This window comes from Collinsella aerofaciens (genome assembly GCF_018785265.1).
GTDB classification, from domain to species: Bacteria; Actinomycetota; Coriobacteriia; order Coriobacteriales; family Coriobacteriaceae; genus Collinsella; species Collinsella aerofaciens_AI.
Genome location: NZ_WQPK01000047.1, coordinates 57672 through 115120, shown reverse-complemented (window position 1 = coordinate 115120; position 57449 = coordinate 57672). Strand labels below are relative to the sequence as shown.

56 protein-coding genes and 6 tRNA genes (3 of these 62 running past the window's edge) are annotated in these 57449 nt (G+C 59.8%); 4 read left to right on the top strand and 58 right to left on the bottom strand.

Translation table 11 applies throughout. From position 1 onward, the window contains the following. The 6 genes from GPK42_RS09435 to GPK42_RS09410 form a co-directional block, all read right to left on the bottom strand. Positions 1 to 513: the 5' portion of a YveK family protein gene (locus GPK42_RS09435; protein ID WP_055250503.1), read on the bottom strand. It extends 144 nt beyond the left edge of the window; 513 of the gene's 657 nt are visible here — the first part of the coding sequence; its start codon is at positions 511 to 513; its stop codon lies off the left edge, out of view. Between the two features lie 195 nt (positions 514 to 708). Continuing rightward, the gene (locus GPK42_RS09430; RefSeq protein WP_271734519.1) at positions 709 to 2133 is read right to left on the bottom strand and encodes a sensor histidine kinase; all 1425 of its coding nucleotides are present in this window, start codon (positions 2131 to 2133) and stop codon (positions 709 to 711) included. Positions 2134 to 2136: 3 nt separating this feature from the next. Next, entirely contained in the window at positions 2137 to 2865 is a 729-nt protein-coding gene (locus tag GPK42_RS09425) for a response regulator transcription factor (RefSeq protein WP_215694908.1), read from the bottom strand. 64 nt (positions 2866 to 2929) lie between these two features. Beyond that, positions 2930 to 3805, bottom strand: coding sequence for a phosphate ABC transporter ATP-binding protein PstB (pstB, locus tag GPK42_RS09420; RefSeq protein WP_215694906.1), 876 nt, complete (start codon positions 3803 to 3805; stop codon positions 2930 to 2932). 103 nt (positions 3806 to 3908) lie between these two features. Further along, positions 3909 to 5147, bottom strand: coding sequence for a sensor histidine kinase (locus tag GPK42_RS09415; protein ID WP_196031719.1), 1239 nt, complete (start codon positions 5145 to 5147; stop codon positions 3909 to 3911). Positions 5148 to 5173: 26 nt separating this feature from the next. Continuing rightward, a complete protein-coding gene (locus GPK42_RS09410; protein WP_195503860.1) occupies positions 5174 to 5869 on the bottom strand; it encodes a response regulator transcription factor in 696 nt (231 codons plus the stop codon). 197 nt (positions 5870 to 6066) lie between these two features. On the opposite strand from GPK42_RS09410, the gene GPK42_RS09405 reads away from it, so the two are divergent. Then, positions 6067 to 7407, top strand: coding sequence for a D-alanyl-D-alanine carboxypeptidase family protein (locus GPK42_RS09405; protein ID WP_215694905.1), 1341 nt, complete (start codon positions 6067 to 6069; stop codon positions 7405 to 7407). 161 nt (positions 7408 to 7568) lie between these two features. Here the strand turns inward: GPK42_RS09405 and GPK42_RS09400 are convergent, their stop codons facing one another. The 9 genes from GPK42_RS09400 to serS form a co-directional block, all read right to left on the bottom strand. Further along, positions 7569 to 8372 (bottom strand): TM2 domain-containing protein, encoded by an 804-nt coding sequence (locus tag GPK42_RS09400; RefSeq protein WP_255413478.1) that lies wholly within the window; start codon positions 8370 to 8372, stop codon positions 7569 to 7571. Positions 8373 to 8896: 524 nt separating this feature from the next. Then, a tRNA-Ser gene (locus GPK42_RS09395) sits at positions 8897 to 8987 on the bottom strand. A gap of 209 nt (positions 8988 to 9196) precedes the next feature. Beyond that, on the bottom strand, positions 9197 to 10279 hold the full coding sequence (locus tag GPK42_RS09390; RefSeq protein ID WP_252200233.1) for an AAA family ATPase: 1083 nt from the start codon (positions 10277 to 10279) through the stop codon (positions 9197 to 9199). 161 nt (positions 10280 to 10440) lie between these two features. Beyond that, positions 10441 to 12882: a tetratricopeptide repeat protein gene (locus GPK42_RS09385; RefSeq protein ID WP_215694903.1), complete on the bottom strand. Its 2442-nt coding sequence runs from the start codon at positions 12880 to 12882 to the stop codon at positions 10441 to 10443. Between the two features lie 186 nt (positions 12883 to 13068). After that, positions 13069 to 13145: transfer RNA gene (locus GPK42_RS09380), tRNA-Arg, on the bottom strand. Positions 13146 to 13302: 157 nt separating this feature from the next. Further along, positions 13303 to 13379 (bottom strand) — tRNA-Arg (locus GPK42_RS09375). A gap of 354 nt (positions 13380 to 13733) precedes the next feature. Then, positions 13734 to 13810 (bottom strand) — tRNA-Arg (locus tag GPK42_RS09370). Positions 13811 to 13887: 77 nt separating this feature from the next. Continuing rightward, the gene (locus GPK42_RS09365) at positions 13888 to 14265 is read right to left on the bottom strand and encodes a hypothetical protein (protein WP_215694902.1); all 378 of its coding nucleotides are present in this window, start codon (positions 14263 to 14265) and stop codon (positions 13888 to 13890) included. A gap of 173 nt (positions 14266 to 14438) precedes the next feature. Then, complete coding sequence (gene serS, locus GPK42_RS09360; protein ID WP_040359108.1) at positions 14439 to 15722, bottom strand: serine--tRNA ligase; 1284 nt, start codon at positions 15720 to 15722, stop codon at positions 14439 to 14441. Between the two features lie 111 nt (positions 15723 to 15833). Between serS and GPK42_RS09355 the strand changes: the two genes are divergently transcribed. After that, the gene (locus GPK42_RS09355) at positions 15834 to 16007 is read left to right on the top strand and encodes a DUF6724 family protein (RefSeq protein ID WP_006235069.1); all 174 of its coding nucleotides are present in this window, start codon (positions 15834 to 15836) and stop codon (positions 16005 to 16007) included. Between the two features lie 157 nt (positions 16008 to 16164). On the opposite strand, the gene proC is transcribed toward GPK42_RS09355, so the two are convergent. The 39 genes from proC to GPK42_RS09160 form a co-directional block, all read right to left on the bottom strand. Then, complete coding sequence (proC, locus tag GPK42_RS09350; protein ID WP_215694901.1) at positions 16165 to 16935, bottom strand: pyrroline-5-carboxylate reductase; 771 nt, start codon at positions 16933 to 16935, stop codon at positions 16165 to 16167. A 73-nt stretch (positions 16936 to 17008) separates the two neighbouring features. Beyond that, positions 17009 to 17479 carry a 23S rRNA (pseudouridine(1915)-N(3))-methyltransferase RlmH gene (gene rlmH / locus GPK42_RS09345; RefSeq protein ID WP_035136824.1) on the bottom strand — a complete coding sequence of 157 codons (471 nt, stop codon included), beginning with the start codon at positions 17477 to 17479 and terminating at the stop codon, positions 17009 to 17011. Between the two features lie 6 nt (positions 17480 to 17485). Beyond that, positions 17486 to 18424, bottom strand: coding sequence for an SPFH domain-containing protein (locus GPK42_RS09340; protein ID WP_215694900.1), 939 nt, complete (start codon positions 18422 to 18424; stop codon positions 17486 to 17488). 662 nt (positions 18425 to 19086) lie between these two features. Continuing rightward, a tRNA-Leu gene (locus tag GPK42_RS09335) sits at positions 19087 to 19173 on the bottom strand. Between the two features lie 93 nt (positions 19174 to 19266). Next, entirely contained in the window at positions 19267 to 19689 is a 423-nt protein-coding gene (locus GPK42_RS09330; protein ID WP_252200232.1) for a GNAT family N-acetyltransferase, read from the bottom strand. Positions 19690 to 19700: 11 nt separating this feature from the next. After that, positions 19701 to 20594 (bottom strand): PHP domain-containing protein, encoded by an 894-nt coding sequence (locus tag GPK42_RS09325; protein WP_215694899.1) that lies wholly within the window; start codon positions 20592 to 20594, stop codon positions 19701 to 19703. Positions 20595 to 20603: 9 nt separating this feature from the next. Further along, positions 20604 to 21338 (bottom strand): phosphonate C-P lyase system protein PhnL, encoded by a 735-nt coding sequence (locus GPK42_RS09320; RefSeq protein WP_215694898.1) that lies wholly within the window; start codon positions 21336 to 21338, stop codon positions 20604 to 20606. Beyond that, positions 21338 to 22645: a phosphonate metabolism protein PhnM gene (phnM, locus tag GPK42_RS09315; RefSeq protein WP_215694897.1), complete on the bottom strand. Its 1308-nt coding sequence runs from the start codon at positions 22643 to 22645 to the stop codon at positions 21338 to 21340. The genes GPK42_RS09320 and phnM overlap by 1 nt, the downstream gene beginning before the upstream one ends. An 11-nt stretch (positions 22646 to 22656) precedes the next feature. Beyond that, positions 22657 to 23541, bottom strand: coding sequence for an ATP-binding cassette domain-containing protein (locus GPK42_RS09310; RefSeq protein WP_215694896.1), 885 nt, complete (start codon positions 23539 to 23541; stop codon positions 22657 to 22659). After that, a complete protein-coding gene (locus GPK42_RS09305) occupies positions 23534 to 24382 on the bottom strand; it encodes an alpha-D-ribose 1-methylphosphonate 5-phosphate C-P-lyase PhnJ (protein ID WP_215694895.1) in 849 nt (282 codons plus the stop codon). The genes GPK42_RS09310 and GPK42_RS09305 overlap by 8 nt, the downstream gene beginning before the upstream one ends. Further along, entirely contained in the window at positions 24366 to 25532 is a 1167-nt protein-coding gene (locus GPK42_RS09300) for a carbon-phosphorus lyase complex subunit PhnI (protein WP_215694894.1), read from the bottom strand. The genes GPK42_RS09305 and GPK42_RS09300 overlap by 17 nt, the downstream gene beginning before the upstream one ends. Continuing rightward, the gene (gene phnH, locus GPK42_RS09295) at positions 25520 to 26209 is read right to left on the bottom strand and encodes a phosphonate C-P lyase system protein PhnH (protein ID WP_215694893.1); all 690 of its coding nucleotides are present in this window, start codon (positions 26207 to 26209) and stop codon (positions 25520 to 25522) included. Before phnH ends, GPK42_RS09300 begins: the two co-directional genes overlap by 13 nt. Further along, positions 26206 to 26667 carry a phosphonate C-P lyase system protein PhnG gene (locus GPK42_RS09290; protein WP_215694892.1) on the bottom strand — a complete coding sequence of 154 codons (462 nt, stop codon included), beginning with the start codon at positions 26665 to 26667 and terminating at the stop codon, positions 26206 to 26208. The genes phnH and GPK42_RS09290 overlap by 4 nt, the downstream gene beginning before the upstream one ends. A gap of 12 nt (positions 26668 to 26679) precedes the next feature. Next, complete coding sequence (locus tag GPK42_RS09285; protein WP_215694891.1) at positions 26680 to 27564, bottom strand: PhnE/PtxC family ABC transporter permease; 885 nt, start codon at positions 27562 to 27564, stop codon at positions 26680 to 26682. Next, on the bottom strand, positions 27564 to 28394 hold the full coding sequence (locus GPK42_RS09280) for a PhnE/PtxC family ABC transporter permease (protein WP_215694890.1): 831 nt from the start codon (positions 28392 to 28394) through the stop codon (positions 27564 to 27566). Before GPK42_RS09280 ends, GPK42_RS09285 begins: the two co-directional genes overlap by 1 nt. 20 nt (positions 28395 to 28414) lie before the next feature. Continuing rightward, positions 28415 to 29290, bottom strand: a complete 876-nt coding sequence (gene phnC / locus GPK42_RS09275; RefSeq protein WP_215694889.1) for a phosphonate ABC transporter ATP-binding protein — start codon at positions 29288 to 29290, stop codon at positions 28415 to 28417. A gap of 120 nt (positions 29291 to 29410) precedes the next feature. Then, positions 29411 to 30505 carry a PhnD/SsuA/transferrin family substrate-binding protein gene (locus tag GPK42_RS09270; protein ID WP_215694888.1) on the bottom strand — a complete coding sequence of 365 codons (1095 nt, stop codon included), beginning with the start codon at positions 30503 to 30505 and terminating at the stop codon, positions 29411 to 29413. A gap of 258 nt (positions 30506 to 30763) precedes the next feature. After that, a complete protein-coding gene (locus GPK42_RS09265) occupies positions 30764 to 31678 on the bottom strand; it encodes a TatD family hydrolase (protein ID WP_215694887.1) in 915 nt (304 codons plus the stop codon). Continuing rightward, complete coding sequence (rsmA, locus tag GPK42_RS09260) at positions 31668 to 32528, bottom strand: 16S rRNA (adenine(1518)-N(6)/adenine(1519)-N(6))-dimethyltransferase RsmA (RefSeq protein WP_215694886.1); 861 nt, start codon at positions 32526 to 32528, stop codon at positions 31668 to 31670. Before rsmA ends, GPK42_RS09265 begins: the two co-directional genes overlap by 11 nt. 107 nt (positions 32529 to 32635) lie before the next feature. Continuing rightward, positions 32636 to 34237, bottom strand: a complete 1602-nt coding sequence (gene metG / locus GPK42_RS09255; protein WP_055285920.1) for a methionine--tRNA ligase — start codon at positions 34235 to 34237, stop codon at positions 32636 to 32638. 69 nt (positions 34238 to 34306) lie between these two features. Then, positions 34307 to 35185: a 16S rRNA (cytidine(1402)-2'-O)-methyltransferase gene (gene rsmI / locus GPK42_RS09250; RefSeq protein WP_035136820.1), complete on the bottom strand. Its 879-nt coding sequence runs from the start codon at positions 35183 to 35185 to the stop codon at positions 34307 to 34309. Between the two features lie 6 nt (positions 35186 to 35191). Continuing rightward, complete coding sequence (locus tag GPK42_RS09245; RefSeq protein WP_099432625.1) at positions 35192 to 36253, bottom strand: glycoside hydrolase family 5 protein; 1062 nt, start codon at positions 36251 to 36253, stop codon at positions 35192 to 35194. 473 nt (positions 36254 to 36726) lie between these two features. Then, positions 36727 to 36799 (bottom strand) — tRNA-Phe (locus GPK42_RS09240). Positions 36800 to 36922: 123 nt separating this feature from the next. Continuing rightward, on the bottom strand, positions 36923 to 37207 hold the full coding sequence (locus tag GPK42_RS09235) for an ATP-binding protein (protein WP_215694885.1): 285 nt from the start codon (positions 37205 to 37207) through the stop codon (positions 36923 to 36925). Beyond that, positions 37207 to 37473, bottom strand: a complete 267-nt coding sequence (locus tag GPK42_RS09230) for a hypothetical protein (RefSeq protein WP_035136816.1) — start codon at positions 37471 to 37473, stop codon at positions 37207 to 37209. The genes GPK42_RS09235 and GPK42_RS09230 overlap by 1 nt, the downstream gene beginning before the upstream one ends. Positions 37474 to 37532: 59 nt before the next feature. Continuing rightward, a complete protein-coding gene (locus tag GPK42_RS09225; protein WP_271745484.1) occupies positions 37533 to 37892 on the bottom strand; it encodes a DUF192 domain-containing protein in 360 nt (119 codons plus the stop codon). Next, a complete protein-coding gene (locus GPK42_RS09220) occupies positions 37889 to 38365 on the bottom strand; it encodes a TadE/TadG family type IV pilus assembly protein (protein ID WP_161115715.1) in 477 nt (158 codons plus the stop codon). Before GPK42_RS09220 ends, GPK42_RS09225 begins: the two co-directional genes overlap by 4 nt. Then, entirely contained in the window at positions 38365 to 40518 is a 2154-nt protein-coding gene (locus tag GPK42_RS09215; RefSeq protein WP_252200231.1) for a hypothetical protein, read from the bottom strand. The genes GPK42_RS09220 and GPK42_RS09215 overlap by 1 nt, the downstream gene beginning before the upstream one ends. Then, the gene (locus GPK42_RS09210; RefSeq protein WP_215694883.1) at positions 40490 to 41026 is read right to left on the bottom strand and encodes a TadE/TadG family type IV pilus assembly protein; all 537 of its coding nucleotides are present in this window, start codon (positions 41024 to 41026) and stop codon (positions 40490 to 40492) included. The genes GPK42_RS09215 and GPK42_RS09210 overlap by 29 nt, the downstream gene beginning before the upstream one ends. Further along, positions 40962 to 41180 carry a hypothetical protein gene (locus tag GPK42_RS09205; protein WP_006235089.1) on the bottom strand — a complete coding sequence of 73 codons (219 nt, stop codon included), beginning with the start codon at positions 41178 to 41180 and terminating at the stop codon, positions 40962 to 40964. Before GPK42_RS09205 ends, GPK42_RS09210 begins: the two co-directional genes overlap by 65 nt. A 1-nt stretch (position 41181) precedes the next feature. Further along, positions 41182 to 41745, bottom strand: a complete 564-nt coding sequence (locus tag GPK42_RS09200) for a hypothetical protein (protein ID WP_215694882.1) — start codon at positions 41743 to 41745, stop codon at positions 41182 to 41184. After that, positions 41709 to 41942, bottom strand: a complete 234-nt coding sequence (locus GPK42_RS09195; protein WP_215694881.1) for a hypothetical protein — start codon at positions 41940 to 41942, stop codon at positions 41709 to 41711. The genes GPK42_RS09200 and GPK42_RS09195 overlap by 37 nt, the downstream gene beginning before the upstream one ends. A gap of 10 nt (positions 41943 to 41952) precedes the next feature. Beyond that, complete coding sequence (locus GPK42_RS09190) at positions 41953 to 42594, bottom strand: type II secretion system F family protein (protein WP_215694880.1); 642 nt, start codon at positions 42592 to 42594, stop codon at positions 41953 to 41955. Further along, entirely contained in the window at positions 42591 to 43517 is a 927-nt protein-coding gene (locus GPK42_RS09185) for a type II secretion system F family protein (RefSeq protein WP_215694879.1), read from the bottom strand. The genes GPK42_RS09190 and GPK42_RS09185 overlap by 4 nt, the downstream gene beginning before the upstream one ends. Further along, on the bottom strand, positions 43490 to 44818 hold the full coding sequence (locus GPK42_RS09180) for a TadA family conjugal transfer-associated ATPase (protein ID WP_215694878.1): 1329 nt from the start codon (positions 44816 to 44818) through the stop codon (positions 43490 to 43492). The genes GPK42_RS09185 and GPK42_RS09180 overlap by 28 nt, the downstream gene beginning before the upstream one ends. Next, positions 44815 to 46464: a nucleotide-binding protein gene (locus tag GPK42_RS09175; RefSeq protein ID WP_215694877.1), complete on the bottom strand. Its 1650-nt coding sequence runs from the start codon at positions 46462 to 46464 to the stop codon at positions 44815 to 44817. The genes GPK42_RS09180 and GPK42_RS09175 overlap by 4 nt, the downstream gene beginning before the upstream one ends. Continuing rightward, on the bottom strand, positions 46464 to 47123 hold the full coding sequence (gene cpaB / locus GPK42_RS09170; protein ID WP_271734485.1) for a Flp pilus assembly protein CpaB: 660 nt from the start codon (positions 47121 to 47123) through the stop codon (positions 46464 to 46466). The genes GPK42_RS09175 and cpaB overlap by 1 nt, the downstream gene beginning before the upstream one ends. Positions 47124 to 47375: 252 nt before the next feature. Then, entirely contained in the window at positions 47376 to 48329 is a 954-nt protein-coding gene (gene rsgA / locus GPK42_RS09165) for a ribosome small subunit-dependent GTPase A (protein ID WP_215694924.1), read from the bottom strand. Between the two features lie 474 nt (positions 48330 to 48803). Continuing rightward, on the bottom strand, positions 48804 to 51485 hold the full coding sequence (locus tag GPK42_RS09160) for a cation-translocating P-type ATPase (RefSeq protein ID WP_215694876.1): 2682 nt from the start codon (positions 51483 to 51485) through the stop codon (positions 48804 to 48806). 442 nt (positions 51486 to 51927) lie between these two features. On the opposite strand from GPK42_RS09160, the gene pyk reads away from it, so the two are divergent. Continuing rightward, on the top strand, positions 51928 to 53388 hold the full coding sequence (pyk, locus tag GPK42_RS09155) for a pyruvate kinase (RefSeq protein ID WP_055250555.1): 1461 nt from the start codon (positions 51928 to 51930) through the stop codon (positions 53386 to 53388). Between the two features lie 423 nt (positions 53389 to 53811). Then, positions 53812 to 54885, top strand: coding sequence for an endonuclease domain-containing protein (locus GPK42_RS09150; RefSeq protein ID WP_215694875.1), 1074 nt, complete (start codon positions 53812 to 53814; stop codon positions 54883 to 54885). Here GPK42_RS09150 and GPK42_RS09145 read toward each other — a convergent pair. Then, complete coding sequence (locus GPK42_RS09145) at positions 54882 to 55730, bottom strand: hypothetical protein (protein WP_252200229.1); 849 nt, start codon at positions 55728 to 55730, stop codon at positions 54882 to 54884. The genes GPK42_RS09150 and GPK42_RS09145 overlap by 4 nt on opposite strands. Positions 55731 to 55810: 80 nt before the next feature. After that, complete coding sequence (locus GPK42_RS09140) at positions 55811 to 56581, bottom strand: energy-coupling factor ABC transporter ATP-binding protein (protein WP_215694873.1); 771 nt, start codon at positions 56579 to 56581, stop codon at positions 55811 to 55813. A gap of 44 nt (positions 56582 to 56625) precedes the next feature. Further along, positions 56626 to 57449: the 3' portion of an energy-coupling factor transporter transmembrane component T family protein gene (locus GPK42_RS09135; protein WP_215694872.1), read on the bottom strand. Its footprint extends 13 nt past the window's final position; 824 of the gene's 837 nt are visible here — the last part of the coding sequence; its start codon lies off the right edge, out of view — the gene reads right to left on this strand; its stop codon occupies positions 56626 to 56628. Further along, positions 57440 to 57449 carry the final stretch of a cobalt transporter CbiM gene (gene cbiM, locus GPK42_RS09130; RefSeq protein ID WP_215694871.1) on the bottom strand. Its footprint extends 1076 nt past the window's final position, so only the last 10 of its 1086 coding nucleotides appear in the window; its start codon lies beyond the right edge, outside the window — the gene reads right to left on this strand; the stop codon is at positions 57440 to 57442. Before cbiM ends, GPK42_RS09135 begins: the two co-directional genes overlap by 23 nt.

Below are 57449 nucleotides of genomic sequence, written 5' to 3'. Positions count from 1 at the left end.
CGCGACGGCAATATACAGCGTGCGCTTGGGGCCGCTGGGGGCTTCGGGGGTCTTAGCCTCGTCGATAACGTTGATGCTCTGGGCAGCGCCGACGTTCTGAGCGACCGTACTCACCGAGCTAGCTATGGCCTTTGCGACCTCAGCCGTCTCCTTGGCATCGGTGCCGGTAACCGAAAGCGTAATGACACGCGTGGTGGTCTCGGAGGAAACAGACACCTTGTAGTCATCCAGATCGGTGAGGCCCAGTTCCTTGGCGGCGCCGCTCTTAACGCTATCGCTATCCAGCAGCGTGGCGATATCGTTGGAAAGCATCTGGCTCGCCGAGAGATCGTTGTAGCTCATCTGACCGCTATCGTCGGTTTTGGCGAGAATGTACATGCTCGTCGTCGCGGTGTAGGTGTTGTCCATCGCAACGAAGGACACGATGCCCATGGCGATCGCGCAGACCACCGGAAGGGTGATGACCAGCTTAAGGTGCTTCTTCAGCAGCTGGAACAGTTCGAGAAGGGTCATGCAGCTTGCCTTTCATTTCCCCAGTTCGGATTGACAAAACTGTCCGTATGTTATCGCATCTTTTTACCGAGACCAAACTCTATACATAAGAAACAGGCTCTCCTGTAAAAATGTCGGAAGCAATCGTAAAATTGCACAACAACGCCGCACCCGAAAGTCAAATGCGGCGTCTACATCAATACCTATGTTGTATCGCTATGCGAATGGCTCGTCCTGCTGTATGGGAAACGTCACCGTAATGGTGGTTCCCACGCCCAACTCGCTCGACAGATCGAGCGTGGCGTGATGATACAGGGCCGCATGCTTGACAATGGCAAGCCCCAGACCGGTTCCGCCGCGCGCCTTGGACCTACTCTTGTCCACGCGATAGAACCGCTCAAATACCTTGCCCTGTTCTTCAGGCGCGATACCGATTCCCGTGTCGGCGACCGCAAGGAACGGATGGCCTTCGTCGTTGGTGCCGCACTGCAGCGTAACCGTACCGCCGGGTCGATTGTAGCGGATGGCGTTGCTTGCCAGATTATAGATGAGCTCGTCAATCAAGCGCGACACGCCCTCGATGACCACAGGCTTGGTCTCATGACTTATCGTCACATTCGCCTGACGGGCGACCTGTTCAAGACGCTGCTCAACCGCGTAGATGGCACGCGAGAGCTCAATAGGCTCCGTGGACCCAATGGGCACCGCCTCGCCCTCAGTTGCACGCTCGGCCTCGTCCAAGTTAGACAGCGTAAGGATATCGTTGACAAGCGCTGCCAAGCGGCCCGCCTCACGATAGATGCGACCGCCAAAGTTGCGCAGGTCGCCCTCGCCCTCGACCATGCCGTTTGCGATGAGCTCGGCATAGCCCGAAATCGCCGTAAGCGGCGTCTTGAGCTCATGGGTGATATTCGCCGTGAACTCGCGGCGCATACGGTCGTTGTCCGCCAGCACCGCCATTTGGCGCTTGAGCTCCTGGCGCTGCGACTCAATACGCTCAAGCATGGGGACCATCTCGGCATAGGCGTGCTCATAGCTACGGCGTGGGTGGTCCAAATCCACCTCTTGCAACGGCGCGATGATGGCACGGGACTCGCGGCGCGCCATAAAAAACGAGAGTACCGCACCCGCTGCTGCGATAAGCAGCATCGGCGCCACCATCGACAGCAAAATCGCCGCAACGCCAGGCTGGGCCTGCGCCAAGCGGACAACCTGGCCGTTATCAAGGGCGACGGCGCGATACAGCATAATCTCGTCGAGCGTAGAGCTTGCGCGCTCCGCGGAACCCAAACCACTCTCAAAGGCCTCGATGACCTCGGGGCGATCGCCATGGTTGGGCAGTGTGGAAGGCGACGCCTCGTTGTCGTAGGCAACCGATCCATCCTTGTTAATCAGCGTGATGCGCAAGTCCTCTCGATCGAGGCTACGCAAGAACGGGATGGGCTCCTGCTGCTCGTCGAGGGCGGCAGCAATGAGCTCGGTTTCTTGCGCCAGGTTGGCACTCGTGGCATCCGCCAAGGTGTTTTGCACAAAGAACGCACCCAGCACCGTAAACGCCACGATAACCGCCATGGCGCAGACAAAGATCGTCACAAAAACGCGGTGCGACAGCGTATGTTTTCCCTGGGGGGCGAAGACCACGGGTTACTCCTCCGATGCGGTGGCCGCGGTGTCGTCACCTTCGGTACCATCACCGGCAGAAGGCTCGGCCAAGCGGTAGCCTACGCCGCGTACGGTCTCGATGGCGCTGGCATGCTCGCCCAGTTTTTGGCGAAGCGTCTGCACGTGCACGTCAACGGTGCGCGAACCGCCGTCGAAGTCCCAGCCCCACACGCTCTGCAGCAACGACTCGCGGGTAAAAACCACGCCGGGCTTACGCATGAGGTACTCGAGCAGGTCGAACTCGCGCAGGGTGAGCTTAAGCGGCTCGCCGGCAACGGTCACCTCGCGATGGCTGGGCGAAAGCACGATGTCGCCCACGCCGAGCACATCGCTCGCCTGCTTGACCATGCCGCCGCGACGCAGCAGTGCGCGGCAGCGGCTCGCAAGCTCCATGAGCGAAAACGGCTTAGTCAGGTAATCGTCGGCACCGCCATCGAGCGCCATCACCTTGTCGAGCTCGGTATCCTTGGCGGTAAGCATCATGATGGGCACCGTCGCCGTCAGGCGATCGGCACGCAGTCGACGCATAATCGCCAAGCCATCGGTATCGGGCAGCATGATGTCGAGCAGGACGGCATCGGGTACCCGTCGCGCCACGGCAGCCTTAAACTCACCGTCGCACGAAAAGCCTTCGGCCTCAATCCCCTGCTTGCGCAGTGCATAGACCGTCAAATCCCTGATGTTGTCATCGTCCTCGACGTAATAGATCATGTTGAACCCCTTTGCGGCCGGCATGACCGCATCTTAACCCTAAAGGTACCTTTACTAGATGGTATCAGCCAAAACGTCCCGTCAAATAATCCGCCGTGCGCGGATCGGTCGGATTCTTGAAGAGTTGCGCGGTGGGCGCGTGCTCCACCAGCTCACCCAGCAAAAAGAATGCGACCGAATCGGAGATACGCGCCGCCTGCTGCATATTGTGCGTAACGACCACGAGCGTGCAGGTCTCTTTGAGCTCGCAGGCCAGCTGCTCCACCACCAGCGTCGACACAGGGTCGAGTGCCGAGGTCGGCTCGTCCATCAGCAGAATGTCGGGCTGCACGGCAAGTGCGCGGGCGATGCACAGACGCTGCTGCTGGCCGCCCGAAAGACCCAGACCCGACTCTTTGAGCTTGTCCTTGACCTCATCCCATAGCGCAGCGCGACGAAGGGAGTCCTCGACCAGCTCATCCAGCGCAGCGCGATCGCGCACACCCATACCGCGCGGACCATACGCGACGTTGTCGTAGATGCTCATGGGAAACGGGTTGGGGCGCTGGAACACCATGCCCACGCGCTGGCGAAGGCGGCAGATGTCGTAGTCGCCCAGGATATCTTGACCATCGAGCGCAATCTTGCCCTCGATGCGGCAATCCTTGATGCCGTCGTTCATGCGGTTAAAGCAGCGCAGCAACGTGGACTTTCCGCAGCCCGAAGGCCCGATGAACGAGGTGATCTGCTTGTCGCGGATCTTGATATTCACGTCCTTGAGCGCATGGTGGTCGCCATAGAACAGGTCGAGGCCCTCGACATCGATACGCGTCGGCGAGGCGGCAAGATCCTCTGCCGTGGGGCGAGTCGCATCCCCAACCTCGCGCTCGCGCGCGGCCTCGGCCTGCGCTTTCATGAGTTCTTCAAGCTCCGTGGGCTCCACAGCCGCAGCAGCCGTCATACCGCATACCTCCACATCGATATCAATTCAGCAGTATCGATAGTAGGAATCGCGGCTCATATGCACGTGAGCGCATTGTCAAGTGTTTGTAAGGGCACACTGGCTATGCGGCGGGCAGCTCGATGGTGAATATCGTGTGTTCGGGCGTCGATTCACATGCAACGGTACCGCCGTGCGCGCATACGATCTCCTTGGCGATGGCAAGCCCCAGTCCAGCGCCGCCGCGATTGGTCGCACGCGCCGCATCCAGGCGATAGAACTTCTCAAAGATCACCTTGAGCTTTGCCTCAGGGATGGGATCGCCCTGATTGATAAAGCGCACGCGCACGCCACCGCCGTCCCGGCGTCTGGCCTCGATCGTGATGGTCGAGCCCTCATAGCTATAGGCAATAGCGTTTTTCATGATGTTGTTGAACACGCGAGCCATTTTGTCGCCATCCACGAGCACCGTCAGGTCCTCGCGAATATCAACTTGGACTTCCTTATGCTGCTCGTTGAGGATGGGATAGAACTCGTCAGCCACCTGAGCCAGCAGCAACCCCAGATCAACATAGCCGCGCGTGAGCACGATATCGTGGAAGTCAAAGCGCGTGATATCGAAGAACTCTTCGATGAGCGCATCGAGCCGGTGCGCCTTGTCGAGAGCCACGCCCGTAAAGTGCGCACGTTGCTCAACCGGCAGCTCAGGAGCCTCTTGCAGCAGCGAAAGATAGCCCACTACGCTCGCAAGCGGGGTGCGTAGGTCATGTGCCAAGTACGTAACCAGATCGTCCTTGCGATGCGACTCGTCACGCAGAGCTTGCTGCACCTTGCGCTCACGGTCACGCACGCGGTTAAGGGCGCCCTCGACCTCCAAGAAGTCGCCGTCGATGTTGTCCCAGGTGTCGGGGTGATCGATCAGGCGATCTTGAATACGAGCGGCCAGCACACAATCGGCATGCTGCTCGCCCTGTTCGTAGCCCTGGTAGTACAGGGCACGGCCGCACAAGAACAGCACGCACGCGGCAAGCGCCAGCACAAAGCCAAGCATGTTGAATACAAAGCCGGCATCGAACAGCACCGGCCCTTCGATGCCGCCGAGCGCCATGGCGCCAATCGCCAACGTCATGGCCCACGCGGCGCCGCCAATCACCACGCAGCGGCACACGATCTCAAATCGATCGATCAGCAAAAAGCCGACAAGCAGCACCGCCAAGATTCCGACGATGTTGTCGATGCCAATCAGCAGCAGGCTCAGCAAAAAGAGCAGCACCGTTGCAAGCGCGCGGTTGTCGACGACCGACCTCACGTATTCAAAGAGCCGATCGGGCACCTCGAACGCTTGCCTATCGTCTTTTGTCATATCAAGATCCTCACAAGCGAAAAGCGTTATTCGATGATGTAGCCGACGCCCCAGACGTTTTTGATAAAGCGTGGCTTTTGTGCGTCGTCGCCGATCTTTTCGCGCAAGTGGCGAATATGCACCATCACCGTATTGTTGGAGCCGGGCATAAAATCCTCGCTCCACACCGCGCGGAACAGGTCCTCCACGGCCACCACGCTGCCGCGATGCTCGACCAGATACAGCAAGATTGAATACTCGGTGGGTGTGAGGCGTACCGGTGAACCGTCCACTGTCACGGAACGAGCATCGCGGTTGATCTCCAAGCCGTCGAGCTGAATGGTCGGCGACTCGGCCGCCTGTGCACGGCTACCGTAGCTGGTGTAGCGGCGAAGCTGAGCGTGCACGCGCGCGATGAGCTCCAGCGGACGGAACGGCTTAACCACGTAATCGTCCGCGCCAAGCGAAAGGCCCCCGATCTTGTCTTGCTGGGCATCGCGCGCCGTCAGCATGATCACGGGATAGGTATGGCTGGAACGGATCGTACGCAGCAGCTCAAACCCATCGATATCGGGCAGCATGACATCAAGCAGCGCCAGATCGAACTCCTGCTCCAAAATCGCCTTGGCAGCATCGGCCCCGCTATAGGCAATCTGGACATCAAAGCCCTCTTTTGTAAGGTAGATGCCAACCAAGTCGGCGATGGCCTTCTCGTCATCAACTACCAAAATGCGCTCGTTCATGCGTGCTCCTCTCGCGCTCCATTATGCCTGAGGCGACGCACGCCACACACAACAAGCGTGGGTGATTAAGTCGGCCTTAAGCACCCTTGTGCCCGTTCGGGTGCGGATGTGGGCCAAGCGCGCACGCGATGATCGCCGACGCCGGCAAACGATATACTCTAGTTCCAGAAGAGACCATCCCGTCGAAAGCGAAATCTGTGAAGTCCCTCACCTCTTTTGCAAAGCGCTCAGCCCAGCTTGCCGCCGGCTTTGTCTGCGCTATCGCCCTTGCCGCCGGCGCGCCCACCGTCGCCGGCGCCCAAGTGCTCACGACCGACAATGTTTGCGGCAAAACCGCCGATGCGCGCGGCATCACGGCCGAAAACCTGCCCGATATCGATGCGACCAATGCCCTCGTCATGGGCAAAGACGGTACCGTCTACTATGCCCGCGGCGCCGATGAGCAGGTCAAGATTGCCTCGATCACCAAGGTCATGACCGCAATCCTAACCGTCGAGAATTGCAAGATGGACGAGAAGGTCACGGTGAGCAACGCCGCAGCCACCGTGGGTAATTCGACCGCTGGCTTGCTCGAAGGCGACGAGCTTACCGTGGAGCAGGCACTGCGCGGCCTGATGATTCCCTCGGGCAACGACGCCGCCATCGTTCTCGCCGAATATGTGGGCAAGAAGATCGACCCTAAGACCAAAGACGCCGAGGCCACATTTGTGAAGGCCATGAACGAGCGCGCTAAGAAGCTCGGCTGCACCGGTACGCTTTTTGAAAACCCGCATGGTCTGGACTTTGATGAGTGGGCTGGCAATATGCACTCAACCGCACACGACGTAGCGCTGATGATGCAGGAGGCCATGAAAAACGACACGATCCGCGAGGTCGTAGCGAGCGAGGATTCCTGGATCGAGGTCACGGGCGCCGACGGCACCGACCATTCGCATTCCATGGACACGCATAACTATTTGCTGGGTCAAGATGGCAACATCGGTGGCAAGACCGGCACCACCGACGACGCGGGCTATTGCTTTACGAGCGCCTACAACCGCGACGGCGACGAGATCTACACCGTTATTTTGAACTCCACCACCACCGATCAGCGCTTTACCGATACCGCTACCCTTGCCAATTGGTACTACGGTCACAAGGTGACGGTCGCAATCGCCAACACGCAGGAAAAGACCGCCAACGGCAACCCGCTTATGGCACGCATTAGCCAGACAGATTGGACGGACAAGACGATCGACGCCACGCTCGCCGACCCCGCCGCACAGACAACGGTGTTCTCACTCGCCGGCAAAGTGACCGAAAAAGTTAGCTACGATGACCTTTCGGGCACGGTGCATGTTGGCGACAAGGTAGGCAGCGTTACGCTCAAGCAGGACGGCACCAAGGTCGCCGTCATGGACCTGGTTGCCGACGAGGAAGGCACAGGGCCGAATCCCATTGAATGGCTCCTCGTGAAGCTCGACCGCTTGGGCCGCCGCATCGACAACCGCCCACTCACGGCAGAAAGCGAGACCGTAGCCAAGGCGCCCGAGGTGTAGGGCTGGGGGAACATTACATTTGAGATTGGAGAGGCGTCCAACGGGGCGCCTCTTTTTGAATACCTCTTAAACGGGATGCGTCAGAATCACCAAAGCGACATTGCTAGCCGTTTACCTTCGCTGTGTCTTTTCGGACCTTGAAAACGGGTCCACCGGGCATGCTAGTAGATCCTTTCGACCTCCTTGGTCAAGGCCCTGAAAAGATCCCCAGCTGAGGGGTCTGCCCCAGGACACAGCGATTGCCAGGCACCCGTTTCTCCGATGGTGCCCGCACTCGTCATAACAAGATCGTCGCTCCGCCTGCGAATGGAGACACTAACGGAGCGGCCATTATGGAACCCATGGATATCGACTTTATTTATGCGCCCATCAGCTAGATAACTAATCATGACATTGATGCTGTCACCATACTCCGGCAATTCGAAGCCGTGGGAATCCATCAATAGCTTCACGTCCTGATGGTAAATGCGGGCCTCGACAACATTCTTGGGCATTTTCCCCGTCTTTGTTGGAGAGCAAAAGCTGATGCTTGGCTCCTCTTCGCTCATGCCTCGGTCAAACCTAAGCATGCACGGGCATACCGACTCAATGGTTCGCAAGGCGTCCGCCGCGACCTTTTCCTCGGTAAACATCTCCACGTCGATGCCGTTTTCTTCCATATAGGCACGGTTTTTACGTTGAAGCTCTAGCCGAGCCGCAGCCTCCCCATCTCCACGCTGTTCCCAATTTCCGGAGTCGGCGACATTTCGATCGAATGTAGAATCAACGGAACATGGCGCTTGCTGTTGAGTCGGATCACTGTCGCCGAGACGCCTTAGCTCGGAGCGTCTCATCAGTAGTGTCACAATATCAAACAGCCAACCAAATCCAAAAAGGCCAAAGGTAAAGAGATATAGAAAGAAGCTACCCCACATCCGTGCATACGCCCTATGAGCGCCCGACCACCCAAGAAGGAAGCATAGCAAAAGCGTCTTGTTTGCCCTGTCAACCGACGTAATCTCTCGAGTGAGAGATTTCTGTTCAGGCTTCGCCAAAGGTGTAATTTCATGCGATGAAACAGTAATTGAGGACGTCCTTGACGCCGAGCTCCGAGCGCCTGATTTAGCAACGGCGCGAGCGACATCCCCAACTCCGACGGTCGTTCTGCTGTATACGGCATTTTAAGCAGCCTTCTTCGGATTTTTGATCCACCCCATGCCCTTCTTACCATAGCCGGGGATTATCGCCCGCTTTACCGCGCGCTTCGCTCTGCCGGTCGTTCTTGCCTTGAGTGATGTCTTTAGATTCGGCTTACGCAGCCCGACCTTTACCATATTTCTACTCCATCCCCTCGGAACCCCACACCGGGGTGCACGAGCACGCCTGGGTCTCCCCGTTTTCAAGCGCCCCGTGTTTGCCTAATGTTCACGCCCTTTCGGACTCTAATCCCCAGCTGACATTCTTGATAATAAAAAAGGGCCCTAAATGGGACCCTTCTTCAAAGTCATACTGGCGGAGAGCTGGGGATTCGAACCCCAGATGCCCTTTTGGGGCATACTCGCTTAGCAGGCGAGCACCTTCGGCCTCTCGGTCAGCTCTCCGTAACAGCCGTTCTATAGTAACCAAACAGCCGAAGTTGGGCAAGGGGAATTTTGAGGCGTTTCCTCTTTTACCTCTCTTTTACCAGTAAACGTCTCAGTCAATCATCTCAACCTGTAACATCTGCAGGCCTTAATCCCCTCCAGATGTTACAGGTTGAGACAAAGATACAAGGACGGCCCCAGCGACAGCGCGGACAGCCCATTCTTTATTAGTCCTCTCGAACGGTCTCCAACAGATAATCGCGCATGTACGGAATTGCAAACGAAACACAGCCATAGCCCGCGGGCTCAATCAACCCCGCATCGATCAGACGCTTGCGATATGACCCAACTTTGTTCGCCGACAAACCCATCTTCTTGGCGATATCGCCGTTGGCGATATCGACGCCCTCGCATTGAGCCATCGCCGCGAGATACTGAAACTGCCGTTCCGACACCCTGCGCAGCGCTGGGGCAATCACCATAGCATTAAAGCTATCAAGAGCCGCCTGGATACCCTTACGAGCCGCCTCTTCGCTCACGCTCTCCGCCCCACTGCGCGCAGCAACCTGCCAAGCGTAATATCCGACCAGCTGGACCATAAAGGGATAGCCTGCCGAAGCTTTTGTTAATAGCTCAGCGGCACCTTTGTCGAGCTCCTTGCCCGCTCGTCTCATCGTATCCTCAAACGATCCGCCAACTTCAAAATCGGAAAGCCGAGTAAGTTCAACATGTTTGGCTCGCTGAAGGAACGTCAACGTATCATCCACCACCACGCCATCTACCGATGTCGGCAGTCCGGCGAAAGCGAAAGCGACATTCGCTCCTTGGCGGATCAAGAGCTGCATCTCATTGCCTAGCTCGCGCATTTCCTCAGTTGAGGCATCCTGGATCTCGTCGAGCGTAATGAGCAGACCACCGCGCTTCGCAGCATCGTACATCGCCTCGCCCAGATGAGAGGCCGACTTCGACATCTCCATGGAGCCAAGGCTGACCCCTAAAATCGATGGGGAAATCGAGATTGATTCAAGACGAACGTTTCGCTGCAGAGCCTCGAGGATTCTATTGCAAAAACCAGCATTGGAGGCAACGTCAACGACCTCGAATCCTTTTTTGCGTGCAAGGTCACCCAATGCATTAAGGAGCACCGTTTTACCTGTGCCTCGGACACCCGAGATGCGCATGAGTCGATCGGGGGCACCAGGGCCATTCTCAAGAGCTTCGGCAAAGTCATCCAAAACAGCGTCGCGTCCGATAAGCTCAGGTGGATTCATGCCCGCTGTTGGCTTAAAGGGATTAATAGCTTTTGACATTCGACCTCCTCTGCCAGTTTTAACAACTTTAACAAAGTTTAGCAACTTTAGCAGAGTTTAACAGTTTTAGCAGGCTCGACGGCTTTATGCCTTACCGATTCTGTCGGGTCCTCCCGCCCGCACCGATACAAATAGCGCGGTGCGGCCCCTCTATACCGCCCCTACCCCAGCGAGCGGTTGAGGGAGCCGAGCTCGTCGTTGCCCATGGTGCGCCACATTTGGAAGATGCAACCGCGTGCCAGGAAAAAGAAGCCGTTGTCGACCAGTTGCACAGCGGCATCTGCCAGCTGATTCGTCACGGCGGACACTGGCGGCAACTCAAGTCCAGCCTTGTGGATGGTCTCGACCGCCTCCTCGAACGTCGGAGGCTCGCTGACGCCCATCTCATTCATAAGACCCTGCATTTCTTCCAGCGCACTACTGCCCGATTCCTCACCGCGCGGCACCAGACGGTAACAAGCCAGCGCTAGGTCGACCTGATCGCAATTCCAATAGGCAAACGCCAAGCGATAGAACAGGTAGCCGATTGCAGAACGATCGCTGGCAATACGTAGGCCGTGGCGCGCCACCTCGATAATCTCGTCAAAGCGCTCCAGACGCGCAAGCACGTTGATGAGCGCAAAGTGCGATTGCATGGACGAGCGTGCCAGATCGTAAAGATGGCGCACCTCGGGCAGTGCTCGTTCAAAGTCCTCTTGCTCGGCATAAAAGCTGCAGATCTCGTGCTGGGCAAAGTACAGTGCATCGGGCGCACGAAGGATTCGCACAGAGCGGTCTTCTTCCAACACCGGTAGCACCATGCGCACCAGCTGGTTATCGCAAAACTGCGTTTGAACCGGACCTGTCGCCAAAAGCTCGGCGACGGCGCACTTAGCCTCCAACTCCTCGACAAGACGAGAAAAGCCTTCAAAAGCACTTGCATGGTCGACTTTTGCCTGCTCGCGCAATTCAACAACACGGGCCACGTATGGGTCGTCGTCCTCTTCCATGACCTCCAACTCGTCAGCCGTATCGGCAAGTAGCAGATCGCGCAGCGCCGGCGGCAGCGTGCGATGGTCATCACGCGGACGAGCATGAACCTCCGCAGGCTCAATCGTCTCCGGAGCGGTTGACTCATACGCCTCAAGCACACGCTTGCACGGCATATCGTCCATATCCATGCTCTCAAGATCCTTGGCGACAGACACGCAATCGGCCAGATAGGCCGCGCGCCCAAAGAAATACGTTGTGACAACGCGCTCGCCCTGTTCACTGTCGGGAGCAGCAATCTGCACACAGCAGCGCGTGATGCAGGTGCCCGCGGCAAAACACGCTGCCGCAAGCGTGAGTGCCACGCGCGCATCGTGCTCCGCGGCCCAGATCGCGCGCGCGTCCTCGTCCAGCTCGCGCCAGGCGTCATCCTGAGCGTCGTATTCACGTTGCGGCATGGCATCAACGACAGACTGCCCAAACCGAACGAGCATAATCCCCTCGGCAACGTTTGCCCGATAGGTATAGTCGAGCCGCGTGACCACGTTGAGTGCCTCAACGATTCGCGCAAAACGGGTGCGCACGTCCCACTCGCCGCCCGGCTGGCACGAAACCGTTCCCGGCTTGGCCCACGGGTTATCGCTCGAGGCCGTATCGAGCAGTCGGGGAACATCGTTGGTCGTCTTGGCGATATGCCACGCATCAAAGAGCGCGCAGCCCTCAAGGCTCGGCGAGGATGCCGCGGGGGCCAATCCGGCCCCGATGCGCTCGAGGATGCCGGAGAGGCGGTTGAGACGGCACTCGATGGCAAGCAGCATGTCAATCTCGTCCTGGTCCAGCAGGCTACGATCAAAATTGAGATAGAACAACTTTGACCGGTCGATGCGCGCTAGGCTCATTTCTGACTTGGCGGCAATGGTGCGCAGACGGGGCAAGTCGACCTCGCTCATAAGGGCGGCGGCATAACGCTCGATACCGCTCGGATTCTCGGCATGGTCGACACGGTAGAGCAGCGTCTCGATAGCGTCAGGTAGCGGTGCCGTGTTAAAGCCCAAAAACACCTCGACCGGCTCGGGCAACTTTACGAGCTTTATTTTGTCGACAACGTTTTGCATGTCCGCATCGAGACCGTCGACGCCCGCCGTGTTCGCAATAGCGCTTTCGGAGTTGGCAAATATCACGTAGCGCAGGAACATCGATGCCATGAACTCGCCGTAAGGAAGGGCGCGGATCGAATTCCATGTCTCGTGGTCGGACCGCTCGCGCATGGGGCCTTCGGGAGAACCGACAGTTTGCGCACATGCGTGCATTGCACCGTTGGCTTCCCTTACCATAATCTCACCAATACTGGAGTCCGACTCGTCAAGGACCAGTTCCATGTCGGGATCGTTGGGCAGCGGAGCCTCGCTGACGGGGCGGTCCACCTTGTACACCTCACCCGAAACGCTTACGTAGCCCAAAAGCGACACATGACTTTTGCCGACGAATTCGACGACATAACAAGATTCATGCTGATCCTCGCCAAAGAGTTTCCAGACCACGCCATATGAGCGTCCCGCAGGCTGCTCGGGCATCGCCGGAAAGCGCTTCTTGGGATCGAGAAACCTGAGCTTGTATGTCGGACGCTCTGCCACGAAGTATCACCCTGATCGGTCGCTTGAAGAAGGAGTGGTCGCGAATAAGTCGCGACATCTACTCGGAATCTTACACGAGTCGACAGGAAATCGTCCGCTTCACGCTCGCGCCTCGACCGAGGTTCGAATCCGTGCGGTGCCGGCGTAAAAGAAAAGCCCCCGTTGCCGGAGGCTTTCGATTTCAATTGGTGCGGCGTATAGGATTCGAACCTATGACGTTCTGATTCGTAGTCAGACCCTCTATCCAGCTGAGGTAACGCCGCGACTTGTTGATTATTATGCACATCAACTGAATAAAGGTCAAGCAATTTTCGAAAAAAGTTATTGAATTTGATTTTTACTCATTTAGACCACTTGATGCGATCTTCGACGCATCGCGATATAAGAAAAGCTCCCGTTGCCGGGAGCTTTAAAATCAATTGGTGCGGCGTATAGGATTCGAACCTATGACGTTCTGATTCGTAGTCAGACCCTCTATCCAGCTGAGGTAACGCCGCAACGCACGGATTATTATGCACGTGACCCCTCGATGGGTCAAGCGACAATTTGGAAAAATTTTACGAAGTGATGATTAAGATGCTCGCGCCTCGACCGAGGTTCGAATCCGTGCGGTGCCGGCGTAAAAGAAAAGCCCCCGTTGCCGGAGGCTTCAAGTTCAATTGGTGCGGCGTATAGGATTCCGCGCATCCGCTGCGCGGATCCGCACCGGCTCCGCCCGCCTTCCGGCGTGCTCGCCCGCGGGCTAAAAACGCTCCGCGTTTTCTTTACGCCCGCGCCTCGACCGAGGTTCGAATCCATGCAGTGCCGCCGTAAAAGAAAAGCCCCCGTTGCCGGAGGCTTTCGATTTCAATTGGTGCGGCGTATAGGATTCGAACCTATGACGTTCTGATTCGTAGTCAGACCCTCTATCCAGCTGAGGTAACGCCGCAGCGCAAGACATATAAAACCACTTTAGCTTATTGGAGTCAAGCACAATCTCAAACTTTTTTGTGGAACGCAGTTTTGTCATGCTGCTCCGCATATACCGCCGTTCCCCGTACGATCGATTGGCTTTTCGATCACGTCAAACTTAGCATCAAGTTCCCTCAGGAGCGATCTCACCAGCTGGGCACAGTCATAATCGGCAAACGAGATGCTCAGCATGCGCGCGACCTGGTTGGAAGTCCCAACTCCATAGAAGTGCTCCAGCGCCACAAGCCCCTCGTGCGTCACAAAGGTCTCGACCACATGCGGCGACTCCTCAAAGCACCATTGTGTCAACGGACCCTCACTCGTCTGCCGAACCACCAGGCCGCCCATGCCAGACGGCTCACACGTTACAAGCAGGTACTCCCCGCCCTCGTCGCTCTCAAACAAAACCACCCGATCATCAAACAGCTCCATCGCGTCCCCTTTCTCTCGCTCTTATTTAGCAAAAGCATAGCAGGTAGATGGCTGTATACAGAACAGTTGTTCGTGTGTTTTCTATTGAGCTGTCCGCACAGCATGGTATGGACCTGCGCACGAAATAGGGCGCCCCCGAAGGAGCGCCCTTGCATATCCCCTATGCAGCCAAGTTACGCGACCGGCTCGATCTTCTCGAGACCGCCCATGTAAGGACGCAGAACCTCGGGGATCGTGATGGTGCCGTCGGCGTTCTGGTAGTTCTCCAGAATGGCAGCCATGGTACGACCAGCCGGCAGGCCGGAACCGTTAAGGGTGTGCAGGTAACGCGAGCCCTTGAAGTTCTCGGGGTCGCGGTACTTGATGTTGGCGCGGCGGGCCTGGAAGTCGCCGCAGTTGGAGCAGGAGCTGATCTCCTTGTAGGCGTTGTAGCTCGGCAGCCAGACCTCGACGTCGTAGGTCTGACGGGCAGAGAAGCCCAAGTCGCCGGTGCACAGGCTAATCACGCGATACGGAAGGCCCAGCTGCTGCAGCAGATACTCGGCCTCGGCGGTCATGCTCTCGAGCTCCTCGTCGGACTCCTCCGGCTTAGCGAACTTGACCATCTCGACCTTGTCGAACTCGTGCTGACGGATGATGCCGCGGGTATCGCGACCGGCGGAACCGGCCTCCTCGCGGAAGCAGGGGGTGAAGGCGGTGTAGCGACGCGGCAGAGTGTCGGCATCGAGGACCTCGCCGGCGTGCAGGTTGGTAAGCACGACCTCGGCGGTGGGGATCAGGAAGTTGTCGCCCGAGACGTGATAGGCGTCGTCCTCGAACTTGGGCAGCTGACCCGTGCCAAACATGGTCTGACGCTTGACGACGATGGGCGGCCACCACTCCTTAAAGCCACGGCTGGTGTGCGTATCGAGGAAGAAGTTGATGAGGGCGCGCTCCAGGCGGGCGCCAGCGCCACCGAGAACGGTAAAACGGCTGCCGGAGAGTTTGTTGCCGCGCTCGAAGTCGAGGATGTCCAGATCGGTGCCCAGATCCCAATGCGGCTTAAAGTCGAAGTCGAACTCGCGCGGGGTGCCCCAACGACGGCGCTCAATATTCTCGTCCTCGTCCTTGCCGTACGGCGTGGCCTCGCAAGGAATGTTGGGCAGGTGAGCCATGAAGTCGTACTGCTCCTGCTCGAGAGCAGTACGGCGCTCGGCCAGACCGTCAATCTTCTCGTTGACGGCGCGCACGGCCTCCTTGGCGGCCTCGGCCTCGTCCTTCTTGCCCTCCTTCATCAGGGCGCCGATCTTCTTGGACTCGGCATTGCGCGTAGCCTGGAGCTCCTCGACCTCGGTGATGACGGCACGGCGCTCGTCGTCGAGCTCAAAGAACTTCTCGCGATCCCAAGACGTCTGGCGGTTAGCCATGGCGACATCGATGGCATCGGGATTCTCGCGAACAAACTTGATATCAAGCATTAGATCCTCCGGCGATATACATTCCATTTAGGTTGCAACCTTGTACATGTATGGGCAAGTATATACTTATGAGCGTTTACGACCCAACTCAACTACGCAAGAAGGCACCCAATGGACGCAGTTTTTTCCTTTTTGTTTGGCACCCGCACCGGTTTTGCCATCCTTTTCGCCGGCGGCATCCTGTTATTTGCGATTCTTGCCTTTGTAATGGAGAAGCGTACCCATAAGATGTACGTCGACCGCGGACCCAAGTCCGAGGATGAGGAAGACAGCTTCTGGGACTAACCTGCCAAAAAGGGACAGGTTTATTTTGGTCTGTTTTATCTGGGCAAACGCAAGCGCCCCGCAACTGGAATTGAGCCAGTTGCGGGGCGCTTTTCGCTAAAAGGACAAAACCGCAGGAAAAACCTGCCAAAATAAACCTGTCCCTAAATGGCAGGTTTTACTGGAGAGTTGCGTCGATTGCCTTGACCAGGGCGCTGCGCATGCCGGCGTCCTCGAGCGCAACGACGCCCTTGATGGTGGCACCACCGGGCGAGCATACGGCATCCTTCATCGCCGCAGGATGCTGGCCAGTTGCAAGCTGCAGCTTTGCCGTACCCAGCACCATCTGGCTCACAATGCGATAGGCATCGGCACGCGGGATACCGTGCTTGACCGCCGCATCGCTCAGGGCCTCGATTGCCATAGCGACAAATGCCGGAGCGCAACCACCCACCGTGCCGCCCACAAACAGCAGGCTCGTATCGAGCTCGACCACCGCACCGAGCTTGCCAAGCAGATCAAGCACCACTGTGCTCTGCTCATCACTAAGCGTGGAAGCCTTCTCACAAGCGATGACGCCCTCGCCCACCGAAACCGGCGTGTTGGGCACCGTCGAGATATGCGCGACGCCCGGCAGGACCTGCTCCCACTTGGCACTGTCCCAGGTCCAGGCAACCGACAGAACGACCTTTTTGGCAAGAGCATCCTTGAGCGGGGCGAATATCTTCTCGATCATGTACGGTTTGACCGCAGCGACCACGATATCGGATGCGGCGACAACCTCGGCGGCATCGTGGCAGGCGACCATGCCGCGCGCCTCGCAGCGCTCAACCAGTGCGTCGTAGCGACCCGCGCAGGCGCACATGTCGCCCGCAGCTACACCGGCAGCGATCCAGCCATCGGCCATAGCGCTCGCCATATTGCCAAAACCGACAAATCCAATCTTCATATCACATAGTCCTCTCAGGCACGTTCCTCAAAACGGAAGCTATTGTCCCATGCCATTGTTTCGTATTGCCGACCTATTTGTGATACGGCTCGCCGCGGCTGATCTTGCAGGCGCGGTAAATCTGCTCTAGCAGCACCACGCGCGCCAGGTTGTGCGGTAAGGTGATGCGTCCAAAGCTGAGCATCTCATCGGCGCGGGCGCGCACCTCATCACTCACGCCGTCCGAACCGCCGATTACAAAGGCAATGTCGCTGCTGCCTCGCAGCATAAGATCGTCGAGCCGCGCCGAGAGCTCCTCACTCGAACGCTCCTTGCCCTCGATAGCTAGCAGGATCACATGCGCCCGAGACGGCAATGCAGCAAGAATTGCCGCCCCCTCCTTGTCGCGTGCGGCATCCACGCCGCCCGCCTTAGCCGGGTCGATATCGGCCACCTCGCGGATATCAACCTTGGCATAGGCACCTAGGCGCTTGGTGTACTCAGCGCACGCGTCCTTCCAAAAGCGCTCCTTGAGCTTACCGACGCAAACGACGGTGTATTTCACGCGCGTCTACTCCTTCGAATCGTTTTGAACTTTGCTGGCTGTCAGCATCTGCTCGAACATCGAGGCCGACTGCGAGAAATCGCTCGGCAGCACGACCGTCGAGGTTTTACCCGTACGAGCGAACTCCGTCATCATCTCGGACCACTGCGTAAACATGAACAGCTGGTTGGCCTCGTCGTTACCGACTCCCGTCTCCTGGATGATCTCGAGCGAATCCTTGATGCCCAGCGCGATGGCCTTGCGCTGGTTGGCGATGCCCTCGCCCGCCTTTTCCATCGCCTCAGCCTCGGCGGTCGCCTCGGTGACGCGCTTGATGCGGTCGGCCTCGGCGAGCTCCTGCGCGGCAGCGCGCTTTCGCTGGGCGGCATTGATGTCGTTCATGGAGTTCTCGACCTCGGTCGGCAGCGCGATTTTGGTGATGAGTGTCGACACGAGGGTGAAGCCGTAGGCAGCCATCTGCTCGGACACGGTGGCATTAACGTCCTTGGCGATGTCATCCTTCTTGGCAAAGACCTCATCGAGTGTGTAGACGGGAATCGAAGAGCGCAGAGCGTCGGTGATGAAGTCACGCATCTGGTCGACGGGCTCCTGCAGCATATAGTAGCTCTTGTAGATGCCCGAATCTGCCGGGCCGGCGCCCATGTCATAGCTCACGTGGTACTGAGCAGAGACCTCAAGGCCGATGGTCACGTTGTCCTGGGTCTTAACGTCGATGCCAAAACCGTTTTTCATGGTGCGCAGACTCACCGTGGCGGCCTTGCGGTCGATCACGGGCACCTTCATGTGGAAGCCCGCGTTGACGATGCGGTTAAACTTGCCCAGACGTTCGATGATCACGGCATGCTGTTGTTCAACGACATAGCAGGCGTTGGGAAGCAGCAGCAACAGAATGATAATAGGGATCAAAAGACTGGTAAGGGCGGCGATGATACCGGAAAACAGCATGGCTTCTCCTCTATTGGGCATACATTGGCACTAGGATACCCGTCCTGGACGGCCCCAAAGGCCCGATGGCAGGGCCAGTGGGCAAAAAAGACCAAATATGAGTACTGTCACTATTTTAGTAGCAGCCTATTTAGCAAAATAGCACCCTGTCGAACCCGAGATCCTTCCAAATTGAGCCGCTTTGTCTCAAAGCCGAATCAAATTAACGTACAGCTGTTGCGTAATTATCACAAAATAGACCTCTAGAAATGTTGCCGCCTTTGTGACAGTACTCATATTTGCCGTTTTTTGCCCACTGGGGTTTCGGGCATACGAAATATCGGCATTGGATCCGTAAAAACAGCCTGCCGGCGGACTCGCCAGCTCGCTAAAAACGCTCCGCGCATTCTTTACGCTCGCTCTTTCGCGGGTCCAAGTCCCCGCGATGGGCCCATAACAAAAAAGCTCCCATTGCTGGGAGCTCTTTCATGTAATGGTGCGGGCGAAAGGACGTCCGCGTATCCGCTCCGCGGATCCGCACCGGCTTCGGCCGCCTGCCGGCGTCCTCGCCAGCTCGCTAAAAACGCTCCGCGTTTTCTTAACGCTCGCTCTTTCGCAGGTTCAAGTCCCCGCGATGGGCCCATAACAAAAAAGCCCCCATTGCTGGGAGCTCTTTCATTCAATGGTGCGGGCGAAAGGACTTGAACCTTCATGGGGTTGCCCCCATACGGACCTGAACCGTACGCGTCTGCCAATTCCGCCACGCCCGCGTGCAGGAATTAGAATAACGGAGCGCCAGCGCGAACGCAAGAACTATTTTTGAAAAAGTTTACGAGCGTTATTGCGTATACATTTGAGGGCCCTCACAGCCCCATCATGAATTTAGCATGCGTCCTCTTCATGCCGTGATTCTCGTAAAACCGGTGAGCACCCAACCGTGCGGCATTTGAGGTCACCTCGATTACCTCGCAGCCCTGCTCTCGTGCACACGCAATGGCCCTCTCAAGCAGCAGTGTCCCGCGTCCACCACCACGGTATCCCTTGTCAACCACGAGCTCGCAAATCTCGGCCACGGGGTGTTCATGGTGAAGCTGCCGCTCGACGCGCACGTTCACAATCCCGACAACGTCATCCTCTTCGAGCACAAAAGCGAAAAATGGCTGTCGGGCAAGCTGCCAGGCAAAACGCTTACAGAACGTCAATCGGTCAAACCGAGTGTCCTCGAGCTGGCACATGAGCTCGTACACCGCGTCGGTATCGGCAACAGTCGCCATTCGAACTGTCATCTCCGGACCCCCTAAGCAAGCAGGCGTTCTTGGTCGAACAGCTGCGCGACGGACTCGCCGGCTTCATCCGGCGTGATGAAACAAGACCCGACGCACTCGGGGGCGCCATAGCGCCCATGGTAATCGCTACCGCCGGTGCACACGATTCCGTACTGCCGTGCAAGTCTAAAGGCCTCTTCGGTCGCAACGGCATCGTTATCGGGATGAAACGCCTCGATGCCCATCAGACCTGCCTTAACAAGTTCGGGGATAGCCCCCCACGAGTCCATCTGCTGGGGATGTGCGAGCACGGGCACGCCTCCCTGTTCGCGAGCAGCCCGAACAACTGTAAGTGCGTCGGGATAGGAAATGTCGCGCTCGGCAATACCGCCATTTTTAAATAGCCGACGATAAACGCACTGATATTCGCCATCTCGATAGCCTAGCCCCGTAAGCGCCTGCATGACATGCTGTTTGTAGACACCAGTACTTGCCCGCGAGACTTCGACCACGTCGGCCACCGATGCTTTTCGCCCGCAGGGGGCCATCCCTTTACGTTCGAGCGTCCATGCCTGCCACAGGGTGTTGGCAGTACGGCGGGCAAGCGTTTCGTTTACCAAGAGCTCAAGCGGGCCAGATTCATCCGCCGTAGCCGCGAGGCCGTAGCAAAGAATATGAATCTTGCGTCCGGTTTCCGAGTCAATGCAAGAAGCCTCAACGCCCGCAATCACGGGAAAACCCATCTTGCGGGCTTCGGCGCGTACGGATGACAGCTGGCGCAAACTGTCGTGATCGGTAATGGCAATACCCGAAAGACCCCGCTCACGAGCCTCGGCAATCAATGCCTGCACCGATTGAGAACCATCGGAATAAACCGAATGCGTATGCAGATCAAATGACCCCTGCACGGATCTATGTTCCTGCATCCGTCCCTCCTATGCCTGGACAAACCCACCAGTCTGCATGTTGTACTCACGATCGCAAACGCCTTCCATGAACTCCAAATCATGGAAGATGCCCAGCATCGTAGTACCTCCGGCCTTGAGTTGCTCAATCAAATCGCGGACTCTGACCTTGCTCGCGTTATCGAGGCTGGCAGTCGGCTCATCCAACAGTAATAGACGTGGACGACGCACCATAGCGCGCGCGATGTTGAGCCTGAGCTTCTCACCACCCGAGAACGTATTGGGATACAGGTCCCACAGGGGCTTGGGGAAGTCGAAATGCTCGAGCATGCGCGTTGTCTCCTCCTCAATCGCATCTTCATCGGCAAACGCCTCAGCGGCACTCGCGTGCACGATTTCACGGGCCGTGGTACGTGGCACGGCATCGAGGAACTGGGAGACATAGCCAATCTCGTAGTTGCGCAGATAGATCACACGACGTTCATCGAGCGTGGCAAGGTCGACCGGACCAAAGGCCTCGGAATCGTACACGATGTGGCCGCTTTCCGGCAGATTCGTACGATAGATGCACTTGAGAATCGTGGATTTGCCCGAGCCCGAGCGGCCGGTAACGCCCACGAACTCACCCGGCAGCACGCTCAGCGAGATATGTTCACAGCCGCGCACGCGACGGTCGGCGGCATGCAGGGTAAAGCCCTTGGAAAGATCCTCGATCGCAAGGAGTGGGCATACATCGAGCTGATAGAATTCGATTGAATCGCCCATTACTTGTCCTCCGATCCATCCGTACCCGCCACGGCTGCCGGCACGTGGTCGGCGGTCTCGGCGATCGTCGCGGCATCGGTGGCAAAACGGGCAGACATGCTCGGCAGCGCCGGATACCACATACGCGAAACCACACGGCCATCCACCAGCGTCGCCGTGATCACGGGATAGGTGCGCTGGCCTTCCTCAACCTCACGAATGACCAGAATATCGGCTTTCTTGCCCTCTTCCAGACTGCCAACCTGATCGTCGGCATGCACGGCGCGCGCCGGGTTGATAGTGAGCATGGCAAACGCCTCTTCAAGCGGCAGCTTGAAATCATGGTGCAGGGCAAAGGCACTCTGCAGCATTGCCGTGGGATAGTAATCGGAGCACAGCACGCTCGCCACTCCGTTAGACACGGCGTCGCGCGCCGAAAGGTTGCCCGAATGGCTCTTCCCCAGCAAGATGTTGGGTGTTCCCATGACGGTCGACATGCCATGCTCGCGAGCAGCGCGCGCCACCTCTAAACTCACCGGGAACTCAGAGATCGTGCAGCCGAGCTCACGCATAAGATCCAGATGCTCGACCGAATCGTCATCGTGGCTCGCCAGCGCAATGCCGTTTTCACAGGCAACATCGGCAAGATATTTGAGCTGATCAAAGGAAAGCTTGGGTGCCGCCTGCTGAGCGGCGACGATCCGCTCCGCCTCTTCGTCACTCAGCTCGTGATCGCCGCGAACGCTCTTGCGCCAGATCTCGATATCGCGATATTGACCCTGGCCGGGAGTGTGGTCCATAAATGAAAGCTCGTCCACCTCGCCCGAGCGCAAATGCCCCTCAACTTGCTCAACCAGATTGACGTTATCGACCTCGAGACGCAGGTGCAGGCGATGACGAATCAGATGGGCGTTTCGTCCCTCGGTGCGCTTGCAGCCGGCGATAAGCGCCATGATTTTCTCGGTGTTCTCCCAGCGCCGGACCGGCTTGGCGTCCATGATGTCCTGCGCATATGCCGAAAGCGAGTGATACATTGTGGTGATGCCATGGGCGATGAGCTCACGCTCGGCCTCGAACAATGCCGTCGAGAAGTCCATGAGCACCGTCGGGCGCGGCGAGATAACGGTCTCGATATAGTCGGAATGGATATCCACAAGACCAGGCGTGACATAGCCACCATGAGCATCGATAACGCCGGCTCCCGCGGCGGTCGCATCGAATTTGCCTTGGCGTTGAATTGCGGCGATCCTGTCGTCTTCGACCACAAGCTCATAGCCAAAGAGCAGGCGGTCGGGCTGAACAATGATTCCGTTGCGGATGACGTACATCGGCGAACCTCCTAAAGAAGCGAATAGACGAGTTCTTGGGTGTAGGCGTGCTGCGGATCTTGCATGATCTGATCGGTCAAGCCATGTTCGATGACCTGCCCGTCGAGCATCACGATAGTGCGATCGGCAAGCAGGCGAATCACGCCCAGGTCATGGCTCACCACAACCATCGAGACTCCCAGGTCACGACGCAGCGAGAGGATAAGATCAAGCACGCGCGCCTGAACCGAAAGGTCCAAACCGGTGGTGACCTCGTCCAAGAACAGCAGCGGAGGACGGTTGGAAAGCGCCTTGGCAATCTGCACGCGCTGCTGCATACCGCCCGAAAACGCGCGCGGTGGATCTTGTTCACGACGCAAGGGGATGTTCACGCGATCAAGCAGCTCGCGGCCGCGATCGACCATGGAGGAAACGTCACGGATACCGGCAGCGATCTGCTTCTCGGCGATATTGGAAAGACTCGAGAAGTTCATGCGCAGGCCCAGGTAAGGGTTTTGGTAAACCATGCCAAAAATCTCATCGCGAATAAGGCGCTTTTGCTGGCGAGAGAGGTCAAAGCAGTTGCCTTTGCCCCCATCATATGCAGCGACACGCATATCGCCCGCCGTGGGCTCCTGGTCGAAATAGAGGCACTGCATGAGCGTCGACTTGCCCGAACCAGACTCGCCCACAATGCCCAGAATCTCACCGCGATGCACCTCGAGCGAGATGTCGCGCACCGCGTGCACCGTGCCGCATACAGGACAGATGTTGCGCTCGAGCTTGGCATGCGGGTCGCGGCAGTAGTCACAGCCGACGCCAAAACGCTTGGCCAGATGGCGAACGGACAAAACCGGAGCCTTATCCTTAAATTCATGATGAACCGTAGCGGGAAGCATCGTCGTGCCTTTACTCATCGCTTCCGCCCTCCTCGAGACGCTCTGCGCAATAATCGGTATCGGAGCACTGCCATGCCTTCTTGCCCGTAACGGGATCGATGGTTTGAGTCATATAGACGCCCGTCGCCCCACAGATGCAGCAGCGCTTACCTTCAAAATCCTCGCGCACAAAGGGATGGTCTTCGAAGGCGAGCGACTCCACCTTGGTATGGGGCGGCACGGCATAGATCTTCTTCTCGCGACCGGCGCCAAACAAAAAGAGATTCTCGGCATCGTTGAGCTTGGGATTGTCGAAACGCGGAATAGGGCTCGGCGCCATAACGTAGCGATCCTGCACCATCACGGGATGGTCGGCACCGGTAGTCGTGGAGCCATAGCGCACGATCTGCTCAAAAAGCTCCAGATATGCCCCGGTGTACTCAGCTTCGGCATGCAGACGGCGCGTCACGCTTTCGCGCGCCTCGTAGGTGCGCAAGGGCTCTGGCATGGGAACCTGCAGCACCATGAGTTGTTCGCGCTGCAGCGGACGCTCAGGGATACGGTGACGGCTCTGGATGAGCGTCGCGTCCGCCGTGGACGTGGTGGTCTCGACGCCGGTAGTCTCGTGCACGAGGCTGCGAATAGACACGGCATTGACGCTCGCGTCCGAGCCCTGGTCGATTACCTTGAGCACGTCATCGGGACCGATGCACGACAACGTGACCTGCAGGCCACCCGTACCCCAGCCGCGGCCGATGGGCATCTCGCGGCTGGCGAACGGCACCTGGTATCCGGGAATGGCGACGGCCTTCAAGATGGCGCGGCGAATCTCGCGCTTGGAGCCCTCGTCCAAAAAGGCAAAGTTATAGTTGCGCTGCACGAGAACCGTCCTCCTTCTGTCCCTCGGCGTGATTCATAGAGCGCAAGGCTGCATCGAGCTTGCTTTGGAACGTCACGTAGTGCGGCAGCTTGAGATGGCTGATAAAGCCCGTGGCTTCCACACCGTCGATGTGATAGAGCACGAACTCCTGATCCTGTGTGGGGTAGCGAACGTCGTCGACGCGCAGCGAATGGTCGAGGACGCTCATGGCGATGGCCTTGCTCTCGTCGCTGCCGGTAACGAGGCCGTAGCCCACATCGAGCGCGTTCACATGCTCGCCCGTCTCGGTCACCTCGTCGTTGGCGATCAGGCTTTCGACCTCACAGACCGGGAGTGCTCCCAGATAGTACGCGTCGTCGGCAGAAGCCTGAGAGGGATCGGTTCCGGGGGCATCAATCGTCACCGGCACGCTGCCGCGGCGAAGCTCGCCCACCGTGGGATGGGAAATGCCAAAGCCGCGAATGGCCGCGTACCCGATGGCGACAACCGCCTGCGTGAGGCCACGCGAGAGGGCCTGCAGGATAACGCTGCGCGGCGCCGGCGTGAAAAGCGGGGTCTTGGTGATATCGACGGGCTCGGTGTCGTCGATAGCAACCGGGCGGATCATACCGATCTGGCGCAGGTAATCGCACACCTTGGGCACACAATCGAGAGGCGTGGTCTCGGCCACGCCATAAAAGGCCTCGGCCGCTTCATCCAGACGCTCATCGATGACAGCGCGCGCGGCACGGACATCGGCATCGGTCTCTTCGCTTAGATCAAAATTGATAAGGCGATGGCTGTAATCGCGGGTCGCGCCCAAAATCTGTCCGCCCTCGATATCTTTGAAGGCCGCGGAGATGTGACGCGAAACGTGCATCTCGCCCGTATCGATCACACGCGATGTATAGAGGCGCTCGAGGGTGGAACGGTAGGCACGCACCAAAAAGACGGCCTCCTCGATAGAACCCGACGCCTGCTTGAGGGCGATTGCAGCAACCTCGGGAGCCCAAACGGAGCCCTCAGACTGCACCTGCTCGACCGCATGCGGCATGGCCTCGATGATGAGTGCGGGATCGAGCGCGCGGCCACCCGCAACGCGCTCGCGCTCAAGCAGCTCAAGCGATGCGGCGATTGCCTGCTCGCCGCCGGAAACGGCTACATATCCCATGATTCAACCTCCCTGCAAGCGCTGGAACGGGGAACGGCGGCGATATGGCCAAACCCGTCTACAAACATCAGGTCGATGCCGCAGGGAAACTCGTCCAGACGCGCAATACGCGAGCGCAAGACATCGCCGCGATCGCACGAGAAGTGCGAAGTGCCGTCAACGCCGGGGCCACCGAGCTCCCAGGAGCTCTTGGTACACGCGTGCGAAGCGGAGCCGACGCGCAAACCCTGCGCATCCAGTCCCAAAAGCACCGAGCACTCGACGATAACCGTCGCGCCGCGATGCGGCTGTTCAAGCGTCCCCGCCGTAAGCGCAGCGATTGCACTCGCCGCGCCCTCATCTCGAAAAGCCTCCGGAACGATCACGCACGCAGCTTCGCTCGGCGCCGCAGGAGTCACGTGCGTTCGACTCGCGATCTGCCGGGCAGCACGCTCAAAGCCCGTGGTCGCCATGCAAAAAGTCGTACCGCTATCGAGCAGCATGTCCGCCAACATCAACGTCGCGGGGAATAGGCCACAGCGCTTCGCCTCGACCTCATAGGCATCCGTGACGGATAGGCGGCAAACCTCGCCGGGGCGCGCCATGCAGTCCAGAACCGTACGAAACGTTCCCTGCAGCTCGAAGGCGCGCTCGTCAAGGGACGGATCGCGATCGAAAACCTCATCCTGCTCGTTCATTTGACCACCGCCTGAACACTCATGTCCTGGCCAGACATTTCATCGAACTCGACACGCGACACATAGGTGAGAGCATCCTGTGCAGCCACGCGCTCAAACATGGCAGCACGCGCCTCCTCGACGCGGCGCTCGAGTTCCGCCAAACAAGCCGGCGCCGGATCCATTGCATAAGCGGCATCGATTACCGCGAGCGCACGAGCATGCGCGGCATCGGTTCCCATAAGCACGCCCAGGCCATCGGCCTCGCCAATGCGCACGCGGCTCTCGGTAACAAGCACCTCGCTCAGATAAAAGCGGCTGTTGCGAGCCGTCTCGCGCACCTGACACATCACAAGGCCCTGGTGCGCCGGCACAATATCTTCGGCAGGGGCGGCGGCCTCGACCAGGCCCGCCAGTTCGAGCGCAAGCGCAGGGCCGCTCTCAACCAGGACCTCGGTCCTCTCTCTTCTTGTTAGCATGCAAATCTTTCCTTAGTTATCCGAGTCGATGATGTAACGGCGACGAAGGCGAACCGAGATGAACTCGAGTGCAAACGACACAGCCAGGCATACATAGACAATCACGCCCACCTCGTGCAGGTTGTAGTAGTAGTTGCCTGCCTGATACAGCTGAAAGCCGATACCGCCCGCGCCCGCGAAGGCGCCCACGGCAACCGCGTTGGCAAAATTGATCTCAAAGCGAATAAATGTCCATGAGAGCAGTTTGGTAATGGTTGCCGGACAGATGGCCTGGAACACAATCTGCCAGAAGCTGGCACCGCTCGCAGAGAGTGCCTCGATTACATCTGCATCGATTTCTTCAATCGACTCCGAGTAGCTCTTGGTAAGATACGCGATGGAATGGAAGGAAATTCCCAGCACCGCCGCCTCGGATCCAAGGCCGATGGCCACCGTGAAGACGAGTACCCACAGAATCGTTGGAATCGCTCGGATGATAGCAACGAATCCTTTGACCGCATTGGAAACGAGCGGATTCGAGAGGTTCTCGGATGCCGCCAACGCCAAGAAAAACGAGATGATGGCCGAGATGATGGTGCACAGCACGGTAACCGCAATGGTGACCAACGTGCTCTCGGCAACCTTTGCCCAGCTAAAATGCGCAGCTCCCAACGGCGGGTCAAGCGCTGGTTGGAACATCATGGCGCAGAAATCAGACCAGGTTTGAGCGAGTGCGCGGCCAAGGTCAACCGTGCCAAAATCCATGCGCACAAACGTAACGACCGTCAAGAGGCACAGAATGCCCAGCGTAAGCACGACAGAATAGTTGCGCCCCCGGCGAGACACGAGACGAATATGCCCAGCGTGCGAACGCTCGATCGCACCGGCCGTGGCGGGAGTCAGCTCAAAAGTATCCATTAGATCATCGACCTTCTAGCTGCGTTGGAAATCGCCTCGACCACGAGCACCAAAACAATGGTCACAAGAATCACAAGGCCAGCGCAGTCATACCGAAAAGACGCGTAGTACAGGTTGAAGGCAAAGCCGATACCCGTACCGGTAAGCAAGCCCACCAACGTGGCCTCGCGAATATTGGTCTCGACCATATAGAGTGTCCAGCTCATAAGCTCTGCAACGGCAAGCGGCAGACCCGCCTGAAAGACAATCTGCCAAAAGCTTGCTCCGCAGCTGCGCAACGCCTCGATGGGGCCGCAAGGGATTTCGTCGAGCGTGTCCAGAAAAAAGCGCGTAATCTGGCCAAACGTCGCCAAAAAGAGCGCGAGGAAGCCCGTGAACTCGTTTTGCTTGAACGAAAGGAGCAACAGCAGCGCCCATGCAATCATGGGAACATTGCGAAAGATATTGGCGAAGATGCGGATGACACCGCGCACGATGCCGTTTTCGACACCGACGCTCGAGCATCCCAGCACCGCAAGAACGATACCCAGCAAGGCCGCGAGCATCGTAGCGGCGATGGAATCGAACACCGTCGAAACCACCTGCGTGGCAATTATGCCCAGCTGTCCTAACGACGATGGCGTAGGGCAAAAGTTCTGCAGCATCCATGCAAGGGCAGCGGGTACCGAACCCAAGGCATATCCAAAGCTGAAATCGCCGACAAGCGATGCCCCCTCGGCAACCAAGACAACGGCCGCAACTACTGCGAGTGCGCGAAGCTGACGCCTTCTAAACCAGCTCAAATCGGGAACCTTCCCCGCTTTCGCATTGCCAAAAGAGCCTGTGGACATGGCGCCGCACTCCCCCGCGCTCATCGCAAGGCTCCAGAAGGAACAGCGGAAGCCATGCCAACAGATGCGGGTGTCGCGCCAGCTTGGGGCCCTGACACCGGAACGGAAATGAAGCCCTCTTCTCCATCGCCGTAAATCACCGCGATCATCTGGGGGGTCAGCTCGGCAGGCGCACCCTCGAACACTTTCGCGCCCGCACGCAAGCCCACGATACGATCGGAAAACTCAAGTGCCATATCCACCTGATGCAGATTGACGATGCAGGTGATGCCATGCTGACGCGTCACGCGGCGCAGATGCTCCATGACAGCACGGCTGCTCTTGGGATCAAGGCTCGCGATAGGTTCATCGCATAGAATGATGCGGGGATCTTGAATAAGTGCGCGGGCGATACCCACGCGCTGCTTTTGTCCGCCCGAGAGCTGATCGGCGCGACGATAGGCAAACTCGCCCAGGCCCACTTCGTCAAGCAGCTCGAACGCACGGAGCTTCTCGGCTTCGCTGTAGAGGCCCAGCGACCCCGCCACAGCACCCTTGTAGCCCAGACGCCCATGCAGCACGTTTTGAATGGCGGTAAGGCGATACACCAGGTTGTAGTTCTGAAAGATCATGGCGATCTGCGCGCGCACGCCACGCAGCTTGTTGCGGCGCAGATGCGTAATGTCCCGACCATTAAAGACAACCGACCCCTCCGTGGGCTCGATGAGGCGATTGATGCAGCGCAAAAACGTCGACTTGCCGGCGCCTGAAGGACCGATCACCGCAACCAGTTCTCCCTCGCCGCAAGCAAAATCTACGCCGGAAAGCGCGTGATGCTGCTCCCGTGCACCTCGTTTGCCCTCGTAGCTTTTGGTCAAATCGCTCACCTGCAAGAGAGGCTGTGCGTTCTGTGGCATTTCCATGCCCTCCCATCAACGTCGAGGCCGGACGCGGATATTCGCGCCCGGCCCGTTTTGGCAGCGGCGAATCGTCTACGCGATGCCGCCCATCTGCACGTGTGCGCGCAGGGACATGCATTAGTCAAGCGCACGAATGGGGTCGTACCAGGAGTCCTCGACCGCGATGAAGCCGGCGGTATCACCCAGGCTCCAAACGGCACCGGTGCCCTCTTTATCCTCGGGGGCAAAGAGCAGTTCGTCTTCAGAGGTCTCCTTGGAGGTCAAGCCCTTGACGAGCTTGTCGATGATCTCCTGCGGGACCTTATCGGTGTTGACGGCGATAGGCCCGTTGAGAACCGGGGTGGACTGGATGATGCCGAACTTCTTGCCCTGAACGCGATCGAAGGGCTGGGGAGCGTCGGCCTTGACGGAGTAGACGGAACCGGCGGCGTTCACGGCGTCGCGCTCGCCCTCGGGGACATCAAGATAGGTGTCGACGTCGACATCGTCGAAGGCGGCAACATCGGCATCACCCTGCAGCAGGTTGACAGCAGAACCGGGGTGAGAGTTACCAAAGAGTACCTGGGAGAAGAAACCCGGGGTACTGAGCTCGTCGGAGGACTTCACGTCGTCCGGGAACGCCTTCATAATGGCGTTGCACGGAACCTTGAAGCCGGAGGTGGAAGTAGCGGAGACAAAGCTCATGCGCTTGCCCTTGATGTTCTTGATGGAATAGCCGCTCTCCTCGGCGCTATCCGCGTAAGCGCTCATCTCGGCCTCGGGCACGCAGATGCGGCTGTAGTACTTGGCGCCGTCGAGCTTGCCATCGGTGTCGGAGGTGGTCACAAGCGGAAGAACCTTGCTGTTCTTCTTCTGGGCCTGGATGAAGCCCTCGGCGCCCATGTTGGCAAGCTGAGCCTTGCCGGAAGCGATAGCCTCGATAGCGACGTTATAGTCGGTGGTGGTCATGAGCTCGACCTTGACACCGGCGTACTTCTCAAGAACCTTGCCAAACTCCTCGCGGCCCGCGTCGAACTCGGAGCTGGACTCGTTGGGCAGCCAGACCATGGTAAGTTTATCGATAGAAGCGGCATCCGAGCCAGCGGTCGCCGCACCACCCTTACCGTCGACGCTGCCGCAACCGACGAGACCGAGGCCGAGCGTCACGGCACTCGCGCCAAAAAGGCCCAAGAAGGACCGGCGAGAAATTTGCTTGTTCTTGATATCTGCCACAATCTTCTCCTTACAACACAAGAATGCACCGGAAGGACCGGGGGTTCTATTTGTCCCGTCCGGCGATGACGTGGTAGATATTAGGGTTGTGGGCAAGCCGTTTTTCGATCAACGGCAATCGCTTGTCATATGCTTGCGCGAAGATGCGGGAACATGACGCGAACCGTAGGCACTTATTAATAGAAACGCCCCGTCGTAAGCTCAAGGGCAGGCATAAGGCAGGTAATAGACCAGTTTTGTCAGCCCCTTGGCAGCCGTTTATAGAAAAAGTTTGCAGGCATTTTCCCAAGCGGCTTGCGCGATTGTTTCGGCGTCCTCACCTGTGCGATCGACACGGTCGTTAACCAGCGCGTTTGCCGTAATGGAGATCATTGCGGGCTCGCATTCAAGACCACGGATGGGCTCCGGAGCCATATACGGGCAATCCGTCTCGAACAAAATTCGATCGAGTGGGGTTGCCGCAAATGCCTCGCGCACGTCGTCGTTGCGCTTAAAGGTGGCCGCGCCACCATAGGCGATATAGCAGCCCAGCTCCACAAAGCGCTCCATCGTGGCGCGGTCCTCGCCAAAGCAGTGCAGCACACAACCGGCCTGGGGCACGCCCACCTCGCGCAGTACGTTGTACGCATCAACGTGCGAGGTGCGCTCCCCATCCGAGTCCTCGTGACGCAGGTGCAGCTCCACCGGCACATTGCGGCGCACGGCAAGCTCGAGCTGGCGCGCCATGCAATCAATCTGCACGTTATGGGGTGCCGGCGCGATATCGTCGTCATAGTCCATGTGATAGTCCAGGCCGATTTCGCCAATACCGGCGCATAAGGGGTCATCAAGTGCGGCAACGACCTGTGCATGAACGTCGTCGGTATAGTCCGGCGCGCCATACGGATGCACGCCGGCAAGATACTTGATCTGCGGGATATCCTGCATCGGAAGAATCTCGCGCACCAGCCAGTCGCTATAGTCCGCCACGCTGCGCTTGTCGGCAATGGGGTCGAACATCGTCACCAACAGGTCGACGCCCGCGGCTTTGGCGCGCACGAGCGTCTCGGGCACATCCTTGCCCCAAAACGAAAGCAGATGTGCATGCGTGTCGGCAAGCGGCGCCAAGGGCACGGGACAAGCAACCGTCGTCTTTTTCTTGGTAAACGTCACGCGTTCGGCATTAGGCGTCATGGATTAGCTCCCGGGCCAGACGGACAAAGTCGGCAACATCGAGCGTCTCGGCGCGCGTGGTGGGTGCGATACCGCAAACCTTAAAAGCGGCATCGAGCACGTCCTTGGCAAAACCGTTGGCGCTCATGGAATTGCGGATGGTCTTGCGACGCTGGGCAAATGCAGCATCAATCACGCGGGCCACAAACTCGCGGTCGAGTCCTTCGGGCACCACGCCGTCAACACGGTCGATACGCACGACGGCCGAGTCCACGTGCGGCGCCGGCATAAAGCAACGCGGCGGCACCTCAAAGCGACCCGTCACCTGCGCATACAGGCCGAGCTTTGCCGTATAGCCGCCATAGGTCTTGTTGCCCGGCACTGCGGCAATGCGATCGGCAACCTCCTTTTGCACCATGACCACGGCACGCTTGAGCGCGGGCATCGTCTGGAAGAACTGCAAGATGATCGTCGCCGCCACGTTATAGGGCAAGTTCGCGACAAATACCGTCGGCTCACCGCCGGCGGCCTGCTCAATCTGCTCCGGCGTCACCTTAAGCGCGTCGCCCATGATAAAGCGGAAGTTGGCGTAGTCGGCGGCGTGAGCATCGAGCACCGGCTCGAGCTCGGGATCGGCCTCGATCGACGTGACGCACGCCGCCTCCTGCAACAGCGCAAGCGTGAGCGTACCAACGCCCGGACCAACCTCGAGCACGCGCTCATCGCCTGCAAGCTCGGCAAGCTCGCAAATGCGCTCAATTACATGGTTGTCGATCAGGAAGTTCTGGCCCAGGCGATGCTTGGTCGCAAGGCCAAACTCCTCCAGCAGCTCCCTGGTGGCCGTGGGGTTTGCCAAAGGCGAAGTTGTCATGGTTGCCTCCTTAGCATGATGGCGGCGTCTTGAAACAAAAGGGCATGGACCGTGGCGGCCATGCCCTTACAGCTAAACAGCAAATTGCCGATATGGCGCGCTGCGTCTTAGCCCAGACGCGGGAACAGCGGCTCGCCCTTCTCGACAGGCTGACCGCCGGCAAGCAGGCCCCAAGCGCAAATGCCCTTGAGGTCGTCGGTCGCGGCCTCGTCCTCGCAGGACAGGCGGCGCAGGGCCTCGGCAGAGGTCTGAGGCATGAGCGGCATCAGCAGGTGGGCGGCAATGCGGATGGCCTCGAGCAGGTTGTAGATCACAAACGCCAGCTCGTCAGCCTTGGCCTCGTCCTTGGCAAGTGCCCAAGGCTCGGAGTCCTCGATGTAGTGGTTGGCGGCATGGATGAGCTCCATGACCTCGTCCTTGGCTCCACCGTAATCGAGCACGTCCATCTTGGCCATGTAGCGCTCGACCAAACCGTCGGCAATCTTTGCCAGCGGGTTGTCGAACGCATCGAACGATGCGGGCTTGGCGGGCGCGCAACCGTCAAAATACTTGCCGCTCATGTTGAGCGAACGCGAGATGAGGTTGCCCCAGCTGTTGGCCAGGTCGGCGTTGTAGACCTGCTCCATGCGGTCGAAGCTGATGGCACCGTCGGTGCCGGGGACGACGTCGGTCATAAAGTAGTAGCGATAGCCCTCGACGCCCAGCATGTCGATAACGTCCTGCGGAGCGATGGCGTTGCCGCGGCTCTTGGACATCTTCTCGGCCTTGCCGGTCTCGGCATTGCGCACGGTCAGGAAGCCGTGGGCAAAGACGTGCTCGGGCAGGGCCTCGCCGATGGCCATGAGCATGGCGGGCCAAATGACGCAGTGGAAGCGGATGATGTCCTTACCCACGATGTGGAACTGCGCGGGCCAGCGATAGGCCAGCTCGGCACGCGCCTCGTCGGTGTCGACACCGTAGCCGACGGCCGTCATATAGTTGAGCAGCGCATCGAACCACACGTAGGTCACGTGACCCTCGTCAAACGGGACCTGAATGCCCCAGTCAAAGCTCGTACGGCTCACGGAAAGGTCGTTAAGGCCGCCCTCGACAAAGCTGCGAACCTCGTTCATGCGAAACGCAGGCTCGACAAAGTCGGGATGCTCGTCATAGAGCTTAAGCAGCTTGTCCTGGAAGGCGGAAAGCTTAAAGAAGTAGGACTCCTCCTGCACGCGCTCAAGCGGACGGTGGCAGTCGGGGCACAGGTGCTGGCCGACGCTGCCGTACTCCTCGTCGCCCTTCTGGACCTGCGTATCGGTAAAGTAGGTCTCGTCAGGCACGCAATACCAGCCGTCGTAGCTGCCCTTATACAGGTAGCCGGACTCCTTCATGCGCTCCCACAGGTACTGCACGGCATGGTGCTGGCGCGGCTCGGTGGTGCGAATGAAGTCATCATTGGAAATCTCGAGCTTGCTCCAAAGCTCCTTGAAGTGCGGAGCCTGGCTATCGGTCCACTCCTGCGGCGTCATGTTGTGCTTGGCTGCGGCCTCGGCGACCTTCTCGCCGTGCTCGTCCATGCCGGTCAGGAACTTGACGTTATAGCCGGCGGAGCGACGATAACGGGCCTGAACGTCGGCGATGATGGTGGAATAAGCCGTGCCCAGGTGCGGATCGGCGTTGACGTAGTAGATGGGCGTCGTGATAAAGAACGAAGGCTTGCTTTGATCCATGGGGTTTGTCCTCCAGAAAAACGTTGCATACAGAGGATGATTCTAGCGCAAGGGCTGGATATCCTCCATCTATTGCATATCGAGCACCATGGCATAGACATCGCGCTTGCGGCGCGAATACTTCTGAGACAGGCGCTTGGCCACCGCAGACGCGGGCTCCCCCTCCTCGAGCGCGGCGCGGATATCCTCGCGCAGGGCCTCGTCGGGATCCGCTGCCGCGGCGCCAACCGGCACGATACCGGCCTCCTCATCCTCGCTCGGCGGCGCGATGACCAGCGCAATCTCGCCCTTTACCTCGCCGCGAGCACGCAGCTCCTCGGCAAGCTGGGCAGCGGGCCCGCGCAAGACCTCCTCGTGCAGCTTGGTGAGTTCGCGGCAGACGGCAACCTCACGTTGGGGAAAGACCTCCGCCACGGCCTCGAGCGTCGCCACGATGCGATGTGGAGACTCGTAGAAGATGAGCGCGCCGGGCACCACGGCAAGGCGCTGCAAACGGCGCACGCGGTCGCCGTGCTTTCGACCCAAAAAGCCCTCGAAGAAAAAATGCTCGCAGGGAATGCCGGACGAAACGAGCGCCGTGACGCAAGCAGAGGGCCCGGGAATAACTTCGACGGGCACATCGGCCTCACGCGCCGCCTCGACCAGCGCCTGGCCGGGATCGGACACGCTCGGCATGCCGGCGTCCGAGGCAAAGGCGAGGGTCTCCCCCGCCAGCAGACGGTCGACCAGGCCGGCGGCGCGGCTGGCGATCACATTCTCGTCGCAACGGACAAGCGGCTTGGAAATGCCCAGGTGCATCAGCAGCTTTGACGTCACACGCGTGTCTTCGCAGCAGATGACATCGGCAGCGGCAAAGGCCTCGCCAACGCGCGGGGACAGGTCGCCCAGGTTGCCGATGGGCGTGCCGACCACATAGAGTTTGCCCGTATGGGCGCTGTTTTGCGTCATATCAACCTATTCAATCATGCCGCGCTCGAGCGTACCGAGCGCCGCGCGGGCGTCCCATGCTGCAATGCGCTTCTCGGTCTTCCACGTTTGGAAGAACCAACCGGCAGCCGGCGCAAACGAAGCCAGCTGGTTGGCGATAAACACGCGCTCGTAGGCATTGCGGCCCTCGGGCGTAACCGACGAGTTGGCAAAGATCGCCGCGCCCGACCATTCGCCCACCAGCACGGGGAACCCAGTTGAAATCGCCTCTTTAAGCTCGCGCTTGTTACGCGAAATCGCCGTCGTCAGCCCGCGGGGGCTCGTGATATCGAGCGCATACTCGTCGCGGTAATGGTACAGGTGAAGGTCCATGTAGACGTTCTTGTACTTGGCGCCGCGCATAAAATGCTTCCACTCGCTGGGATGCCCCGAAGACGAAAAGACGACGATCTTATCCTCGGGCATATACGAACGGACGAGCTCGTAGGCATCGCGATAGAAATTGCGCAGGTAGTGAGCCGGAATGCCATCCGTCATGGCAAAAAGACTCTTGCGGACACTCATCTGCGGCGTATCCAGCAGCTCAATGCCCAGCAGGCTCTCGGCCTCGCCGTAACGCTCGGCCAAGCGCTCGAGCACGTCGAGTGCGACATGGCGGCCGTTAGTGGACGAATGCCACTCGGCAACAGCCTCCGGCGTGGCGGGCGAATCGTTGGAATCGCCCTGGCCACCGGGCACAGTCGCCAGGTCAAGCAGCACGCGAATGTTGTACTTGGCAGCCCACTCAATCGCGCGGTCGATGTAATCGACAACCGAGATGTAGGAGGCATCGGACTCCTGTGAGCCAAAGGCATACCAAGGCACCGGCAGGCGCACGGCGTTGAGGCCGATCTGCGCCATGCGACGGAAATCATCCTCGCTCACAAACGTCTCGTAATGACGGCGCATGCGCTCGTTATAGGCGGCGGTGCCCATGGCCTCCTGCAGCTCGGCCGCGTTGGATGCACCGGTCGCCGCGTATAGCGACGGGGTAACCCAAGGCTCGGGAATAAACCAGCCAGAGAGATTAACGCCGAGTATCCTCTCCATCACTGCCCCCTTCGGATCGTGCAGGCCGAGCCTGCATCGTATTGCATAGGAAAAGTATCGTTTTGAGTATACCCGCGCGTGCGGACAGACGACCGAACGGTCTGTAAAGTGGCGCAAAAGCGGGAGGAATGTCTGAGCGGGCCCGAGATGGCGCGCCGAGATGTGCACGCACGTCGGAAGTAAGCGCCGGAAAGCGCGTCCCGTTTTTCGCAAAAGACTGGGATGCATTTTCCGCGGGTCCACATAAAAGAAAAGGACCCCTTTGCAGAGGTCCTAGTCAATTCAAGGTGGCGGGGAAGGGAATCGCGCCCGCGCTCCGCGCGTGCGGACCGCTGCGGCGCTTCGCGCCTTGCGAGCTGCGCTGGCAAACGCTCACGCGTTTACTCAGCTCCGCGCCCTCACGGGGTTCGATTCCGTGTGGGGACCACATAAAAGAAAAGGACCCCTTTGCAGAGGTCCTAGTCAATTCAAGGTGGCGGGGAAGGGAATCGAACCCCTGACACGAGGATTTTCAGTCCTCTGCTCTACCAACTGAGCTACCCAGCCATTTGAGGTGTGCCTTGTTTCAAGGCTTGATTAGTATAACCAAGGACGCGTTCCGGTCAACCGAGAATTTTAAAAAAGTTTTTGAGCACAGCCTCGCTTCTATAAATCGGCACGTCAGAGGCATCAGCCGGCAGCAAGAAGTTTTTCGCTCAGAGCCGCACGGGCAAACTCACTTGGCGTCATCCCCTCGGCAGCCGCCCGTCGACGAATGGCCTCCTTCATTCCCAGAGGAATCTTGACCGACAGCGTTGCCGTCCCCTCACCTGAGAGCGGGGGCCGTCCATGCACGATCCCACCAACGGTGTGTTCGCCATCCGGAAACTCTCCGCGCTCGTACGACTCGCACCACGCGTCAATCATTTCATCCGTTACAACCTGACCATTAGCGGCCGTATACGTCTTGCTCATCATCGACCCCTCTGCCGAGCTCGCTCGATCTCTTGCCAGAATTTCTTCTGAACCGGAGACAGGGCATGAATAATGAGCCATCCACGAATTAGTTCGACCGCAACAAGTTCCACACTTCGACCATCTGGAAGCCATCCAATGGCAAGCCATCTCGGCGGCTCGTCCTCCGACTCGCGGCGAATGCACTCAGTAACCGCGAACCAGGCACCTAGTACCTGCTTTTCCGTCAAGTGTTTTTTGGCGTTCGGATGGATCTCAACATCCATGCACCTTCTCCTCCATCTTACCCAATTTCGTATGACGAAAGTCCGCTGTCGCCAATCTCTTACGCCGGCACTTGTTGGAGGGCGGGAGGTGTAGCGAGGATTGAAGGGCGTTCCAATACCGCCCAGGCGCCGGGGCAGGAGCACATACACCAGGGACATACGTTTTCGTAGCGCGCGAGGATATTGCCGCGTGCATCGATGAAGGCGATGTCGATGGGATAGGCCATAAAACACGTATGGACCGAAGAGCAGCGTGGAAACGCCATGACGAGCGGCAGGCCGTTGGCGGCAACCGGACGCCGTCCCAGCATGCCGCGCAGGCGCACGGCAAACGACTCCGCCACCACAAACTCGGCCGGCGTCCAACCCAGCCTATTGAGTGCCCGCGCGTAGGCGATGTAGGACGAGACCGCGGTCACATGACCACCCCCGGACGCCATGGATCGACCGTCACCACACGCTCGTGCGACAACGTTGTCGGCGCCCCCAGCGGAACGCCAGCGATGCTGAGAGAAGTCGGCCACGGCTCATAGTGCATGGTGCAGGTGTAGGTCCTAAACGTACCGGATAGGGAGAGCAGGCCACCATCCGATGCCTCCGCGCCTTGCTCGCTCGACACTTCGATCTGCAAGTCATAGCCTTCCATGGCATTCAGAATTTGAGTCTGAACCGTCGCCGAGGCATCGGCAGAGCTCTCGTCACCCTCCCCGCCCGGCGCCACAGCGTGCGCCAGCACGATGTCGGGCACCACGCGGTCGAAGCGCGCGACAGCGCCGGCAAAGATCATGACGTTGTACACGATGAGTGCCAGCACCAGCAAAACGGGCGTAACCACTGCCATCTCCACCGTCGCTTGGGCGCGCTCCTCACGCAGACGCATGCGAATACTCATTACGACCCACCGCCCAGAGCGCCAACCAGTGTCGCGACATCGACGGTGAGTGGGATGGAGCCGCCGCCGGGCAGAGGAATCTCCGCAAGCGTGAACACCGTACCGCTAATGGTGCGTTCGACTTGATATTCCAACGCCTCGCAAAGCGCCTTGGGATCGGTCACGCCCAACGGAATACTTCGCAGTTTGTCTTGCGCTTGAGAGAGACCAGCAATGTCAGACCCCGGACTCTTAATGACGTTGGCGGAATCGGTCAGCACCGGCTTTCGCAGGCGCAAGTCGCACGGTTCCAAACCCAGCGCCGCCACGGACGCCGAAACGGTATCGCCGAGCCACGATGCAATGGAGCCCAACGCACCGCTGCCCCCTCCTAGGTCTTTAATCATCTCGTCCATAAGTTCGTCGGCCGAACCTTGGATATCACCGTATCCCACGAGCAGCCGTCCCCAAACATCCATGACGCCGTCGAGCACGCCGGCAACGCCGCCCGAGCGTTCCTTCAATGTCGAGAAAAATCGCGAAAGCACGTTGTTTTGCGCCGTCGCCTCATCGGGCGCCAGCACCGCGGCAGAGATAGCACCGCGATCGCCAAGCCTGACTGCCGTGTTAAACGAGGAGTTAAGTTGATCGGGGCTGGTAATGTCACCCGAAACTGCAAATGCGACCACGCCGTTGCGTCCAGGTGGGGCGATACGCGGGCGCTCGCCGGAAAGCGCTTTAATGGCCTGGTCAAACGCATTGCCCGCACGGTCGGCCTCATCCTCGGTCTGACGCTCAAGTTCGAGTTCTTTGTTGCGGCATTCGACGTAGTCTTCCAGAGCCTCTTTGAATCGATCAAAGTGGTACTCAAAGCCGTTTTCGATAGAAGTCGAAGGAGCCGCAACGGCACCGAGCGACGAAGCACCAAAATGGCATCTATTGCATTTGTCCTGCCCGTCATAAGCAGCAACCGAGGCCAGCCCGCATGGCGCCCCCTTCTTATAGTTGGGGCAACTCGTTCCGTAATGCAGATACGTCTTGCCATCGATGGCACTGGTTGGCCACACCGTATCGGTATAGAGTTCCGTCGCTCGCACCTCGTCAGTGTTGCGCGGCAACAGCGGGATATAGGAAGCGACTTCATCTCCGTCCTCGGTTACATATGCACGATTGACCTCTGTACTCGCATAGGTGTAAAACGCCTTGCGCGCCGCCGACTCCGCCTTCGTCTCGACGCTTGAACCATGCGGTTTTTCGTCTGCCAGGCGTTGACGGTAGTAGGTCTTCGCGCGGTCGAGCGCCACCTGTGGCTCCCACGAAATGCTCGAGGCATAATGCGGGTTCTGCTCACCCGAGAGCTTTGCCAAACTCCTCGCACGTTCCCACATGCATGAACAGCTACCGACCGAAGCCGGAACCGATCCACCACAATCCGCCAGCCAAGCGCGCTCTTTAGCCTTCGCCGTGTCCTCAGAAGCCTTCCGCAGCTCCTCGGCCGCACGCTCTAAATCATCTGATGTGTCTTTAATGGTATCGGTCGAGATCTCTGACCCTTTGAGCGCAGCGAAGTCCGATTCGGATGTCCTGGGCACGGCAAGCGCCGTACCGGTATAGGCCACACTATCGGTATCCTGCGCCGACACCGCCTGCGTGGCACGCGCGGCGATCAGATATGGCAGAGCCGTCTCGATTTTCTGTAAGCCTTCCGATGCGCTTTTGGCAAACTTGTTGCGCGTTTTAATGATCTCAATCCCGGTGTCGACCATATTGCCGGCAACTGGTTCGGCACCTGGGATGAGGATGGCGACCAGGCCCGTCCCGATTGTGGCAAACCCCGCCAGCCCCAGACTCAAGATGCTCGCATCAACCACCGTGGCAGCCGTGTGATAGGACGACACTACGTTGGCACCCGCCAGCGCGCCGCTATCGGCCGCCACCTGGGTATCCCCGGCACGCGACATGCTCCATATCGCCGCGGTCGACGAAAACAACAACGTGAGCACCACTAGGATGACCACGGCAGAAGAAAGCGTGGTGTAGGCACCGTCTTCGATAAACAGATCGACACCGGCGCGGCCCATAAAGCCGCCTCGTTTGCGATGGCAGCTCGGACGGCGCGTCAAAACGCATCTAGACCAGAAACGCTTAATCCCATGCAACAATCCACGAATCATAATCTCCCTCCAGCCATTCGGGACGCGATTGATACGAGACATCGACCTTGAGCTCAACGTAGCCGACCTCGGCGGTACCACCCATAGCCTGCGCAAACGCACCGATCACAGGCAACGGCTTGACCTCGCCGGAAACGGACACGGACGAGACGCCACCCGCACCGGCCCGGCCAAGCTCGATATCCCACGACAACGGCCCGCCGGCATGAAAGATCGAAACGTTGGGCACTGCGGCAAGCCGGCGGCGGGTGAACTCCTTAAGATCGTCGTCCTCCGCCGTCGTCGTGGTCATGAGCCGCGCGGTCTCGGCGGCGGCAGACTCCATGACCGCGCGCGTATAAAGCAGGCACACCGGTTGCAGTGCGAGAAGGATGAGCGTCAGAAACGTCGGCAGCAAAAAAGCAGCCTCGACCGTAGACTGCGCCCGGTCCTCGCGCGCGATATCAATACAACGCGATGTCCTTAGCGCCCGCGGCGGCGTCGATAACCGACATCGAGGCAACGCCATGGGATGCCGCCCGCTCAACCAGCGCTGCCAAGCGTCCATCGGTGCCAGCACGCCAAAGTCCCGCAATCGCCAGCACGATCGATAGCAGCGCCACCGTGACGATGGCGTATTCCACAGTCGCTTGGGCAACCTCTTCACGCAGAACGCCATGCATTTCACGATCCCTCCTTTGAGCTTATTGTTTGCGGGACCAGGCGCACCGCGCGCAGACGACACGAAGCATCGCCAGCATCCGCGGCAACCGTCACCATATCGACCCAGCCGCGCCCATCGCGCACGATGGCGCCCCATACGTTGCCCTTAGTATCGAGATAGCCGCTCAGGGCGAGCTGGGCCGTTGGCACCTCGCGGTAGGCGCGTAACATATCCGCCGCTGCCTCGGTCATCGGTCGGTCCTCGGACCATGCAAGCCGGACCGCAATCGCGTTGTCCTCAGGCGAATCCGTCGCAGTGCCAGACCGCTTGTCGAGCGTCCGCAGAAAGGTTTGCGCCGTGACAGCGGCATCCGAATCGTCCGCATCTCGCATCTCATCTTTTTGAGACGCCACCGCCGAATCTGAGCCCGAATCGAAGGCGGCCCCAGGACGCTGCTGCCGCGCGGCGTTAAGCCCCCAAAGCACCGCCGCTATCGCCACGGTCAGGCAAGCAAACACCAGCAGCACCCCGATGGGGCGCTCGCCCTCTACAGGCTGTTGATGCCCTCGCTGATAGCGTTCCACAGATCTTGGACCTTGCCTTTAAATGCAACGATGGCAATAATCGCGATCACCACAAGCACACCCACCAAAATGGCGTACTCGGTGGTACCCTGCGCGCTCTCCTCCTGCAACAGCTCCTTGGCATGCTGGCGAGCGCGAATCGCCCGGCAAAAAGCCCAGCTCTGGACCTTGCCGGCAACGTCAGTCATCGTGTTCATGTATTCCTCCCTACATCATCCCGCCTGCTCCCAGCAGCGGGCCCAATATGGACAGAAGCAACGCCGGCAAGATGAGCGTGCCGGTGGGAATCAGCAGCTTGACGGGCGCACGCTCGATCTCGCGCTCGAGCGCGGCGCGATGAGCCGCACGGATCTCGCGACTTTGAGCGGCCAGCGTCTCGGCAAGTGGGGCACCCAGGGCGAGCGCCTGCCCCACCGTGATGGCAAAGGTCTCGAGCGCTCGCACGTCCAGGTCGCGCGCGGCGGCCAACAACTCGTCCTCACGCGTGTCCACGCCCACTTGCCACGCCATGCAGGCCCGCTCAAGGCGAAGAGCCAGCACTGACCGGCGGTTGGCGCAGAAAATCTCAAGCGCCGCATCAAACGAAAGACCGGCCGAAAGACCCAAGCGCACAACATCGATCATCTCGGACACTTCGCCGAGCGAAACTCGCGCCGGGCCGCCCGCTCCAACCGCGCCCTTCACTCGCGCGGTCAGGGCATCGACCACCGAGCGACCCGCGGCAGCGACCCGCACCGCCTCGCGCTTGCAGGCCCCTGCGATCTCGCGCGCATCCGCCCGATCCAAACCCGTCGCGACAAATACACTCAGGGCACACAGGCAAGCCACAACTGCAACCGGGGCGCTCATAGCTCCACCCGCATAATGCGCCGGATAACCACCAGGGCAACGACGTTGAGGGCTAGACCCAGCACCACAGCGCCCGCACCGGCAGGCGTCGCAAGACCGCGACGATAATCTGCCGAAAGCAGCGCCAACACCGCGCACATGCCCGCCGGCATCGCCGCGACCATGTGTGCCGACATACGCGCCTGTGACGTCTTAACATCCAGGCGGCGCTTGAGCTCAATGCGCTCCCCTACCATGCTCGACGCCTCGGACAGCAAGTCGGCAAGCGGAGCGCCGGTGCGCTGTGACACCTTAAGCGCCAAGGTCACAAGCGAAAGACCGGGGGCGTCGATGCGCACGAGCAAGTCATCGAGCGCGTCGGTCGCCGAGATACCGCAATCGATCGCCGCCGCCACCCGCAAAAACTCGGTATGCACCGGTTCTTGCGCATGAGCGCCCACAAAGCGCATGCCCTGGGCCAGCGAATGTCCCGAGGCAAGCGACATGGAAAGTGCGGTAAACGCCTCGGGCATGGCCTCTTCTGCATCGTGTTGCTCGCGCCGGCTCTCAAAGCCATCCCGAGCGGCGCCAGCGGCAATCGGAGCAACAAGTCCCAAGGCAAACCCGAGGGGCGATAACGACACCATCGTTAGTAAAACGCAGCAGACACCGCTCGATAGCAGCAGAAACGCCAAACGCTCCGAAGCATCCTCGATCACGAGGCCAAGGCGACGCGCCGGAGCCAGCGATGCCCACGAACGGGCGATCTTTTTCAGCAGATCGTTTTCCACCAGCTCACGCGGCAGCTTCTCTGCCACCGTCTCGAGCGCCTGACGCGCCAGCTCCGCCGGCGGCACCTGCGGCACACGAGGTTCCGCCCCGCACGCCGTCGCAACAGAAAACCCTGCCAAACCCCCTACGACGAGGGGCACAGCGACCTCCATTCGTCCACCTCCTCTTGTGTGAGCGTCCCCGACCGCAGGCCTTCTGCGATAAACGGCGGCTCGCGGTCAAGCGTCCAGGTGCGCTCGGCGGCATCGAAAGTCACATAGCGCTCGAGCTCTACGCCGCCCGACGCGGCGCGACGCACCCCCGAATACGAGGAGACGAAACGCCTGCCATCGGCGTGGCGCTCAGACATCACGATGCCGTCGAGCGCCATGGCAATCTGCTCCTCGATGAGCTCGCTCGGCAGATCGATGCCATAACGCGCAAGCAACGTCAGACGCACCACGGTCTCCTGTTCTGAACCCGCATGAAGTGTGGTGAGCGACCCGTCGTGGCCCGTATTCATGGCCTGCAACATGTCGCAGCACTCGGCACCGCGCACCTCGCCCACCACGATGCGGTCGGGGCGCATGCGCAGGGCATTGGTCACCAGGTCGCGGATCGTCACCGCGCCCTCGCCCTCAATTGAAGCCTCGCGCGCCTCTAGACGCACCACGTGCGGATGATGCGCAAACTTGAGCTCGGCAGAGTCCTCGATCGTCACGATGCGCTCGCCGGTGGAAATCTCACATGACAACGCGTTGAGCAGGGTGGTCTTACCAGATCCCGTGCCTCCCGCAACCGCCAGGTCCTGTCGCAGCGACACCGCGCACGACAACAGCTGCGCATACCAAAGCGGCAGCGACCCCAGCCCCACAAGCTCGTCCAGCGAGCAGATGCGGTCCGAGAACTTTCGGATGGTGAGAATCGGTCCGTCAATCGCCACAGGCGGAATCACCGCGTTGACGCGATAGCCCGTTTTGAGGCGGGCGTTGACGATGGGGCTGCGCTCGTCGATACGGCGGCCAAGTGGCGAGATGATGCGGTCGATAAGCACACGGATCTGCTCATCATCCTCAAACGCATGCTCGATGGGGTGCAAGACGCCGCCGCGTTCAAAGAAAGCCGAGCGGCAGCCGTTAATCATGATCTCGGTAACGGTGTCGTCCTCGATGAGCGGCTGCAACGGCCCCAAGCCCACCACGTCATCCAAAATCTCGTCGATGATGGTCTCGCGCTCGGACGTCGCGAGATCAGTCGGCTCCTCAACATTGAGCGCCGCCTCCACCGCGGGACGCAATTCCGAGCGGGCAAGTGCCGGGTCGATATAGGCGCTGATACGCGCCACTTCGTCGTAACCCATGCGGTCCATCACGGCGCGCTTGGTGCGTCGTTTCACCGCGCGGCGACGCCCCGCATCTACAGGCGCTGCCCCCGCTGCAGCGCCGGCAGCCTTAATCCTCGTTTGCAGGCTCATCGCTGATCACCCTCGCGCGACCAGGGAAGGCGGATACGCGGGCGTTCGGTGCGCGTTGCACGGTCGGCGACCATATCGCTCCAAGGGCCGACGGCGCACCCCAGTTCCACGAGCATCTCGCGCGTGGCCTCGCGCACGCTGGTCGCAAAAGCGCTGGTCTGCCCCACTGCCTCATCAGCGCGCCCAAACGCCATGAGCGCGGCGAGATCCTGCCCGCCATCGGCGATACGAATCTTGGAGCTCAACGCACAGGCAATCTCAAAGCGCATGGCGACGTCCTCGTCTGCCCCGCGCGCACCGAACCGGTTGAACACGGCGCTCATGCGCGTGCGCGGCACACCTACTCGACTTGCCAGTTCAATGACGCGCGACGCCGATGTCGCGGACGACACCGCAGCATCGCCAACGATCAGGCAACGGTCGCTCGCCGCCACCGCAGCCGCCACGGCGTCGCCCCAAAAGACCGAGGTATCGATAAAGACCACGTCGGATTCGCGACGCAGGACATCAAGCAGTAGCTCCACCGGACATGCCATGAGCTCGGCTTGCTCGGGCGCCGCGACGGGACCCCAGAGCGTAACGCCCGGCGCCACGCGCATCGATGCGGCCACGATATCCGGCTCGGCAAGCGCGCCCGCCACCGACGGCTCGATAAGTGCCGCCATATCGCGCGGAGCATCGACGCCTAACAAGTCGTAAAGGTTTCCAAACATCAGGTCCAGGTCGAGCACGGCGGCACGCAAGCCCAACAGCGACGATGTGTGTGCCATGGTGGCAATGATCGTCGACTTGCCGCAACCGCCCGAACCCGAAATGGCGCAGATGACCGGAGCTCGATGCTGCGGAGCGGCAGCGTCTGCCGGCGGCATCGGAGGCGGCGGGGCGGGCGTCGGTGACAGCGTCCCCGTCTCCCCCGCCGCAACCACACGCTGCGTCCAAGCCGGCATGGCAGCTTGTTCGGTCTGCGAGGCAGGCTCGTTCTGTGCAATCTGCTCATGCTGCATCAGCGACAACTCGCCGCACCCGGCAAAGCCCTCAACTTCGTCGAGTTCATCCGCCAGATTCACGCCGTGCACGTATCCCATATCTACAGCCGGGGAGTCGCCAGCATGCTGCGCCGGCTCTCCAGCGTCATCGTATACAAGGGGGTTCCGGGGGCGCCGACCATGCTCGGCTTCCGCTTTTCCATAATCATCAACACGCGGGCCTCTTGTAGCGCGAGGCGCCCCGGGTTCCCTATCAACAAAAGCATCGGGCTCAATCGTCATGCACCGATCGGAATCAACCGCTCCCTCGCCCGCGCGCCCGTTGCCGCATATACTGTGCGCAGCGATGACCTCGGTCGCCCCTGCGCGAAACAGCCCCTCGATATCCGATGGATCGAGTGCTTCTATCAACACGACCACGCGACTCACGCGGCCTTCGGCCGTCAGGCGCGCAACAGTCTTGCGCACATCTTCGGTATCAAACAGAGACGCCGCGATGATGGCAGCCCCGCGGCGCGACGGAAACGCCCGCGCCATGGAAACCAGCCCGTCCAGGTCACCCACGCGAAGCACCTGTGCACCCGTATCACGGCCCTCGACTTCCCGCTGCAACAGCCCGTAATCGCCGCACGCGCAGCACGCAAGCCAGATCGCCTTCATCACTCGTCGCCTCCGCTCTTTTTGCCGCGCGCCGTGGAGGGAATCGTCAAGCTGACCGTTCCCTTGCCCGATGCCCCCAGCAGTTCCTTGACGTCTTCGGGGTCAGCCGCCAGCGTCACCCATTCGATCTTGCCCTCGCGCGTGGCACCGGAATCTTCACTGGTATCGATCACGTACGCGCCGCACAACCGATCGGTTACGCCGTCTTTTTGCACGTACACGTCCACGTAGCTGCCCACGCCCGTAGCACCGCCGACCGAGTGCTCGGCATCGACCGCCACCGAAACGGCGACCTTGCCCTTAGGCACCTCGAGCTTGTGACTCTCGGCCTTGGTGTAGACATTGCAGATCACGGCGTTTTTGGGAATACGCGAAGTCGTCACGTCGCCGCGCACCTGGCGCAGCTCGGTCGCCGCGTCACGCGGCAACAGGCTCGTCAGCCATTCCTGGGTTATGACATTGGTCTCATCGAGGGTCTCGCCCACATCGATATCGCGCGCCGCGACGCATACCTCGACGCGATCGCCACCGTACTTGGCCAAGGTCTCAGCCTGGACCTGTTCGGCTTGCGAGCGGATCGACGAGCCGTAAACCATGCAGAGCAGAGCAGCGAGCACGCCCGCGACCAGACTGATAGCGATGCGCTTGCTCTTGTTCACGGCCGCTCCTCTCATGGCAGTGCCGGGCGAATGCCCGTACCACCATTGTCTGGGCGGTCAGAGCGCAAAGCGGCGCAATCGCGATCTTGGTTTTCGATGTCAAACCAATCGCTGACCAAAAGCTGACCAGCCCGTCAAGCTCGTGGCAAGGTTTTGGTCAGCACGTCAGCAAACTGCATGTTTCGAGGCTTTTCCGCAGCAAAAAAGCCGTCTCCCGAACAGTTGGGAGACGGCTGTCATAGGAAAAATCAATTACAGATGGACATCGGGATCGAGCATTTGAGCGCTCACGCGCATGGATGACGCCAAGTTTTGGAACGTTTCCAGACGCAGACTGTCGATCTGCCCGGCGTCCTCGGCCTCGCGAACGGCGCAGCCCGGTTCGTGGGTATGCGTGCAGTCGCCAAACCGGCACGCGCGCGATGCCTCGACAATCTCGGGGAAGGCGCGCGCCAGACCCCGCTCGTGACCCACGAGCGGTAAGCTGCGCAGGCCCGGGGCATCGGCGATCACGCCGGCGTCGCCCGGCAGTGCCACCATCACGCGCGCGACGGTAGTGTGACGGCCCTGGTCGTCGCGTTCGCGCACACCGCCAGTCGCCAACGTATCGTGGCCCAGCAGCGCATTGAGCAGCGTCGACTTGCCGGCACCCGACTCGCCCAGAATCATGGCGCAGCTCCCGGCAGGCACGCAGACACGGACCTCGTCCAGGCCGCGCCCCTCGGCAGAGGACGTCACGATCACGCGCATGTCCGGACCCACCAGGCGGCGCACGCGGTCCAGATCGCGCTCGAGCTCCTCGGCATCGCAGCGGTCAGCTTTGGTGAGCACCACCACCGGCTCGGCATCGCAGTCGAGCGCCAACACCAGCGAGCGCGCCACGCGGTCGAGCAGCACCTCACCGGCACCGAGCGCCTGCACGATTAGCACGCTATCCACGTTGGAGCAGAGCACCTGGCGCTCTCCACGGGCACGGCCGCGCCAACGCTCAAAGCTCGTACGGCGCGGCAGCACGCACTCAATCACGCCCATATCGTGCCCGGGAGCGCGGCGCACCGCCACACGGTCGCCCACGGCAGGCAGCAGGACCTCGTCCTCGCCGCGCGACTTGGCAAACCCCACGGCATGCTCGGCGCGGAAGGTATCGTCGGCAGTCGCCACCAGCGGAAACCCGCGATCCAAGCGAATAACGGCACCCAGTTGCATCTGCTCGGGCTCCTCGGCATGTGCGCAGAAATCATCAAAGGCAGTCTGCTGGGTTTCATCGACCGGCAGGTCATCAAACGCCGGAACATCCTGCAGCACATCGAGCCCCGGTACGCTCGCCAACAACTCCTCGGCAGACACGGGCGCTTCGGTCGCGAGTTTCCGACGACGGTCACGCTTAGCCCGTGCCCCCGTCGTCTTTTTCTTCGCCTTAGCCTTAGCCTTGCCCACAAGCGCCTCCCAGCACCACAAATCACAACTGAGCAGGTATTTTACCCACAAAAAAGAGCTGGTCGAGCAAACGCTCGACCAGCTCACATACTTTCCCTTAGCCCTTTTCATCCGCGCGGGAGAAAAGCCAGCAAGGATACCGCAGGGCCCGCCCCGGAAGCCCTTTCTCCCGAACGATCCCGCAGCGCGAAGCGCGAGGACCAGTGAGGGAGAAAGGGCGTGGGGCGGGCCCGGACGAGAGCGTTACTCCTTCTCCACAGCGCGCATGATCGCCTTGTAGATCTCCATCAACGGAATGATCAGGAAAGCAAGGCCCAGGGCGGCGATAACGCCCTTGAGCTCAAGCGTCACGGGGCCAAAGAACATCTCGGCAAGCGTCGGCTGAACGGTCACGATAACCGTCAGTACCAGCGCCAGCGCGGCAGATGCCCACAGCCACTTGTTCTGCTTCTTCATGCTAAACAGCGACGCACGACGGCTGCGCATATTGAAGCAGTGGAAGATCTCGACCATGTTGAGCGTGATGAACGCCATCATCACGCCTTCCTCGTCGGCATTGCCGGCGATCATATCGGCGATGTGGATGTAGCCCATGTCAAAGTACACGCCCACAAAGAAGCTCGCCAGCACCAGCACGGTGATGATCAGGCCCTGGACCACGCAGTCCAGACCCATATGTCCGGCAAAGACGCCGTCCTTGGCGTTGCGCGGCTTGCGCTTCATGATGTCGCCCTCGGCATCCTCCATGCCCAGCGCGAGCGCGGGGAAGCAGTCGGTGACCAGGTTCACCCACAGCAGCTGCACCGGCTGAAAGATGGTAAAGCCGATGAGCGTGGCGATAAACACCGAGAACACCTCGGCAAGGTTGGCCGAAAGCAGGAACTGGATGACCTTGCGGATGTTGTCGTAGATGCGGCGCCCCTCTTCGCAGGCACCGATGATGGTGGCGAAGTTGTCGTCGGCAAGTACCATGTCGGCGACGTTCTTGGTGACGTCGGTACCGGTGATGCCCATGCCCACGCCGATGTCGGCGCGTTTGATGGACGGGGCGTCGTTGACGCCGTCGCCCGTCATGGCCACGATCTGGTCGCGTGACTTCCATGCCTCGACGATGCGGGTCTTGTGCTCAGGCTGGACGCGGGCGTACACGCCGTAATCCTCGATGTGTGCGTCGAGTTCCTCGTCGCTCATGCAATCGAGGTCGGCACCGGTGATAGCCTGGCTGCGATCGGCGACAATGCTCAGCTGCTTGGCGATGGCCACGGCGGTGTCGATGTGGTCGCCCGTAATCATGACAGTGCGGATGCCGGCGTTGTGGGCCTCGCGGATGGCGTCGGCGACCTCGGGGCGGACCGGGTCGATCATGCCGGACAGGCCGCAGAAGACCAGGTCGTGCTCGAGCGCAGCGGGGCTGCAGTCGCTCGGAACCTCGGTGTAGGTGCGGCTTGCCAGCGCCAGCACGCGCAGGGCCTCGTCGGCCATGGCCTTGTTGGCGGCCACGAGCTCGGCACGACGCTCCTCGGTCAGCGGAACGACCCTGTCGCCGTCGTAGATATGGGTGCACAGGCCGATCACCACGTCGGGCGCGCCCTTGGTGTACTGCTCGTACTCGCCGTCCAGGGTCTCGACGACCACGGACATCATCTTGCGGCCCGAGTCGAACGGGGCCTCACCCACACGCGGGTGCTCGGCAGTCAGGCCAGTGAGACCAGCCTTGCCGGCATCGTTGACGAGCGCGCACTCGGTCGGCTCACCCACGGCCTCGCCCAGCTCCTCGTCCCACTGGGCGTCGGAGCACAGCGCCATGCCGGCCAGGAACTTCTCCTTAGGCGCAGCGAGCTCGTGCTTGACGACGGTCATCTTGTTTTGGGTAAGGGTACCGGTCTTGTCCGAGCAGATGGTCTGCGTGCAGCCAAGGGTCTCGACGGCAGAGAGCTTGCGGATGATTGCCTGGCGCTTGGCCATCTTGGTCACGCCAAGCGACAGCACGATGGTCACGACGGCGACCAGGCCCTCGGGGATGGCAGCGACGGCGAGCGAGACGGCAACCATAAAGGTATCGAGCAAGGCTGTCGGGTCAGTGAGGACGTTGCCCACGCCGTGGCGGATGATGTCGACGCCAAAGATGACGACGCAGATGACGATAACCATGATGGTGAGGATGCGGCTGAGCTCGGCAAGCTTCACCTGCAGCGGCGTGAGCTCTTCCTTGGCCTCGGCCAGAGCGCCGGCGATCTTACCCATCTCGGTGTTCATGCCGGTGCCGACCACGACGGCACGGCCACGGCCGTACACCACGGTGGAGCCCATGTAGCACATGTTCTTGCGGTCGCCGAGCGGCACGTCGTCGGTGCCGGCGGCGAGCTCGATCACGTTGGCATGCTTCTCGACGGGCACGGACTCGCCGGTAAGGGCGGCCTCCTCGATCTTCATCGTGGCGCTCTCGAGCACACGGCAGTCGGCCGGGACGGAGTCGCCCGCCTCGAGCATGATCACATCGCCGGGCACGAGCTCGGCGCTCGGCAGGTGCACGAGCTTGCCGTCGCGCAGCACCTTGGACTGCGCCGCGCTCATCTCCTGCAGGGCCTCGAGGGCCTCCTCGCTTTTAGCCTCCTGGACCACGCCCAGCACCGAGTTGACGATAACGACGAACATGATGATGGCGACATCGGCAAAGTCCGCCTCGCCCTTGACCATGCCCGTGAGCGCGCTGATGACGGCGGCAACGATCAGCATGATGACCATGGGGTCGGCCATCTGCTCAAAGAAGCGCTTCCACAACGGGGTCTTCTCGGCTTCCTCGAGCTTGTTAGGGCCTGTCTTGGCGAGGCGCGACGACGCCTCGTCGTTGCTCAGGCCGAGGTTCTCATCGACACCTTGGTCGCTGAGCACCTCCGCCGCGGCGGACAGGTATTCCTTTTGCATATAGAGTCCCCTCCTGGGATTCGGGCCACTCAGCAGATTGATGCCCGATCATAATTCCCAGGAGAAGGGCAAGGGCTCATCAAGGCTGCCGTGCTGAGCGGCAGTTGATAGTGGGGCTATGGTACCCCAAAGCGGCGCGTCTAGCCAAAACATTCCAATTGGAAACACGGCTCGAGTGCAACGATGCAGACCGTGTGACGCTCAACATTGATAAAACGTTTTTGCTTCGGTGCATCATCAAACTGAAATATCGCCCAGATAGCAGCGGTTAGAACGGTTGGTAAAGTTTTTGCATATACCGTTTTTACCGCAAAAAATGAACTTCTAATTCGGCATACGGTCGATTTTTTGGGGTATTCGGTCGGCATTTCGTTATAATCATCTCAGTTTTATTTCTTATGGTTTATCTATCAGCGCAAGACGATGTCAGATGGAGGTCTGAATGTACAAGCGCACCAAGATTGTATGCACCATGGGTCCCGCCTGCGATAGCGACGAGACCATCCGCGAGATGATCAAGGCGGGCATGAACGTCGCCCGTTTTAACTTCTCGCACGGATCCTACGACGAGCACCACGGTCGCATCGAGCGCGTCCGTCGTATTTCCAAGGAGCTCGGTCTGCCCGTCGGCATCCTGCTCGACACCAAGGGCCCCGAGGTCCGCACCGGCCTTCTGGTCGATGGCAAGAAGGTTGCCGTCAAGACCGGCGATAAGATCGTCGTCACCGCTCAGCCCACGTCCGAGGATTTCCACGGCACCGCTGAGCACATCTCCCTCGACTACCTGGCTCTGCCCTCCGAGGTCGAGAAGGGCTCCCTTATCCTGATCGATGACGGTCTGGTTGCCCTCGAGGTCGAGTCCGTCGACGGCCAGGACATGACCTGCGTCGTTAAGAACGACGGCCTGATCGGCGAGCGCAAGGGCGTCAACATGCCCAACGTCAACATCTCGCTGCCCGCCATCACCGAGCGCGATCGTCAGGACATCCTCTTTGGCCTGACCGAGAACATCGACTACATCGCCGCTTCCTTCATCCGTGACGGCGAGTCCGTCCGCGGCATCCGCGAGCTTTGCCGCGAGAACGGCGGCGAGCACGTGACGATCTTCCCGAAGATCGAGTGCGCCCTGGGCGTCGAGAACTTCGACGAGATTCTCGAGGCTTCCGACGGCATCATGGTCGCCCGTGGCGACCTGGGCATCGAGATCAAGCCCGAGCTCGTTCCGCACATCCAGAAGGAGATCATCGCCAAGTGCAACGCGGCCTACAAGCCCGTTATCACCGCTACGCAGATGCTCGACTCCATGCAGCAGAACCCGCGCCCGACGCGCGCCGAGGTTGCCGACGTTGCTAACGCCATCTACGACGGCACCGACGCCGTTATGCTCTCTGGCGAGTCCGCTGCCGGTAAGTACCCGGTCGAGGCCGTCAAGATGCAGGCCAGCATTGCTCTCGAGACCGAGAAGTACCTCCCGGCTCACGCTCCGCTCGAGGTTCCGGCTGACGCTCACGGCACCCGCGTTGTCAACAACGTTGTGGGTATGTCCGCTGTGAACATGGCCACCACCGTTGGCGCCAAGTGCATCACCGTGCCGACGACCACCGGTCGTACCGCTCGCCTGATTTCGCACTTCCGTCCCAACATGCCGATCTGCGCGTTCTCCCGCCACGAGTGGGCCGTCCAGCAGATGATCATGTACTGGGGCGTTATCCCGCATCAGGCCGAGATTACCCAGGGCACCGTCAACGGCACGATCGTCAAGGCGATCGAGACCGCTAAGGAGCTCGGCTACGTCGAGGCCGGCGACCTGACCGTCGCTACCGCCGGCGATCCCCGCATGAGCGTCCAGCTCGAGGACAAGGTCTCCTCGACCAACGTCGCTTACGTCGCTCAGGTGCGCTAAAACGCACTTGCAAGCATACTTGCATTGCAAAGGGCCCGGAAGGCTTCGCCTTCCGGGCCCTTTTTCTGTGCCAATGCCGCCGCACGGCAAAACACGCACTCATTTCTTTACCAAAAGCGCGAAATCCACCCTTCGAGGCCCAAAAAATAAAGCCCCAAGCGCTAAAAGTGTTCGCCCGGTGGCAAACCCACACCTCACACAGGGCTGATAAATCGTTTTAGCAAGAACCAAATCGACCTGGTTTTCGGAAGTATGCGGCAAATTCTGGAACCTTCGAGCACACCCTGTTTTTTCGCAACAAAATGCCTGATAAACTAGCCTCAAAAGCCAGGTCCGCTCATAGGGTTCAGATTTTGCCGCATACTTCCGGAATGACGCTGGCATCACTCGCTTCAAAGAGATGATTTCGGCCAGGAGGGCTTTATGGACCTGACGCTTTGTGGGCAATCCGCCTTTAACTACTACCGCATCCCGCCGCAGGTATTAGGCCTTTACCCCGCCATTAGCCTTGGCAATATGGATCGCAGATGTTGTGGCCTCGGAAGTCATGCAGTTGTAAAAGACCTGCTTCACGCACCACTTCACAGGCTTGTATTCACTCGGGCACAATCCGGGTCGCGAAGCCTGTTTAAATCGCACCTCCTGACCCAAGAACCACCTCCGGGGTCGTTTAGGCAGACTGAACATGGGTTTGATGTCACGTCACCGGAGTTCACGCTGCTCAGCCTTGCCACGCAGGTCTCACGCAACCAGTTACTCATGGCGTGCTACGAGATGTGCGGCTCCTTTGCAGTGTTTAAGCCCTGCGAGCGAACGCAACAACAACTCGATGAAGCTATTTCGCTTAAGTTCATTCCACCCAACTGCGGCTGGGAGCGAGTTAACGACACCAAGGGCAATGACACCAACTTGTGGAAGCGCACGCCGCTTCTTACCGCAACGGATATCGCCGCGTTCGCCAAGCAAGCCGCAGGCCTGCGCGGCGTCAAACAACTGCACTGGGCGGCCGAGCACATGACGGGGCAGGCCGCCTCGCCCTTCGAAGTACAGACCTCCATGCTTATCTCGCTCCCCCGCGACGAGGGCGGCCAGGGCATCGAGATCGCCAACAACGCGCGCATCCCGCTCAGTGAAGCCGCACGTTCGCTGTATGACAAAACCTGCTGCTACGCCGATATCCTCATCGAAAGCGCCACCGACAGCATGGGCATCATTCTGGAATGCCAAGGCCGCTCTGCCCACGACAGCGAAGCCGCGAGCCTCTCCGATGCCGAGCGCGCCACCGCACTCACAAGCATGGGCTACGACGTCATCCAAATTACCTATGACCAGATCAAGGAGAAGAAGAGCTTCGACCACATAGCCGAGCTCATCCATAAAAAGGCCGGGCTTCCCCACATCCCAAAGACCAAACAGGAGCGCATTGCCGAAGATACCTTACGGCAAAAGCTACTTGTCGATTGGGTTGAGCTATTCACTGCCGGGCCGGCCAGCTAGCAGCTAGCAATCAGGGGCAGCGCAGGCACATCGGGCGATTCGACACGGGCGGCAAAACCCGCCTCGGTCAGCTCGATCACCTCGGTAAACGTTGCGTCGAAGAACTCCTCGGTCAGCAGGCGGTATGGCGGATGGTCGGGCTCACCGGGGTTTTCGCGCACGATCTCGTGCATAACGCCGATGGTCTTGAGCACATACTCCTTATGGATGGGATACTGCCCAAAACGCGTCGCAGCGGTATACAGGCGATCGGTCGCACGCGGAATCGAAACAATGCCGAGCGTCTTGCCAAACCAGTCAAAGTCGCCTTGCTTTTTAATGCGGAATTCCTCGCACGGCTTGCCGCTGTGCGCCTCCAGGTACTGATTCACGCGCGTATTCCACACGGTATCGGCCACGAGGTGAGACCAAACTCCCAGCGTAAGATCGAGCAGCGACTGCGCCACGTCATCGGGCGCGAGCGAAAGCTCGCTAGCACCGGGACCGACAACCGGCTCGGCATCCCTGTAGCGCTGGGGATAGTGCACGCGATTCAGTCGCTCGCGCTCCTCGATAATCGAGGTCGCCGCGGCTAGCGCACCGGTGGGTGAACTTTTAAGCAACGGTGCCACATAGGTATCCCAGAACTCGTGCTCACGCGGCTTAGGGATAGGCTCGGGCTTGGCAAAGTGCGTAATGCGGTACGGGATGGGATCGGCGATGCCAGGGACCATATAGCCCACGAAAATATCCGGAACCACGCAGCCAAACAAAAAGGCATTGCGGTCGCGCACGCTCTTGGCAAGCGCACCGGTGCGCTCCAGCAAACGCTCCGTCTGAGCGATATGAATGTTCCAGCTTGGCATAGCCACCCCCATAAAAAACCTGGATAACTATACCATCACGGCAAAGCCGCGCGGGCGGCTACGCACGCTCTACGCAGCAACTAGTCCGTAGCACCGCTTTCGGTTCCATACGACGGCGAAGGCGCCTCGACCACATGGTGATATCGATCGATATAGATTGCACGGGCACCCAGGCGTCGCACCAAATCCTGGTGATGTGTGCTCATCAAGACCGTCTTACCCGCCGCGACGTAGGCCAGCAAGAAGTTGACCACGATGTCGCATGAATCCTCGTCGAGCCCATTGGTAGGCTCGTCGAGCACCAGGATATCCGGGTTCATCGACACCACCGCAGCCAGCGCAACGCGCTTCTTTTGCCCGCCCGAGAGCTGATAGGGAGAGACGTCGACAAGGTCGGCAACCTGGAACAGCTCCATGGCATCGCGCACGCGGCGCTCGAGCTCGTCTGCCGGCAGCCCCATCTGCGCGGGACCAAAAGCAACTTCCTCGCCCACCGTAGCGCAGAACAGCTGGGCGTCGGCATTCTGGAACACAAAGCCCACGCGCTGATGAAAACGCTGAGCGGCCGCAGAATCCTTTAGAAACGCCGCATCGACCGCATGCCCGTCGAACAGGTACGCACCCGCGTCCGCAAGCTCAAGGCCGTTGATAAGACGCATAATCGTCGTCTTGCCGCAGCCGTTAGGACCAAGCAGAGCAACGAGCTCTCCACGGTTCACCTGCAATGAAACGCCATCGACCACCGTATGACCCGCATAGGAAAACACCACGTCGCGAAACTCGATGAGCGGCGTGACCTCGGCGCCGGCAGCACCGCTCGCACCCATCGCGTTATTCGTATCGTTTGCCAAAACGTCGCCCTTCCCTACTCACATCAACGGTTCGACCGTCCGCGCTACAGCACCGCGCACAACACGGCGAGCAACGCCACAACGGCCGCGTAAACCGCATCGTGCCAGCCAAAGCCGCTCCGTGCAAGCGCCGGATACACGCCGGCGAAGCCGCGACACAGCATGGCCTCGTCCATCGCGCGGCTGCATTCCATCGCCTTGATAAACGTCATGCCCATGATACCCGCCAGCGAATCGGTGCGCGAAAAACCCGCAGGCGCGGAACCGACGCTGCGCAGCATGACCGATTCGCACAGATCGTGCGCCGTGCGTCCCAGCACCTCAATATGCTTGAGCGCCATATCAAACGTAAAGATAACCTCGTCGGGCAGGTGCAGCATTTTGAGCGCCGCCGACATGCGGCTCCAGGTGAGCGTCCACGAAACACCCAGCACCAGCGACACATTAATAAACGTCTTGAGCGCGATCTTGAGCATGGCGCCCATGGCAGACGCGCTCAGCAACAGGGCAGGCAGCGCCAGAACCACCGCAAGCCCCGTGGCGCCAAGCGCCGGTACAAAAGTCGCGCGCAACCCGCGCGCGGGGCGCACCGCGACCAGCACCAGCGCGATAGCCGCCATCAGCATCAGGTACAGCGGGCTCTGCGTCAGACACACGCACAGGACGCAAACGAACATCCCCACCAGGCGCACCGGAGCCGAAACGCAAGAAAGGGCGCGGTCGACCATCGACCCGCCCTCGTGCGCGCCTCCACCCACGCGAACCCGCTCAAGCAGGCTCGCCAGGTGCAGGACATTCTTTTGCATCACACGATGCCGAGCCCCCACGGGCTCATATCGCTCCTCGGCCGCAAGCCAGCTAGGCAGCT

Coding starts and splice junctions, on each gene's coding strand:
- GPK42_RS09425 (WP_215694908.1), bottom strand. CDS start 2,865: ATGATCTATTACGTCGAGGACGATGACAACATCAGGGATTTGACGGTC.
- pstB (WP_215694906.1), bottom strand. CDS start 3,805: ATGACGGCTGCTGCGGCTGTGGAGCCCACGGAGCTTGAAGAACTCATG.
- GPK42_RS09415 (WP_196031719.1), bottom strand. CDS start 5,147: ATGACAAAAGACGATAGGCAAGCGTTCGAGGTGCCCGATCGGCTCTTT.
- GPK42_RS09410 (WP_195503860.1), bottom strand. CDS start 5,869: ATGAACGAGCGCATTTTGGTAGTTGATGACGAGAAGGCCATCGCCGAC.
- GPK42_RS09390 (WP_252200233.1), bottom strand. CDS start 10,279: ATGTCAAAAGCTATTAATCCCTTTAAGCCAACAGCGGGCATGAATCCA.
- GPK42_RS09365 (WP_215694902.1), bottom strand. CDS start 14,265: ATGGAGCTGTTTGATGATCGGGTGGTTTTGTTTGAGAGCGACGAGGGC.
- serS (WP_040359108.1), bottom strand. CDS start 15,722: ATGCTTGATATCAAGTTTGTTCGCGAGAATCCCGATGCCATCGATGTC.
- GPK42_RS09355 (WP_006235069.1), top strand. CDS start 15,834: ATGGACGCAGTTTTTTCCTTTTTGTTTGGCACCCGCACCGGTTTTGCC.
- proC (WP_215694901.1), bottom strand. CDS start 16,935: ATGAAGATTGGATTTGTCGGTTTTGGCAATATGGCGAGCGCTATGGCC.
- GPK42_RS09340 (WP_215694900.1), bottom strand. CDS start 18,424: ATGCTGTTTTCCGGTATCATCGCCGCCCTTACCAGTCTTTTGATCCCT.
- GPK42_RS09330 (WP_252200232.1), bottom strand. CDS start 19,689: ATGACAGTTCGAATGGCGACTGTTGCCGATACCGACGCGGTGTACGAG.
- GPK42_RS09325 (WP_215694899.1), bottom strand. CDS start 20,594: ATGCAGGAACATAGATCCGTGCAGGGGTCATTTGATCTGCATACGCAT.
- GPK42_RS09320 (WP_215694898.1), bottom strand. CDS start 21,338: ATGGGCGATTCAATCGAATTCTATCAGCTCGATGTATGCCCACTCCTT.
- phnM (WP_215694897.1), bottom strand. CDS start 22,645: ATGTACGTCATCCGCAACGGAATCATTGTTCAGCCCGACCGCCTGCTC.
- GPK42_RS09310 (WP_215694896.1), bottom strand. CDS start 23,541: ATGAGTAAAGGCACGACGATGCTTCCCGCTACGGTTCATCATGAATTT.
- GPK42_RS09300 (WP_215694894.1), bottom strand. CDS start 25,532: ATGGGATATGTAGCCGTTTCCGGCGGCGAGCAGGCAATCGCCGCATCG.
- phnH (WP_215694893.1), bottom strand. CDS start 26,209: ATGAACGAGCAGGATGAGGTTTTCGATCGCGATCCGTCCCTTGACGAG.
- GPK42_RS09290 (WP_215694892.1), bottom strand. CDS start 26,667: ATGCTAACAAGAAGAGAGAGGACCGAGGTCCTGGTTGAGAGCGGCCCT.
- GPK42_RS09285 (WP_215694891.1), bottom strand. CDS start 27,564: ATGGATACTTTTGAGCTGACTCCCGCCACGGCCGGTGCGATCGAGCGT.
- GPK42_RS09280 (WP_215694890.1), bottom strand. CDS start 28,394: ATGTCCACAGGCTCTTTTGGCAATGCGAAAGCGGGGAAGGTTCCCGAT.
- phnC (WP_215694889.1), bottom strand. CDS start 29,290: ATGCCACAGAACGCACAGCCTCTCTTGCAGGTGAGCGATTTGACCAAA.
- GPK42_RS09265 (WP_215694887.1), bottom strand. CDS start 31,678: ATGACGCCTAATGCCGAACGCGTGACGTTTACCAAGAAAAAGACGACG.
- rsmA (WP_215694886.1), bottom strand. CDS start 32,528: ATGACAACTTCGCCTTTGGCAAACCCCACGGCCACCAGGGAGCTGCTG.
- metG (WP_055285920.1), bottom strand. CDS start 34,237: ATGGATCAAAGCAAGCCTTCGTTCTTTATCACGACGCCCATCTACTAC.
- rsmI (WP_035136820.1), bottom strand. CDS start 35,185: ATGACGCAAAACAGCGCCCATACGGGCAAACTCTATGTGGTCGGCACG.
- GPK42_RS09245 (WP_099432625.1), bottom strand. CDS start 36,253: ATGGAGAGGATACTCGGCGTTAATCTCTCTGGCTGGTTTATTCCCGAG.
- GPK42_RS09235 (WP_215694885.1), bottom strand. CDS start 37,207: ATGAGCAAGACGTATACGGCCGCTAATGGTCAGGTTGTAACGGATGAA.
- GPK42_RS09230 (WP_035136816.1), bottom strand. CDS start 37,473: ATGGATGTTGAGATCCATCCGAACGCCAAAAAACACTTGACGGAAAAG.
- GPK42_RS09220 (WP_161115715.1), bottom strand. CDS start 38,365: ATGAGTATTCGCATGCGTCTGCGTGAGGAGCGCGCCCAAGCGACGGTG.
- GPK42_RS09215 (WP_252200231.1), bottom strand. CDS start 40,518: ATGATTCGTGGATTGTTGCATGGGATTAAGCGTTTCTGGTCTAGATGC.
- GPK42_RS09210 (WP_215694883.1), bottom strand. CDS start 41,026: ATGGCGTTGCCTCGATGTCGGTTATCGACGCCGCCGCGGGCGCTAAGG.
- GPK42_RS09205 (WP_006235089.1), bottom strand. CDS start 41,180: ATGCATGGCGTTCTGCGTGAAGAGGTTGCCCAAGCGACTGTGGAATAC.
- GPK42_RS09195 (WP_215694881.1), bottom strand. CDS start 41,942: ATGAACACGATGACTGACGTTGCCGGCAAGGTCCAGAGCTGGGCTTTT.
- GPK42_RS09190 (WP_215694880.1), bottom strand. CDS start 42,594: ATGAGCGCCCCGGTTGCAGTTGTGGCTTGCCTGTGTGCCCTGAGTGTA.
- GPK42_RS09185 (WP_215694879.1), bottom strand. CDS start 43,517: ATGGAGGTCGCTGTGCCCCTCGTCGTAGGGGGTTTGGCAGGGTTTTCT.
- GPK42_RS09180 (WP_215694878.1), bottom strand. CDS start 44,818: ATGAGCCTGCAAACGAGGATTAAGGCTGCCGGCGCTGCAGCGGGGGCA.
- GPK42_RS09175 (WP_215694877.1), bottom strand. CDS start 46,464: ATGAAGGCGATCTGGCTTGCGTGCTGCGCGTGCGGCGATTACGGGCTG.
- rsgA (WP_215694924.1), bottom strand. CDS start 48,329: ATGCAACTGGGTGCCGTTATTCGCTTGGATCGCGGGTTTCCGCTGGTG.
- GPK42_RS09160 (WP_215694876.1), bottom strand. CDS start 51,485: ATGCAAAAGGAATACCTGTCCGCCGCGGCGGAGGTGCTCAGCGACCAA.
- pyk (WP_055250555.1), top strand. CDS start 51,928: ATGTACAAGCGCACCAAGATTGTATGCACCATGGGTCCCGCCTGCGAT.
- GPK42_RS09150 (WP_215694875.1), top strand. CDS start 53,812: ATGGACCTGACGCTTTGTGGGCAATCCGCCTTTAACTACTACCGCATC.
- GPK42_RS09145 (WP_252200229.1), bottom strand. CDS start 55,730: ATGCCAAGCTGGAACATTCATATCGCTCAGACGGAGCGTTTGCTGGAG.